40 protein-coding genes and 1 tRNA gene are annotated in these 46,686 nt (G+C 60.3%); 18 read left to right on the top strand and 23 right to left on the bottom strand.

Going from position 1 to position 46,686, the window contains the following annotated elements; genetic code table 11:
• Nucleotides 1–205 precede the first annotated feature (205 nt).
• A complete protein-coding gene (locus VJS46_RS10915; protein ID WP_324060079.1) occupies nt 206–2,455 on the top strand; it encodes a TonB-dependent receptor in 2,250 nt (749 codons plus the stop codon).
• A 218-nt stretch (nt 2,456–2,673) separates the two neighbouring features.
• Here the strand turns inward: VJS46_RS10915 and VJS46_RS10910 are convergent, their stop codons facing one another.
• The 11 genes from VJS46_RS10910 to VJS46_RS10860 form a co-directional block, all read right to left on the bottom strand.
• Nucleotides 2,674–4,791 carry a prolyl oligopeptidase family serine peptidase gene (locus tag VJS46_RS10910; protein WP_324060078.1) on the bottom strand — a complete coding sequence of 706 codons (2,118 nt, stop codon included), beginning with the start codon at nt 4,789–4,791 and terminating at the stop codon, nt 2,674–2,676.
• Nucleotides 4,792–4,835: 44 nt separating this feature from the next.
• Complete coding sequence (locus VJS46_RS10905) at nt 4,836–6,836, bottom strand: S9 family peptidase (protein ID WP_324060077.1); 2,001 nt, start codon at nt 6,834–6,836, stop codon at nt 4,836–4,838.
• Nucleotides 6,837–6,853: 17 nt separating this feature from the next.
• Nucleotides 6,854–8,896: a TonB-dependent receptor gene (locus VJS46_RS10900; RefSeq protein ID WP_324060076.1), complete on the bottom strand. Its 2,043-nt coding sequence runs from the start codon at nt 8,894–8,896 to the stop codon at nt 6,854–6,856.
• A 152-nt stretch (nt 8,897–9,048) separates the two neighbouring features.
• Nucleotides 9,049–11,361, bottom strand: coding sequence for a TonB-dependent receptor (locus VJS46_RS10895; RefSeq protein WP_324060075.1), 2,313 nt, complete (start codon nt 11,359–11,361; stop codon nt 9,049–9,051).
• Between the two features lie 47 nt (nt 11,362–11,408).
• Entirely contained in the window at nt 11,409–12,428 is a 1,020-nt protein-coding gene (locus VJS46_RS10890) for a FecR family protein (RefSeq protein ID WP_324060074.1), read from the bottom strand.
• Entirely contained in the window at nt 12,425–12,946 is a 522-nt protein-coding gene (locus tag VJS46_RS10885) for a sigma-70 family RNA polymerase sigma factor (protein ID WP_324060073.1), read from the bottom strand. Before VJS46_RS10885 ends, VJS46_RS10890 begins: the two co-directional genes overlap by 4 nt.
• A gap of 85 nt (nt 12,947–13,031) precedes the next feature.
• Complete coding sequence (locus VJS46_RS10880; RefSeq protein WP_324060072.1) at nt 13,032–14,348, bottom strand: APC family permease; 1,317 nt, start codon at nt 14,346–14,348, stop codon at nt 13,032–13,034.
• A 113-nt stretch (nt 14,349–14,461) separates the two neighbouring features.
• Nucleotides 14,462–14,722, bottom strand: a complete 261-nt coding sequence (locus VJS46_RS10875; RefSeq protein WP_324060070.1) for a hypothetical protein — start codon at nt 14,720–14,722, stop codon at nt 14,462–14,464.
• Nucleotides 14,723–14,785: 63 nt separating this feature from the next.
• Nucleotides 14,786–16,213, bottom strand: coding sequence for an efflux transporter outer membrane subunit (locus VJS46_RS10870; RefSeq protein ID WP_324060069.1), 1,428 nt, complete (start codon nt 16,211–16,213; stop codon nt 14,786–14,788).
• A gap of 1 nt (nt 16,214) precedes the next feature.
• Nucleotides 16,215–19,385 (bottom strand): efflux RND transporter permease subunit, encoded by a 3,171-nt coding sequence (locus tag VJS46_RS10865; RefSeq protein WP_324060068.1) that lies wholly within the window; start codon nt 19,383–19,385, stop codon nt 16,215–16,217.
• Nucleotides 19,386–19,390: 5 nt separating this feature from the next.
• Complete coding sequence (locus VJS46_RS10860; RefSeq protein WP_324060066.1) at nt 19,391–20,548, bottom strand: efflux RND transporter periplasmic adaptor subunit; 1,158 nt, start codon at nt 20,546–20,548, stop codon at nt 19,391–19,393.
• A gap of 104 nt (nt 20,549–20,652) precedes the next feature.
• On the opposite strand from VJS46_RS10860, the gene VJS46_RS10855 reads away from it, so the two are divergent.
• Nucleotides 20,653–21,273: a TetR/AcrR family transcriptional regulator gene (locus tag VJS46_RS10855; RefSeq protein WP_324060065.1), complete on the top strand. Its 621-nt coding sequence runs from the start codon at nt 20,653–20,655 to the stop codon at nt 21,271–21,273.
• 15 nt (nt 21,274–21,288) lie between these two features.
• On the top strand, nt 21,289–22,383 hold the full coding sequence (locus tag VJS46_RS10850; RefSeq protein ID WP_324060064.1) for a bile acid:sodium symporter family protein: 1,095 nt from the start codon (nt 21,289–21,291) through the stop codon (nt 22,381–22,383).
• An 87-nt stretch (nt 22,384–22,470) separates the two neighbouring features.
• Here the strand turns inward: VJS46_RS10850 and VJS46_RS10845 are convergent, their stop codons facing one another.
• Nucleotides 22,471–23,172 (bottom strand): outer membrane protein, encoded by a 702-nt coding sequence (locus tag VJS46_RS10845; protein WP_324060063.1) that lies wholly within the window; start codon nt 23,170–23,172, stop codon nt 22,471–22,473.
• A 199-nt stretch (nt 23,173–23,371) separates the two neighbouring features.
• Here VJS46_RS10845 and trmB point away from each other — a divergent pair, with 199 nt between their 5' ends.
• Complete coding sequence (gene trmB / locus VJS46_RS10840; RefSeq protein ID WP_324060062.1) at nt 23,372–24,076, top strand: tRNA (guanine(46)-N(7))-methyltransferase TrmB; 705 nt, start codon at nt 23,372–23,374, stop codon at nt 24,074–24,076.
• A 67-nt stretch (nt 24,077–24,143) separates the two neighbouring features.
• Here the strand turns inward: trmB and VJS46_RS10835 are convergent, their stop codons facing one another.
• Nucleotides 24,144–24,695 carry a hypothetical protein gene (locus tag VJS46_RS10835; protein ID WP_324060061.1) on the bottom strand — a complete coding sequence of 184 codons (552 nt, stop codon included), beginning with the start codon at nt 24,693–24,695 and terminating at the stop codon, nt 24,144–24,146.
• Between the two features lie 185 nt (nt 24,696–24,880).
• Nucleotides 24,881–25,048, bottom strand: a complete 168-nt coding sequence (locus VJS46_RS10830) for a hypothetical protein (protein WP_324060059.1) — start codon at nt 25,046–25,048, stop codon at nt 24,881–24,883.
• 208 nt (nt 25,049–25,256) lie between these two features.
• Between VJS46_RS10830 and VJS46_RS10825 the strand changes: the two genes are divergently transcribed.
• Together VJS46_RS10825 and VJS46_RS10820 are read left to right on the top strand one after the other, a co-directional pair.
• The gene (locus tag VJS46_RS10825; RefSeq protein WP_324060057.1) at nt 25,257–26,378 is read left to right on the top strand and encodes a sensor histidine kinase; all 1,122 of its coding nucleotides are present in this window, start codon (nt 25,257–25,259) and stop codon (nt 26,376–26,378) included.
• On the top strand, nt 26,368–27,135 hold the full coding sequence (locus tag VJS46_RS10820) for a LytTR family DNA-binding domain-containing protein (RefSeq protein WP_324060056.1): 768 nt from the start codon (nt 26,368–26,370) through the stop codon (nt 27,133–27,135). Before VJS46_RS10825 ends, VJS46_RS10820 begins: the two co-directional genes overlap by 11 nt.
• Nucleotides 27,136–27,265: 130 nt before the next feature.
• Here the strand turns inward: VJS46_RS10820 and VJS46_RS10815 are convergent, their stop codons facing one another.
• The 3 genes from VJS46_RS10815 to serB all read right to left on the bottom strand — a co-directional run bounded on the left by VJS46_RS10815 (nt 27,266) and on the right by serB (nt 29,310).
• Nucleotides 27,266–27,610 (bottom strand): UrcA family protein, encoded by a 345-nt coding sequence (locus tag VJS46_RS10815; protein WP_324060055.1) that lies wholly within the window; start codon nt 27,608–27,610, stop codon nt 27,266–27,268.
• A gap of 287 nt (nt 27,611–27,897) precedes the next feature.
• The gene (locus tag VJS46_RS10810) at nt 27,898–28,299 is read right to left on the bottom strand and encodes a PilZ domain-containing protein (RefSeq protein WP_324060054.1); all 402 of its coding nucleotides are present in this window, start codon (nt 28,297–28,299) and stop codon (nt 27,898–27,900) included.
• 129 nt (nt 28,300–28,428) lie between these two features.
• Entirely contained in the window at nt 28,429–29,310 is an 882-nt protein-coding gene (serB, locus tag VJS46_RS10805; protein WP_324060053.1) for a phosphoserine phosphatase SerB, read from the bottom strand.
• Between serB and miaA the strand changes: the two genes are divergently transcribed.
• The 8 genes from miaA (at nt 29,309) to VJS46_RS10765 (ending at nt 37,807) form a co-directional block, all read left to right on the top strand.
• On the top strand, nt 29,309–30,268 hold the full coding sequence (gene miaA, locus VJS46_RS10800; protein ID WP_324060052.1) for a tRNA (adenosine(37)-N6)-dimethylallyltransferase MiaA: 960 nt from the start codon (nt 29,309–29,311) through the stop codon (nt 30,266–30,268). The two genes, serB and miaA, sit on opposite strands and share 2 nt — an antisense overlap.
• A 94-nt stretch (nt 30,269–30,362) precedes the next feature.
• The gene (locus tag VJS46_RS10795; protein ID WP_324060051.1) at nt 30,363–32,108 is read left to right on the top strand and encodes an acetolactate synthase 3 large subunit; all 1,746 of its coding nucleotides are present in this window, start codon (nt 30,363–30,365) and stop codon (nt 32,106–32,108) included.
• Nucleotides 32,105–32,431: a hypothetical protein gene (locus tag VJS46_RS10790; RefSeq protein ID WP_324060050.1), complete on the top strand. Its 327-nt coding sequence runs from the start codon at nt 32,105–32,107 to the stop codon at nt 32,429–32,431. Before VJS46_RS10795 ends, VJS46_RS10790 begins: the two co-directional genes overlap by 4 nt.
• On the top strand, nt 32,431–32,946 hold the full coding sequence (gene ilvN, locus VJS46_RS10785; protein WP_324060049.1) for an acetolactate synthase small subunit: 516 nt from the start codon (nt 32,431–32,433) through the stop codon (nt 32,944–32,946). Before VJS46_RS10790 ends, ilvN begins: the two co-directional genes overlap by 1 nt.
• 43 nt (nt 32,947–32,989) lie before the next feature.
• The gene (ilvC, locus tag VJS46_RS10780; RefSeq protein ID WP_324060048.1) at nt 32,990–34,009 is read left to right on the top strand and encodes a ketol-acid reductoisomerase; all 1,020 of its coding nucleotides are present in this window, start codon (nt 32,990–32,992) and stop codon (nt 34,007–34,009) included.
• A 115-nt stretch (nt 34,010–34,124) separates the two neighbouring features.
• Nucleotides 34,125–34,742: a YceI family protein gene (locus VJS46_RS10775; RefSeq protein ID WP_324060047.1), complete on the top strand. Its 618-nt coding sequence runs from the start codon at nt 34,125–34,127 to the stop codon at nt 34,740–34,742.
• Nucleotides 34,743–35,084: 342 nt separating this feature from the next.
• Nucleotides 35,085–36,770: a 2-isopropylmalate synthase gene (leuA, locus tag VJS46_RS10770; RefSeq protein WP_324060046.1), complete on the top strand. Its 1,686-nt coding sequence runs from the start codon at nt 35,085–35,087 to the stop codon at nt 36,768–36,770.
• Nucleotides 36,771–36,835: 65 nt separating this feature from the next.
• On the top strand, nt 36,836–37,807 hold the full coding sequence (locus VJS46_RS10765; RefSeq protein WP_324060045.1) for a nitronate monooxygenase family protein: 972 nt from the start codon (nt 36,836–36,838) through the stop codon (nt 37,805–37,807).
• A gap of 35 nt (nt 37,808–37,842) precedes the next feature.
• Here VJS46_RS10765 and VJS46_RS10760 read toward each other — a convergent pair whose 3' ends face one another.
• From VJS46_RS10760 to VJS46_RS10745, 4 genes are all read right to left on the bottom strand, one after another.
• Nucleotides 37,843–40,716: a M16 family metallopeptidase gene (locus tag VJS46_RS10760; protein ID WP_324060044.1), complete on the bottom strand. Its 2,874-nt coding sequence runs from the start codon at nt 40,714–40,716 to the stop codon at nt 37,843–37,845.
• A gap of 93 nt (nt 40,717–40,809) precedes the next feature.
• A complete protein-coding gene (locus VJS46_RS10755; protein ID WP_324060043.1) occupies nt 40,810–41,028 on the bottom strand; it encodes a hypothetical protein in 219 nt (72 codons plus the stop codon).
• A 127-nt stretch (nt 41,029–41,155) separates the two neighbouring features.
• Nucleotides 41,156–41,866, bottom strand: coding sequence for a response regulator transcription factor CtrA (ctrA, locus tag VJS46_RS10750; RefSeq protein ID WP_324060042.1), 711 nt, complete (start codon nt 41,864–41,866; stop codon nt 41,156–41,158).
• Nucleotides 41,867–42,022: 156 nt separating this feature from the next.
• On the bottom strand, nt 42,023–42,928 hold the full coding sequence (locus VJS46_RS10745; protein WP_324060041.1) for a LysR family transcriptional regulator: 906 nt from the start codon (nt 42,926–42,928) through the stop codon (nt 42,023–42,025).
• A 91-nt stretch (nt 42,929–43,019) separates the two neighbouring features.
• On the opposite strand from VJS46_RS10745, the gene VJS46_RS10740 reads away from it, so the two are divergent.
• Nucleotides 43,020–43,718, top strand: a complete 699-nt coding sequence (locus tag VJS46_RS10740; RefSeq protein WP_324060040.1) for a pirin family protein — start codon at nt 43,020–43,022, stop codon at nt 43,716–43,718.
• A gap of 72 nt (nt 43,719–43,790) precedes the next feature.
• Complete coding sequence (wrbA, locus tag VJS46_RS10735) at nt 43,791–44,390, top strand: NAD(P)H:quinone oxidoreductase (protein WP_324060039.1); 600 nt, start codon at nt 43,791–43,793, stop codon at nt 44,388–44,390.
• Between the two features lie 17 nt (nt 44,391–44,407).
• On the opposite strand, the gene VJS46_RS10730 is transcribed toward wrbA, so the two are convergent.
• A tRNA-Ser gene (locus tag VJS46_RS10730) sits at nt 44,408–44,497 on the bottom strand.
• 146 nt (nt 44,498–44,643) lie between these two features.
• Between VJS46_RS10730 and hspQ the strand changes: the two genes are divergently transcribed.
• Entirely contained in the window at nt 44,644–45,024 is a 381-nt protein-coding gene (gene hspQ / locus VJS46_RS10725; RefSeq protein WP_324060038.1) for a heat shock protein HspQ, read from the top strand.
• A 25-nt stretch (nt 45,025–45,049) separates the two neighbouring features.
• Here the strand turns inward: hspQ and VJS46_RS10720 are convergent, their stop codons facing one another.
• Nucleotides 45,050–45,892 (bottom strand): ABC transporter permease, encoded by an 843-nt coding sequence (locus VJS46_RS10720; RefSeq protein ID WP_324060037.1) that lies wholly within the window; start codon nt 45,890–45,892, stop codon nt 45,050–45,052.
• Between the two features lie 112 nt (nt 45,893–46,004).
• On the opposite strand from VJS46_RS10720, the gene VJS46_RS10715 reads away from it, so the two are divergent.
• Nucleotides 46,005–46,673 (top strand): GcrA family cell cycle regulator, encoded by a 669-nt coding sequence (locus VJS46_RS10715; protein ID WP_324060036.1) that lies wholly within the window; start codon nt 46,005–46,007, stop codon nt 46,671–46,673.
• Nucleotides 46,674–46,686 lie beyond the last annotated feature (13 nt).

Below are 46,686 nucleotides of genomic sequence, written 5' to 3'. Positions count from 1 at the left end.
GCGAGCGACGGTACGCAATAATCTGACTCATAGCTACAGAGAATTAGATTCTTCTAAAAATATATTAGACATCTTTAATGGCCTGGATCAAGCCTCTTGGGTGACAAGACCAGCGGTAAACGCCCGACAAGTTGGCTAAAGATCAAGAGGCGCTCTCCGATGGTAGTGTTGGGATAAACGCCCGTGGACGCGGGAGGGGGGAAACATGCCAGCGAAGCTCTATTCCAGACTTTTGACAACTGTCGCCGCGTCGACTTTGGCCACGAGCACGTTGGCCCAGGAAGTGGCGCATACCGCACAGCCGCAAGCGGTCATTGAGAGCGGCGGGATGGAAGATATTGTCGTTACCGCGGAAAAGCGCGAATCCTCGGTTCAGAAGACTCCTCTGTCGATCACGGCTCTCGATAGCGCTGCATTGTCGAGCCGCGGCATTGTAGACATCAATCAGGTCAGCGGCCTGGTCCCGAGCATGGCGATCAACAACTACGCAGGTACGCCCCGCATCACCATTCGCGGCCTCGGTCTGACGGCATTTGCGCCAGGCTTCGACGGAGCCGTGGCGGTGCATGTTAACGGCGTTTACCTCGCGCACGTGGTCGAGGCGGGAGCGCAATTTCTCGACATGGAAAGAGTCGAGGTTTTGCGCGGTCCTCAGGGAACACTTTATGGCCGCAATGCGACTGGCGGCTCCGTCAACCTGATTACCAAGCGTCCGACCAGCACATTCGAAGCGGGACTCGAGGTGAATGTCGGAAACTATTCCTATCGCGCAGCCGAAGGTTTCGTGAGCGGACCAGTGAACGACAGAATTCGCGCCCGTTTCGCAATTAGGGGGGAGCGTCGCGACGGATTCTCGCTCAATTTGTTTGACGGCAAGCGTTACGACGATTTAGCCCAGTTCGGCTTTCGCGGAAGTCTCGAATTTGATGTCGCTGAGCGACTGCAACTCGCGCTGTCAGGCGATTATTTTTATGGAAACGACCACCAGTATGCCACCCATTTCCTCGGCAACGGCCGGCAGGGCCGGTTCGTTGGTCAGCCCAGTCTCTACAACCAGGAGTTGCCGGCTGTCTTGGCCGGGGGGCAGACAATTCCGCGGAATTCCATCAACGAATCGATTAACCCACGTCTGCTAAATACCGATCGCCCACCTGATTCCATGCGACGTTATTATGGATTCTCTGGAACACTGGACTGGGAACTCAATGACAACGTCAGCCTGAAATCAATCACGTCTTATCGCCATATTTATTACCTGGCTCAGACCGAGCGTGACGCGACAAATGTTTATTTCGCTAACTTCAACCAGTCCGAAAGAGCGCGGCAGTTCAGCGAGGAGTTGCAACTGCTCGGCGATACGGAATCGCTGAAGTGGATAGTCGGCGCTTACTATCTGAATGACCGGATCCTAAATGGATATCAGGAAATCGATTTCGGACCGGCTGCGGGCGCCACGAACGTGACGCCGCCGGACCGTCCCGAAATATTCATGGGGGGGAGTGCTTCGACGAAGGCATATGCAATATTTGCACAGGCGACCTATTCACTAACCCATGCTCTAAGCATCACGCCCGGAATTCGCTATAGCGAAGAAAAGCGAAGCATAGACGAACGGCTCCTAAGGCCTAATCCGGTGGTCGCGGCCACGAATATTGATAGCGCCAGCTTCCATGCCGTCACCCCGAAGCTAGTGTTGCAATATGAACCGACCAGCCGGTTGATGGCTTATGCGTCAGTGTCCAAGGGTTTCAAGAGCGGCGGGTACGCCGTCACGGGGTTGCAGGGCGAGGTCCAGCCCGAAAAACTCTGGGCCTATGAAATCGGCATCAAGTCGAAGCTCTTCAACAATCATTTTCAAACAAATATATCCGCCTTCCATTACGACTATACGAATCTTCAGGTTTCGAAGATTGTCAATAATCGAGCTGTTCTGGAAAATGCGGCTGATGCCACTGTCGACGGAATTGAGTTGGAATTGCGGCTGCTGCCAATCCAGAATCTCGTGATTAGCGGCAGCTTTGCGTATAATGACGCCAAATTCAAAAACTTCGCGACCGTTGATCCCGCCTTCCCGGAACTGCTCAGTCAGGACCTTTCGGGCAAGCGGTTACCAGACTCTTCAAAATACACATTTTCAGTCGCCCCGGCGTATACCATCCCTCTCGGTGATGAAGACAAAATCGTTGTCTCGGGCGAGTATAACTGGCGATCGACGCGTTACTTCACCCCATTTAACCTGAAGAACGCGTACCAGCCCGCTTTCGGAATGCTCAACGCCCGTATCCGTTATGCCGGTTCAGGGGGCAGTTGGTACGCGGAGCTCTGGGGAAAGAATCTTACCAACAAGCTGGCGGTCATAGGCAGCTTTGTGAGCGGTCCTGCCTTCGGCTTTCCGAGGAACGGGCAGTTGGAGGATCCGCGAACTTACGGCATCAGGGTGGGTTTCAAGCTATAGTCCAGCCGAATGCGCCCCTGCATCACTGTAATGCGGGGCTACCTAGTCGGTGACGATTCGATCCGGGGCGACCCATCGATCGTTAGGCGCGGAATCAAGCCAAGACTCTGCCACCCGTCGGTGCCTTCAGAAGTGTCGGATTACCGTGCCCATCGGCACCGGAGCCATAGCGTGGAAGTTCTGACACAATGCCGGGACCACCTCCAAGGAACAGGAAGTCAGTTCTGATCTTTCATGAGCGTGTTCACGAGGAAGGTCACGCGATTGGCCATGAGGTCCGGCCGGCTGAGCGGATCGCTCACGCCATGGCCGCCCTGCTCGTCCTCCAGATAATAGACCGTTGCGCCAACCTCCTCCAGCCGGGCGGACAGCTTGCGGGCATGGCCCGGCCCGACGCGGTTGTCTGAGGTGGCGACTGTGATCAGGAAGGGCGGATATTTCCTCCCGGCGGCGGCATTCTGATAGGGCGAGTAACGGTTGATGACCGCCAGCATAGCAGGATCCTTGGCGTCGCCATATTCGTTCACCCAGGCGGCTCCCATGCCCATATAGGACAGCCGGACCAGGTCGGTGAGCGGAACGTCGCTTACGATAGCGCCGTAAAGCTCGGGATGCCGCGTGCCCATCACGGCGGAAAGAAGCCCACCATTGGACATGCCGAACACACCGATGCGACTCGGGGTAGTGAAGCCCTCCGCAATCAGCGCCTGCGTCACTGCCGCGAAGTCGTCATAGCTGTTCTCGCGCTTTTCGCGGATGGCAGCCTGGTGCCAGGCCTCACCGCGTTCACCGCCACCGCGAATCAGCGGCACCGCAAGCGCGCCGCCGCGATTCAGCCATGAAAGGAGCGATTTTCCGCCGACGCCATGATCGAGATATTCGGGCGTCGTGCTAATGCCGAACGCGCCGTAGCCGGTCATGAGGAGGGGTATTCGCCCCTTGCTGCCGCTCTTCGGCCGAAGCAGATAATAGTCGATCTGCGTGCCGTCTCTGGACGTCGTCGACTTGAGATCGACAGCGAACTTGCTCGCGTCGAACGCGGCCTTTTCGCTGAACAGTGTCGACAGGCCGCTATCGGTCACCAGATCCAGTCGGCTGGGAACGAGATAGCCGGAGCGCTTCAGGATGACGGCGTCGCTGTCCGGATCGGCCGTGTTGAAGCCGATGTTAGTGCCAACCTGCTCCGGCTTGCTACGTTTAGCGGTCCATCCCTCCGCGCCGGCCTTCAGGTACACCAACTGCTGGACGCCGCGCTTGTTCACCACCGTCTTCAGGCCGCTCTTAGTCGCGACCATGCCGAGGAAGGCATCAGTCACGAACTCGTCCTTCACTGGCGCATAGGCGACGGAAAGCCGCTTTCCGGGAGCAATGCCGGGATTGAAGTCATAAGCGACGATGCTTTCCGCCGGTGCAGTCTTGCCTTGGATCGTCGTATCCCGAGCCAATTGGACGAACAGTCGGCCCCCGTTTGCGGCAGGATATCCCATCTTCAGCGCACGCGGGACCGGTAGAGGCTCGACGCTGCCATCCGGGCGGACTGCCAAGTATTCGAACGTCGAGTAATCGATGGCGCGCTGGATAATCCCCATTCGGTTCGGACCATTGCCAGTCGCGCTCAACATCAGCAGCGCATCCGTTGGTTGTGCCGTATAGACGATCTTGGCCGAGGAAAGCGGCGTTCCGCGCTTCCACAGCACGACGGTCCTGGCCCAGCCGGAAGGCAGGGTCGGCACACCGTCCGCCGTGTGCTCCAGCAGCAGCGTGTCGCCATCGATCCACGCCACAAAGGCACGGCTTGCAGGAACGCGGAAGCCGTCGGCCACGAACTTGCCCGTGGCAAGGTCGAACTCCCGTAGTTCGGCTTCGTCGCCGCCGCTAGGCGACAGTTGCAGCATACAGCGGCTATACCCGTCCGGCGAGCAGGCGAGCGTCATCGCGCCGAAGCGGAACTCGAAAGACTTGCCTTCGGTCTTGTTGAGGGCGTCGATGTCCAGAACATCGCGCCACTCGCCCGGCGTGCCGTCTGCCTGCCTGCGGCTGATGGCGAGCACGCCATGGGGATGAGCGGTGCTGCGTTGGAAACGCAGTGCATAGGGACCCATCAGCATGAAGTCGGGCGCGGGATCGCCGGCGGCCAGCGCCGTCTTCAGTTCGGCTAATATTTCCGCGTGCTGGGGCATGGCGGCGATTTTCGCCTGAGCCTGACGGGTCTGCTCGCGCGCCCAATCGAGCGCCCGCGCTTCTGTGGGAGCTTCCAGCCATTGATAGGCGTCCTGAGCCGCAACCGGCCCTGAGACAGCGCTGGCGGCCAGGAGCATTGCCTTGACGATCTTCATTTACATCTCCGGGGCTTGCAGCAGTTCGATTGCGTTCAGAAGGGTTAGCGCGCCTCGCCTTGCCCCTTCAGATATTTTTCGAACCAGGACACCGTCCGCTCGGCGGCATCGATCTGGTTCTCGCGCTTGAGAAAGCCGTGCCCTTCTTCGGCATAGACTTTGGACTCGACCGTTTTGCCTGCCTGCTTCAGCACGTCGACAATCTGTTCCGCCTCATGCGCGGGCACGCGAATGTCGTTCGCACCCTGGAGCACCAGGAGCGGCGCCTTGGTGTCGCGCAGATAGGTGAGCGGACTGACTCGGGCATAGACATCCTTGTCCTTGTCCGGGTCCCCGATAAGGCCGCGTTGATATTCGCGAAGCGCGGGCGATCCCCGCTCCCACATCGTGTTCCAGTTGACGATGCCATATTGCTCGACTCCAGCCGCCCAGAAATCGGGCATGCGCGCCACCGCCATGACCGTCATGAAGCCGCCATAGGAGCCACCGGTGATGCCGATTTTCTTGGGGTCGGCATAGCCCGACTCGACGAGGAACTTCGCCGCCCATGCCTCATCCTCAAGATCCCTGCCACCAAGGTCGCGCCGGTTTGCCTCCTCAAACGCGCGACCATATCCGGTCGAACCGCGCACGTTCGGCGCGATCACCATATAGCCCCGCGAAGCCAGGGCCGTCGCGGTCCGGTCGAATTCGTCCTGCGTCTGGCTGGTAGGTCCGCCGTGAGCGAGCACCACGACAGGCGCCGAACCGTCCCGCTTCAAATTCCACGGCATCCAGAGGACTGCGCTTACGACCGTGCCGTCCGCGCTCTTGTAGCGGATGATGCTGGTGCGCGGCAGCGTGTCGGGGTTGATGCTGGCGAGGCCCAGCTTCGTCAGGCGGCGGGTGCTGCCGCTCGCCAGGTCGAGCGTCCAATAGTCGAACGGCGAACCGCCCGAGGAGTGCGGGAACAGAAGCTGGCGGCCGTCGGGCGAAAATGCCGGAAGCTCGCCGAAATAGTCGCTGACATGTCCATCCGGCAGAGGGAGACGCCGCGATGTCCGGCCAACCATATCATAGGCGTACACTTCGTTCCGGCCATCCACATTGGCAATGGCGAGTGCCATTTTCCCATCAGGAGAGATCGCCCCCGCCTCCTGCGGCCATTCGCTCGGCTGCATGGGCGCGCGAGCGCCGCTTGCCAGGTCGAGCAGTACCGCCTGGCGGATGCCGGCCGCGTTTTCGCTCGTGAGGGCTAGCGTCTTTCCATCCGGCGAGAGGGCGCTTGCGGCCTCATAGGGCTGGCCTTTGCCCCCGGCGACCTGCATCGCTGCGCCGCTGGTCACGTCGATACGCCAGACGCTGCTTTCCGTCTGGCTGGCATTGGCCCTGTTTGCATAAACGAAACGACCGTCGGGGCTGAAGGCTTTTGCGAACCAGTAGGTGCCGGCGACCTTTTCCTGCGTCAAAAGGCGAACTTTCCGGTCGGTGAGCGACATCAGCGCCAGGTTTGTGCTGGGTTCGGTCGCCACGCGGCGGTTGAAGGCAACCTCTTTCGAATCTGGGCTGATCGCGAAGGGCCCGGTGTCGGTCGCATCCTGCGACGCGGTGAGATTGACCGCCGCGCCACCGCTCGCCGGAATAGAGAAGATGTCATAGATCTCGCGCCCGCCGATATCGCTGGCATAAAGGAGCGTGCGACCGTCCGGCGTCACCGCCGGATAGAAGCTCTTGTCCTCCGATTGCTGGAGTTGAAGAGGGAAGCCGCCATTAGGGAAGACGCGCCACAGGTTCATGCGGCCGGTAAGGTCAGTCGACACGACCACCTGCCCGTCGGGAGTCCAGGTAGCGAACCAGCTCGAACGCGTGAAGAACAGGTCCGGGATCGGCACCGGGCCGACATCGTCCCGCGACGGCGACACGAGGCTGCGCGGATCGGTCAAGGGCCGATCTGGAGCCCCCCGAAGAACCGCCGTCCCGGGGCGGCCAGGATCGAGCTTGATGTCTTGAGCAAAGCTCCCTCCGGCCGAAGCAAGAAGGAGCGTGGCGGTGATGACTTTGCGCATGATCCTGACCATTTCCCTTAGCGCGCCGGACCGCCGAAGGTGGCGCTGAGTTCGACACCGAAGGTCCGCGGCCGCAGGCGGGTCGAAGTGATGTCCAGATCGGTGGCCGAGATCGGCTGAACGGTGCGGAAGCTCGTCGCCCCGTTTTCGTTCGTCAGATTGTCGACGAACAGCGCGAGCGAGATGCGCTCCCACTCCGCGCCGACGCGCGCATTGACCCGGTGGATATGGTCGCCGGGGAGATAGCCTGGAAAGGAGGTGAACCGGCGCGGGCTGCTATATTCCCATCCCACATGCCCGAAACCAGTGACGCTGTCGGATATGGGCGCGCGGTAATCGGCCGTCGCGTTGGCAGTATATTTCGACACGTCGTCCACCATGCCGCCTTTGACGATACCCGTCCCCAGCACGGCGGCCGAATAGGTCGCGTCATTGTAGGACCCGTTTGCCATGAGCGTCAGACCCTCCACGGGGCGTAGGGCCGCGCTCAGCTCGATGCCCTTGGTTGTAGTGCCTTTCGAGTTGATGAGGCCGTTGAAGCCGGAGGTGCCGATCGGGATGCGGACGGTCACGTCCTTCCAGTCACTGTAATAGACTGCGGCTTCCAGGGTGAGCGTGCGGCCGAATAGTTCCGCCTTGCCGCCCAGTTCATAAGTCCAGATCGAATCCTGCGCCAGCGCGTCGGGAAGATCGATGCCAAGCGGGCCCGCCAGGGCGGAAGAGATAGTCGGCTGCAACTGACCGGCGCGAAAACCCTTGGCGGCGCTTGCATAGATGGTGGCGTTCGTCATGGGATGCCACGCGATGGAGAAGCGGGGGTTCCAGCTCTTGTACGTATCGCCTGGCTGGTCGGTTATCATGCCGGAATTGGCTTCGAAACCATGGAGCTTTTCGCGATAATAGCGCAGGCCTGCAGTCAGATCGACAGGCGCAAAAGGCAGCGTATAGGTCGCCTCGCCAAACAGGGCGCGGGCCTTGCTCGTCACTTCGCTGGCATTATCAATGGCGAACAAGGGGAACAGGAAGATGTCCGTGCGCTTGGCGTCGCGCAAGTAGCCGCCGACCGTCCATTGGAAAGGCCCGGTCCCAGATGATGCCAGGCGGGCTTCGTGGGCGTCGACCTTGATGCCAATGGCAGAGGTGAGGATCCCGCCCGCCGCCGGACCGGATTGGGGCAGATCGAACTTGCTGTGCGAATAGCCGTAAAATGCTTCGGCTCCGCCAAGATCGTAACGGGCGCTCACGCCATAAAGGCGGTACTTGACGCCGGTTGCCAGAACCGTGGCGCGCGACTGCTGCCCGTCGTCCGTCGCAGTGGAATCGCCGCCGGGAAATTCGCCCTTGTAGAACCAGTAGCTGCCGGCGATTGAAAGGCGTTCGAAGGGGTCGAAGCGAGCCTTCGCGCGGAAGGTCGTGAACGTCTGGTCGTTTAGGTTGCGCGTTCCTGCGGCGTCATTATCCACCCAGCCCGGCAGGCGCTCGGCCGTACCGGCGACGCGCACGGCCAGTACGCCAGGCATGATCGGCGCGTTGAACGCGCCCTTGATGCCCCTGTTCGTACCGCCGTCCTTGGTGCTCGACAGATAAGCCGAACCCTTGGCCTCCCAATTTTCGAGATCCGCGCCCTTGGTGAGGATGCGCACCGTACCGCCGAGCGATCCTTCGCCGAACAGCGTTCCTTGCGGCCCGCGCAGGATTTCGACGCGATCCAGATCCCAGGCGCGCACGTCGGGCGACAGTGGAACCGTCACGCCGGTGAACGGCAGATCATCGAGATAATAGCCATTTTCGTTGGCGCCCAGCGAACTGGAGATACCACGGATCGTGATCTTCGATATGCCATTGCCGCGATCGTAGATGCCTACGCCCGGCGCCTCCTGAAGGAAGTCGGCCAGATTCTGGACGCCGCGCTGTTCAAGGTTGCTTCCGCTGACCGCCGAAATGGCGATGGGCACATCGATGGCGCGCTCCTCGCGCTTGCGGGCGGTGACGACGATCTCACCCACCTCGGATGCAGCCGTCGGAGCGGGTCCTTCCTGCGCGAGAACGGAAAGTGGCATCAAACCTGCCAGAAGTGCAACAACAGAGCATGTGTTCCTGATACGCGTCATCGAAATGCCTCCCTCTATGCTATTGGAGGCATGACGCGCGTGAACCTCCGAGGGACAGCAAGTTGCAAAAAAATTTCAGGACGGCGACATTTTCGCGTCAATCAGCGGAATAAAAAGCTCATTTCGAGGCCGTAAGTTCGTGGGCGTGGGCGAGTGGCGACGATATCACTCGCGATCGGCTGAACCGTGCGGGCACTTTCCCCGCCCGTTTCGTTGGTCAGGTTGTCGACGAACAGGGCGATGGAATAGCGCCGCGCTTCGACCCCCAATCGAGCGCCGACCAAATCGATCCGGTCGCCTGGCAGATAGCGGCCGAAGGCCGAGAGCCGGCGTGGGCTGCTATGCTGCCAGTCCATGCGGCCAAAGCCGGTCAGCACGTCGGTAAGGCTTGTCCGATACTCCGCCGATGCGCTGGCCGTGAACCTCGCGACATCCTCCACCGCGGCGCCAGCCACGATGCCCGTCCCCGGTACGGAACCCGAATAGACAGCATCCACATAGGTCCCCGACGCTGTCAGCACCAGGCCGGCGGCAGGCCGGACCGCGGCGCTGGCTTCTAAGCCCAAGGTTCGGCTGCCCTTGGAGTTGAGCAGTCCGTTATAGCCCGTATCCCCGATAGGAACCCGAACCGCCACATTCTTCCAGTCGCTACGATACAAGGCGCCTTCCAACGTGAGCAGACGATCGAACAGCTCCGCCTTGCCGCCCAGCTCATAGGTCCAGACCGAATCCTGCTCCAACATGGGGGGCAGGCCGGGAGCCAAAGCCTGGGCAACGGTCGGCTGCAACTGGCCGGACCGGAATCCCTTCGCCGCGCTGACATAGACGATGGCGGTGGGCAAAGGATGCCAAGCGAGCGAGAAACGCGGGTTCCAGCTTTCATAGGCTCTGGCGCGCCGGGCGGGCGGAAGACCCGCATCGCTTTCCAGACCGGTGATCCGCTCGCGATAATAGCGAAGCCCAGCAGTCACATCGACGGGCACGAAGGGCAGCGTGTAGGTCGCCTCGCCGAACAGCGCGCGCGCCTGGCTCTTCACGTCGACCAGATAGTCGATGTTGAGCGATGGATATTTGAAGTCGTCATGGCGGATCGCGTCGCGAAGATAGGCGCCGACCGTCCACTGCAGCGGCCCCTTGCGGGTGGAGGAGAGCCTGGCTTCGTGCGCATCGAGCTTGATCTTGATAAAGGAATGGAGTTGGCCGCCGCTCGCCAGGCCGGACTGCGGCAGGGTGAAATTGCCGTGCGAGTAGCCGTAAAAGGCTTCGGCGCCGCCGAGATCGTAGCGGGCGCTCAGGCCATGGAGGCGATATTTGACGGTTGAGGACAGGACCGTCGATCGTGATTGCTGGCCATCGTCCGTTGCGGTGGCATCTCCTCCCGGAAAGCTGCCCTTGTAGAACCAGTAGCTGCCTGCGATCGACAGGCGGTCAGTCGGGTCCAGACGAGCTTTGCTCCGGAAGGTCGTGACTTTCTGGTCGTTGAGATCGTGCCTGCCCGTCGCCTCATCGTCTATCCAGCCCGGCAGGCGCTCCGCCGTACCGGCCAGCCGGATGGCCAGTATGCCGGGGATGATCGGGGCGTTGACCGCGACCTTCACCCCCCGGTTCATGCCGCCTCCGTCCGTCTGCGAGACATAGGCCGATGCCTTGCCTTCCCAGCGGTCGAGGTCCGCGCCCCGGGTGAGTGTGCGGATGGTTCCGCCGAGCGACCCTTCGCCGAACAGCGTGCCCTGGGGGCCGCGCAGCACTTCCACCCGCTCCAGGTCCCAGGCCCGCACGTCGGGCGAAATCGGGACGTTCACTCCCGTAAAAGGCAGATCGTCCAGATAATAGCCATTTTCGTTGCCGCCCAGTGAGGTGGATATGCCGCGAATGGTGACCTTCAGCACTCCATTGCCATAGTCGTAGATCCCGACGCCCGGAAACTGCTGGAGGAAATCGGCCACGCTGCGAACCCCGCGCCGCTCCAGCGAGAGCCCGGTCGCGACCGAAATCGCCACAGGAACATCGATCGCTCGTTCGTCACGCTTTCGTGCGGTGACGACGATCTCGGACGGCGACGGCTCCGGGGGAAGAGGCCGGACTTTTTCCGTGGCCGAAGCGCGAACAGTAACGACCTTGGCCGTGACGATGAACAGGCCAGAGGCGGTTTGCATGTAAGTGAGGCCGGAACCGGCCAGCAGCTTTGTCATCGCCGCTTCGGGCGTCATTGTCGCTACCAGCCGGCGCGATCTTTTCCCCCTGACGAGAGTGGCGTCGAACGCCACCTGTCTGCCAGAAGTCGCGGCGAATGCCCGCAGCGCGGTACCAAGGTCCTGCGCCGGTATCTCGAATCGTACCGGCTGGGATGCTGCCGTGATTGGAAAGGCTAGCGCAAGTACGGCGGTCGAAACCACCAAGGGCTTCAGCGGCACGCCTGCCTAGCTCCCCACAGCGTCCATGCCGTCGATCGGCCCTGCCCTCATGGTTTTGACAATTGCACCTTTCCGTCTCGGCGTTCAGCGCGAACACCGCTCAGATGGCGCAGAGCCTCGACGAAGCCGGTGGAGCTCGAGGTGTCGAATACACCCGTTACCTTCACCGCAGCCGCGCCGCGATCCGCAACCACCAATGGCTCCGACAGATAGCGGTTCATACGCTCCACCGCCAGCGCAAGAGGCTCGTCATCGAAGCTGACCCGTCCCTGCCCCCAGTCGGGAAGATTTGGAGCCTTGATGATCGCCGCCGCCCCCTTCCCGATCGCCGGCAGAGTCAACTCATGGCCAGGCTCGAGAAGTTCTTCCATCCCGCCCTTGTGTATAGCCGCGTCCCCCAGACCCCAGTCACGGCCAAGGACGACGGTGACCTGGCCCTGGTAGAGCACCACATGGACTTCGCTGCCAAGCTTCTCAACGCTGAACGAAGTGCCGGTAGCGACTACCACCTTATCCCCCACTGCGACCGTGAACGGCCGGACAGGGTTATGGGCGACGTCGAAACGGGCGCGGCCCCTGTTGAGCACCAGGGCGCGGCGCTGCGAATCGAAGGTCGTGTCCACGCTGCTGTCGGCGTCGAGCGAAAGCCTCGACCCGTCTTCCAGCATAGCCACCTGCGTTTCGCCGATGCCGGTGCGGTATGCCTCGGTGTTCGGAGTCGTCAGCCAGAACGCAACCGCTGCGGCCGCCGCGCTGGCAACGGCGATCATACCTGCGATGCGCCCTCCTATATTGGCCGGCTTACGCAATCGCGGCGCGGCAGCTTCCCGATAGGAAGCGAGCGCTTCCGCGCGCATGTGCACCACCTCGGGCGAACTGGCGATGGCTTCGGTCACGTCCCATATCTCGGCCGCGCGCCGGAATGCCTCATGGTTTTCGGGATCTTCCATCCACTCGTCCAACTCCGCGCGGCGAGCCAGCGGCAGTTCTCCCGCGGAAAGGTCCAAATACCAGGCCGCCGCTTCCTCGTCGCGGTCAGGCTTCATGTCATTTCCGACCATCCTCATCGTTCTTCCCTCAGGGCGCGGGCGAGCGCGGCCATGGCTTTGGCAACCTGTTGCTTGACCGCGCTTGCGGAAATCCCGAAGGCCGAAGCGATATCGTTCTGACTGATCTTCTCAAACCGATAGAGGATGAAGATCGAGCGGGTCCGCTCTGGTAAATCGGCCAATGCGGACATCGCGATGGTCAGTCGCTGCTGCCCCTCCAGAATTGCATGCGCGTCAAGCGGGTCATGATGCCGGTCCTGCTCGGCGCTGATGGCGTCTCTGTACCGGTCTCGCACCACGTTTCGGCGTTGTCGATCGATCAGGAGATTCTGCGCGATCTGGAATATATAGCTGTCGGCACGGCCCTCCCCCCGCTCCAGCACGCGGATGAACGCCTCCTGGGTCAGGTCCTCGGCTTCCGCGTGATTGCGAAGCCGGCGTAGAAAGAAGGCCCTGAGAGCGGGCTCCCATCTGCGTGCGAGAGCGTCCGGGGAAGGGTCTGAATCCTTCATCGCGAGATGGCCAACATATCTCATGGTAGCGTAAGACGTATCAGAGCTCAATTGGGACAGTGCGACAGCTGCAACCACGGACCAGCCCGTCATGTGCGCCTGCAACGTTTCAAGTCTCCTTGGACGTAGGAGGCGCTCGCCAGAAATGCGGTACGACCATGTGCCAGACGAGTCCCGCAAGGATCAGCGCCAATCCCACGAGCCAAATGGCGGGCGGAACCCAGAAGGCAAGGAACAGGCAAGCCGACAATCCGGCAACAGCGATCCAGCGCGGGTAAAGCCGATTCTCTCGTGGGAGGCGTAGCGCGGCGAGGTTGGTGATCGCATAGTAGATCAGCACGCTGAACGCGCTGAACGCCCAGGTCGTCTCGAGGCTCCCGCCCAGCGACAGTACCCCAACGGCAACCCCGACGAGCATCACGGCACTAGCCGGCGCCCGTCCATCACCGGCAATGCGTGCGAAGAGCGGTGGCGCATCGCCCTGCCTTCCCATAGCAAGTAAAACCCGCGAGAGACCAATAATGAGGTTGAGAAGGACGCCGAGCATCGCGGTGATCGCGCCTGCCGCGACCAGTTCCGGTACGAACGGCAGGTCGAAGCTGTGCGCGACGGCTTCGAGCGGCGTAGCTTGCTCAGCCGCTGATCCGGCAAATCGCTCGGCGCCGACCGACCCGATTGCGACCGCCGCTATCAAGATGTAGAGGGCGGCGGCTATACTAAGCGTGATGATGATCGCGCGCGGAATGCTCTTCCGAGGGTCTTTGACTTCCTCCCCAAGCGTCGCAATTCGCGCATAGCCGGTATAGGCGACGAACATCAGCGCCGTCGCATAGAAGAATCCGTGCAACGCCGATCCGTTCACATCCGGGAAAAAGGGAGCAAAGTTGTCCCTGCCCTGTATGGCTGAGGGAAATCCTGCCAAGATAAATACAAAGAGCGCGAGAAGTGTCACTGAAACGATCGCGATGTTCATTGCGCTTGAACGCCTGAGACCGGCCAGAACGAGGACCGTGAACAAAGCGATGGCGCCGAGTGCTATCCACTGCATCGCGCTTTGGCCATCCCCGAGAAGGCGCAGCAGATAGCCAGCAAAGCCGAGCGCCGCGGTCGCCGCCGAGGCCGTCTTGGCGCACAGGAACATCCATCCCGCGGTAAACCCGAAAGCTGGCGTTAAATAGCGATAGCCATATTCATATGTTCCGCCGCTGACGGCATGACTTGCCGCAAGTTGCGCGCTCGAGAGCGCATTGCCCATGGCGACAAACGCGGCAAGAATGATCGCGAGGACCGTAGCCGGTCCGGCTGCTCCCGCCGCGATACCGATACTGACGAAGACCCCGGTGCCCACCATCGAGCCCAGACCCATCATCGTTGCTCCGCCGAGCCCAAGCTCACGCCGCAGCCTTTGCGGCCGCTCTTCGGTCATAGCGGTGCGTCTCCACTAAGACGGGTTAGGTCATCGATTCGTCAGTCCTTGCTGAGAAGCGAGGTTCCCGCATTGCGGGTGAAGGAAAAAGGGATTGGCGACGCCCTTTGAGATCAGATACCTCTCGCGTGCTTGCCGCCGTAGCGCTGGCCAATGTAGCTTGTGAGCCGCTGCATGTCCTGAGAGGCCGCAAGCGCGCTTTCCGGGCAGCAAGGCAAGGGCTCGTCGGCCATGCCTGCCGCGCGGAGCGAGACTTTCCGGCAGAGTTCTTCAATATCGGCCCGGCTCAATATGTTCTTTTCCCGCAGCAAGCACAGCAAGCTCTGCAGGATGACCAGGCTTTCCTCGCCTGGATTGGGGGCCGAATAATTCATGACGTCGCTCTCCTTCTTCTCTGTTGAAGAGAGCGTACGTCATTTTTTTCTGCTCGCAATAAATTATTTGAGGCCGCCGCCCAGCGAACGGTAGAGTTCCACCAGATTGGTCGCACGCCCGAGCCGCGTGATCACGAATTGCTGCTGCGATGCATAGGCGGTTCGCTGGGCATCGAGCGTGACCAGGAAGGAGTCCACCCCTACCCTGTAGCGGGCTTCTGAAAGACGCGATGCGACCAGCGCCGATTCTGTTCGCGCGGTTTGAGCCGCTATCTGCTCGTCGATCGTTCCCCGCTGAGCGAGCGCATCGGCCACTTCGCGGAAGGCGGACTGAATGGCTCGCTCATAGGATGCAATTGCCCCTTTTTTGGCTGCCTCCGCGAGGCGCACATCGGCCCGGCGCCTTCCAGAATCGAAAAGCGGCAGCGAGAGCGCTGGGCTCGCCGAATAAGTGAAGCTACCCTTGTCGAAGAGGCCAGATAATGCAGTGCTGATGGTCCCAAAGGCTGCGGTCAACGAAATCGTCGGGAACATGGCCGCGCGAGCAGCGCCGATATTGGCATTTTCGGAACGAAGCTGGTGTTCGGCCTGAAGCACGTCAGGGCGCCTCAACAGCACTTCGGACGAAAGGTCCGCCGGCAAGTTCTGGAGCGTTGCCTCCCCTCTACCCAAGCCGTCCGGCAGCAGGTCGGCGCTGACAGGAGCGCCGACGAGAAGGTCCAGTGCGTTCTTGTCCTGGGCAATCCGTGTCTCCAGCACGGCAATGTCGTTGCGGGCTGCCTGGTAATTGGTATCAGCCTGCCGCGCCTCGAGCTCCGAGACCACGCCACTACGGAATTGCGCCTGGGTGAGCGCGCGCGTCTGCTCGAAAGCACGCAGCGTCTCCCGTGAAAGCTGCAATTGGTCCTGATCGGCCGCAAGAGTCAGCCAGGCGGTCGCGATTTCGGCGATGATGCTGATGCGGGCTGTGCGCTGTGCTTCCTCCGTCGCGAAATATTGTTCCAGCGCGGCAGTGCTGAGGCTGCGGACGCGACCAAAAAGGTCGAGTTCGAAAGCCGAAAAGCCGACATCCGCCGAGTAGATCTCCAGATCCTTGCTTCCTCCCCCTGCAATGGCTCCAGTGGCCGATCCGCTGGTGGGACTGTCGGTGAAAGTGGCCGATCCGCCTGCGTTTATAGTGGGCAGCCGGTCAGCGCGCTGAATTCGGTAACGTTCGCGGGCCTGCAGCGCGTTTGCCGCCGCGATCCTAAGGTCCCGGTTATTTTCGAGCCCCTGCGCGATCACGTGGCGCAGCCGCTCATCGGTAAAGAATTCGCGCCAGCCGATACTGCTCACATCCGGTGCATCGGTTGCCGCCGCGGGATAGACCCCGCCTTGCGGCAGAGCCGCCGGTACGGCTTCGGTGGGACGGACATAGGTAGGTGCCAGACTGCAGCCCGCAAGCACGGTTGTGGCAGCCGCCAGGGCAATAAGAGACTTGTGATTTATCATATCAGGCTCCCTGCACCGCCGGGGTGCCGTGCGGATCTTCGGCAGCGGTAATGTCCGCCTTTCCGCCCTTTCCGAACAAGCGCAGCACGACGATGAAGAACATCGGCACGAAGTAGATGGCAAGAACGGTGGCGGACAGCATGCCGCCAACCACCGCGCGGCCGATTGCATTTTGACCGCCTGCGCCTGCGCCCGTGGATATTGCAAGCGGCAGCACGCCAAACACGAAGGCCAGGCTGGTCATCAGGATCGGGCGAAGGCGCAGCCGTGCCGCAGCGACCGCCGCTTCGAAGGGACGAAGGCCGTCCCTGATCCGCTCCTCGGCAAACTCAACGATCAGGATCGCGTTCTTGGCCGACACGCCGATCGTGGTGATAAGGCCAACCTGCAGATAGATGTCGTTGTTGAGTCCGGTGAGCGTCGCCGCGATCAAGGCACCGACGACACCGAGAGGAACCACCAGTATGACGGAGATCGGCACCGACCAGCTCTCGTAGAGCGCAGCAAGGCACAGGAACACGATCAGAAGCGACAGCGCGTAAAGGGCCGGCGCCTGACCGCCGGACAGGCGTTCCTCATAGGACAGGCCGGTCCATTGGAGGGCCGTTCCGGGCGGAAGCTTGGCATGGATCTCTTCCATCGCCGCCATCGCCGCACCGGTGCTGACGCCCTGACCCGGCACACCTTGCAGCTGCATGGCAGGCTGGCCATTGTAGCGCGTGAGCTGCACCGGTGCCTGCGCCCAATCGAGCGTTGCGAAGGCGGTGAACGGCGCCATCGTTCCGTTTTGCCCGCGAACGTAGAAGTTGCCGATATCCTCCGGTACAAGCCGATAGGGCTCGTCCGCCTGAACAAAGACGCGCTTCACGCGGCCGCGATCGATGAAATCATTGACGTAGGAGCCGCCCCACGCGGTGGAGATCGTCGAATTGACCACGCCGATGTCAAGGCCGAGCGCGCGCGCCTTGTCCTGGTCGACCTTGACCTTGAGCTGAGGCGCATCCTCAAGGCTGAGCGGGCGGACTTGCGCGAGGCGCGGTTCCTGCGCAGCCATGCCGAGCATCATGTTGCGCGCCTGAAGCAGGCCCTGATGGCCGATGCCGCCAACATCCACGAGCTGAAGATCAAAGCCGGTGGCGTTGCCCAGTTCCTGTACGGCAGGCGGAACAAGGGCGAAGATCATCGCATCCTTGAACTGGCTGAACGATCCCATTGCGCGGTTCGCCATCGCTTGAGCGCTGTTTTCGGCGCCCTCGCGAAGCTCCCAGGGCTTTAGCTGGACGAACGCGATGCCCGTATTCTGACCTTGGCCGGCAAAGGAAAAGCCACTCACCGTGAACACGCCTTCGACATTCGCCTTCTCATTTTCAAGGAAATGATCGCGCACAAGGGCGAGCGCTTCTTCGGTGCGGGGCATGGTGGCGCCGGACGGACCCTGGACCAGCGCGATCATGGAACCTTGGTCCTCGTCGGGCAGGAAGCCCGTCGGCAGGCGCCAGAAAAGCAGCCCCATGCCGATGACGATCAGCGCATAGATCGCAAGTGAGCGCCTCCAATTGCGCGCCGTGCCGCGAACACCTTGTTCGTAGCGCTCCGTGCCCCGGTCGAAGAGGTCGTTGAACCAGCGAAAGAAGCGCGCAAACAACCCATTGCCTTCATGCTTCTTGGGATCGTGCGGCTTCAGGATCGCCGCGCACAAGGCCGGAGTGAGGGTCAACGCCACCAATACCGACAAAGCCATGGCGGAAACAATGGTGATCGAGAACTGGCGGTAGATGACGCCAGTCGATCCGCCGAAGAACGCCATTGGCAGGAACACCGCCGACAGCACCATGGCAATGCCGATGAGGGCGCCGGTAATCTCGTCCATGGATTTTCGCGCAGCGGCCTTGGGGCTAAGCCCTTCGGTCTGGATCAGCCGCTCCACATTCTCCACAACGACGATGGCGTCATCGACCAGCAGGCCGATGGCGAGCACCATGCCGAATAAAGTCAGCGTGTTGATCGAGTAACCGGCGGCCGCCATCACTGCGAAAGTGCCGAGCAGCACAACCGGGACCGCGATCGTCGGGATCAAGGTCGCCCGCCAATTCTGCAGGAACAGGAACATCACCAGGAAGACGAGCACGACCGCCTCTACGAGAGTGTGCACCACCTGCTCGACCGAAAGGCGCACGAACGGCGTGCTGTCGAACGGATAGACCACCTTCACATCGGCAGGGAACTGCTTGGCGATCTCCTCCACCTGCGTCTTGACGGCATCAACGGTCGTCAGGGCGTTGGCGCCAGGAGCGAGCCGTATGCCGAAGCCCGAAGCAGGTTTGCCATTATACCGCGAATCGAAACCATAGGTTTCAGCGCCAAGTTCGACCCGCGCGACATCGCGCAGGCGCACCACGGCGCCGCTGACATCGCTTTTTAGGCGGATACCGCCAAACTCCTCAGGCGTCTGGAGTCGCGACTGGACGGAAACGGTCGCGTTCAGTTCCTGCTCGCGTGGTGCAGGCAAGCTGCCGAGCTGACCTGCGGAGACCTGAGCGTTTTGCGCCTGCACTGCGGCGGTCACGTCGGCGATGGTTAGTTGATAGCTGTTGAGCTTTACCGGATCGACCCAGATGCGCATTGCATATTGGGTGCCGAACACCTGCAGTTCGCCAACACCATCGACGCGGCTGATCGGATCCTGCAGGCGCGAGACGATATAGTCGGCAAGGTCATTCGCCGAGTGAGAGCCGTCCTTGGAATAAAGACCGCCGATCAGCAGGAAATTGGCGCTCGATTTGGCGACCTGGACACCTTGCCGTTGCACCTCCTGAGGAAGCAGGGGAGTAGCGGCCTGCAGCTTGTTCTGCACCTGAACCTGAGCGATGTCGGGATCGGTTCCCTGTTCGAAGGTCAGTGTGATGCTCACCTGCCCGGCGGAGGAGGAAGAGGACGAAAAATAGCGCAGATTATCGATGCCTTTGAGCTGCTGCTCAATGATCTGCGTGGTCGTCCGCTCGAGCGTTTCGGCATCCGCGCCTGGATAGCTCGCCGTTATCGTCACCGCCGGAGGCGCGATGGTCGGGAATTGCGAGATCGGGAGCGACTGGATCGACAGGACTCCCGCCAGCATGATGATGATCGCCAGGACCCATGCAGAGATGGGACGGTCGATGAAGTAGCGTGCCATCGAAGTTACTTCCCTTGCGCGTTAGCAGTGCGGCCGTTGCCGGGGGACCAGGGCTGCGCGTTGACCGGCATTCCGGGCCGCAGCATCATCGCGCCTTCCATGATGACCTTGTCGCCGGCGCGGAGGCCGCCTGTCACGAGCCAGTCGGCGCCCACGGTACGGGCTGCCTTGATAGTGCGAAGCTCAGCCTTGTTGCCTGTGCCGACGACCATAACGGTCGCACGGCCCCTCTCGTCGCGGTTCACCGCGCGTTGAGACACAAGGATGGCGCTGCTCTTGACGCCTTCAACCAGTTCTGCACGCACGAACATGCCAGGCAGCAGCAATCCATCGGGATTGGAGAACTGCGCCCGGATCGTCTGCGAGCCGGTGGTGGGGTCAACGGTAACGTCGGCAAAGCGGAGCGTTCCCTCCATGGGATAAAGCGATCCGGTCTCCAGCCGGAGCCGCACGCGCGCATTGCCGTCGCTCGACAACTTGCCCGATATGATCTGCTCGCGCAGGCGGAGGAGGTCCGCACTTGATTGCTGAATGTCGACATAGATCGGATCAAGCCGCTGGATGGTCGCGAGCGGCTCAGGCTGGGCTGCGGTTACCAGAGCGCCAGTCGTGAACACGGACCGGCCGATGCGGCCGGAAATCGGCGCCCGGATGGTGGTGCGTACAAGATCGATCTCGACTGACCGAAGCGCCGCCTGCTGAGCGGCCACGTCTGCCTGCGTCTGCCGGGAGGCTGCAACGGCGTTTTCATATTCCTGCCGGGCAATGGCGTTGATCTTGACGAGCTCGCCGTACCGCCGTGCAAGCGACTCGCTTGCGCCAACCCCGGCGCGCGCCCGGGAAAGCGCGGCGCGCGCGCTTGCCGCCTGCGCTTCATAGGGCGCGGGATCGATTCGGTAGAGCGGCTGCCCCTGGCGGACATAATCTCCCTCAGCAAACAGCCGGGCCCGGATGAGGCCGTTCACCTGGGGGCGCACCTCCGACGTTTCGTACGGAGAGGTCCGCCCCGGCAGCTCGGTCGTAAGGGTGACGGGCTGCTCGCGAAGGGTAACGAAACTCACCGGAACCGCCTGCTGCGCATTCTGCTGCGCCTGTCCGTTGAGGTCCCCGCAGCCAGCCAGTGCCAAGAGAATAGCCGCCATTCCAAAGGGCTTTATCATCATGCTTGATTCCGATATGAGGATATGTAAGTGAACGATCACTCACAAATGCTGCTAATGCGAAGAAGGGGGTCGCGTCAAGCGATTTCGAAGGAGAGAAATGGAAAATGACTGAACCTCGGTTATGTTCGGCTGATCGATCATCACGTGCCGAACTGCGTCGGCGGAAACTCATCGACACGGCCCGTAACTTATTTATAGAACGAGGTTTTCATGCGACTGGCGTTGCGCAGATCGCGCGAGAGTCCGGCATCGCCGTGGGTCAGATGTATCGCGATTTCGCTTCGAAGGAGGACGTTGTCGCCGCGCTGGTGGAGGAAGATTGCGCCACCTTCCTTCGTGCCGATGCGCTGAAAAAGGCGATCAGCAATGGTGACTCCGATCATATGATGACCTGGCTCCTCAGTTTGCTGGAGCCTCACACTGATCGGGAGGGCAAGCGGCTGTTTGCTGAGATTTTGGCCGAGTCCGCTCGCAATGAGCGCATTGCCGCGATCTTCACCTCACTTCAGCTCGAACTGCGCGCAACGATTCTCGCCGCGCTTGCCCAACTCGCCCCTGATCCAAAGTTGGAGAAACAGCGATCACTGTTGGCCGACATGGTTCTGACCTTCTCTCTAGGTATCCTCCACTATGAACTCATGGTCCCGGACCTAGGAGTGCAGGCGGTAGTCGAAGAAATGCAAAATTTCATGGTGGAGCGGGTAAAGACCCTCTCCAAGGCTTGACGCGCAGAAAGCCGCATGCCGAGCAGAAAGCTTTACAACAATTCAGTCCGCCGCCAGAAGGGAAATATGCTCGGCAGGCTGCGCAAAAGGATTGATCCCTACATCGTCGCGATGTTTGCCGTCGTGCTCTTGGCAACAATCCTCCCTGCCCAGGGGCGGGGCGCGACGGTCGCCGGGATCGCTGCCGATGCCGGGATCATTTTCCTGTTTTTCCTCTACGGGACGCGCATTTCACCCACCGCGGCCTGGCAAGGCTTGCGCAACGGGCCGCTGCAGATCTCCGTGCTGCTGAGCACATATATGATGTTTCCCGCGCTCGGCTTTATTCTGGTCCACCTGCTGCCCGCCGGACTTCCACCCGCGCTGACCACCGGCGTGATCTTTCTGTGCCTGCTGCCGTCCACAGTGCAGTCGTCGATCGCCTTCACGTCCATCGCCCGTGGCAATGTTCCTGCTGCGCTCTGTGCCGCGTCGGTCTCCAGCATCGTTGGCGTTTTCCTGACGCCCATCCTTGCGGGCTGGCTGCTTGACACCGCGGGAGTGAAATTATCCTTCGGCGTTCTTCGGGACATCGTCGCGCAGCTATTGGTGCCCTTCCTGGCGGGTCAGTTGCTGCGCCCCTGGCTTCAGCATTGGGTGCAGAAGCACAGGACGGTGCTTGGACTCGCCGATCGTGGCTCGATCCTGCTGATCATCTATGTTGCCTTCTCAAAGGGGATGGTCGACAATATTTGGCAGGCGATCGGCATAAGCGACCTGTTGGTAGTGGGGCTCGTGCTGACAGTGCTGCTCGGGCTTGCGCTGGGCATCACGATAACGATGGCGCGCCGTATCCTGCGTCTTTCCCGCGAGGATGAAATTGTCCTGTTATTCTGCGGCTCGAAGAAGTCGCTGGCCAGCGGCTTGCCAATGGCGAGCGTCATTTTGCCTGGCCCCCAACTCGGCCTCATCCTCCTGCCGCTCATGCTTTTCCATCAGCTTCAATTGGTCGTCTGCGCATTGCTTGCGCAGCGCTACGCCGCACGGCCGGCCCCCTCCCCTCCGGTCATAAGCCCGATGCAGAGCGAACCGGGCCTCGAGGTTCAGTCAAGATTGAGTGACGCGTCATAGCCCAACAGGCGGGCGGCGCCCCAGCGGGATCGCGCGAACCTTTGGCATTAGCGTCGATCCCGCCGAGCTACTTCTTACAGCCCGGTTTCAGAAGCGAATACCCAGTCCTGCAACGACCTGATGCCGGTCCAAATCTATGTCCACCGAATTGGGCGATGTGAAAAAGTCATCGTCGAAAGACAGATCATCATAGTTGGAATAGCGATATTCCAGCTTTGCATAGGCACCTGATCCGACGCCCAGCGAATTTCCGAACACATGTTCAATGCCTGCGCCGATCCTGTACCCATCGACCGTCTGGTCTGCATCGGTCGTGAAATCGACATCATCGTCAGGATCAAGATCGTCGATGGCCGCGTCAACCTTGGTGCTGGTATAGCCGCCCTTGATATACAACAGCATATTGGGATTGACCCGCATACCCACGCGCGCACCTACATATAGATCGCGGCCGATACTCGCCCGGTAGGCAAAGGGCGCATTGATTACCTCGTCGGTATCCTGATTCCCGGTCGAGTCCGAAAACTCACCCTCGACCCCAGCCACAAATCCGCCAAGATCGAAATCAAAGCCCGCGCCCACGCCATAAAGGAACCCATCGATGGACTGGTCTATGTCCTCACTTCCATCCTCATCTATATCGGCGTCGCTTCCGTTGCGCAGCGTATCATAGCCGCCAAGTGCCTCTATTCGAAAGCCGGTAAAGGGCGATGGCTCCTGGGCTTCAGCCGGTGTGGCCAGTATCGCAGCGCCGCAGCCCAGAAGTGCAGTTGCAAGAACTTTCCTCATGTCGCTCCTCCAAGATGATCTTGTCTATCCCGCCTGAAATGCGGAACCTTCGATGAGGTTAAACGACGGTGGCCGGGGCGTCGGCAGCGAATAAGCTAATGTATGTAGTTATTTAGCTCGCATTTGATGGCGAGGTGTTACACTGAAAACACAAAATTGCCCCCTAGCCCTTCCCCTGCCCTTCCGCTAGCAGGCCGCCATGTCCGATCCGACCACTTTGAACCGCCTGTATGGCCGGCGCCAAGGTCACAAGCTGCGCGCCGGGCAAGCACAATTGCTTGAACAACTGCTGCCCCAGATAGAGGTGCCTGAAGAAGGGCCAGTGAGTTCCCGCCTTCTGTTCGGGGACGACCGGCCGCTTCATTTCGAGATCGGATTTGGTTCGGGAGAACATCTTGCCTATCGGGCCGATTTGCTGCCCGATCACGGCTTTATCGGCTGCGAACCTTTTCTGAACGGTGTTGTAGGCGCGCTCCAGCACATACGCGTCGGGTTCGTCCCGAACATCCGCCTGCATATGGGCAATGCGCTGGACATATTGAGCCGGGTGCCAGACGGTGCGCTGAGCTTTGTCTATCTGTTGCACCCCGATCCTTGGCCAAAGGCACGGCATGCAAAGCGGCGCATGATGAACCATGGGCCGTTGGACATGATCGCGGCCAAGCTCAAGCCGGGTGGCGAATTCCGACTCGGCACTGACCATCCGATTTATTGCCGCTGGTCGATGATGATCATGAACCAGCGGCGCGATTTCGACTGGTTGGCGCAGGCACCCAAGGACTTTCTGGTCCGTCCGGGAGGGTGGCCCGAAACGCGCTATGAGGCAAAAGCGCGAAGGCTGGGCCACGAGGTCTGGTATTTCCGCTACCGCCGGAATGAGCGTCTGGCTGGTGCGCGGGGATAGGCGTGGGGCGCAACTTCCTTCCTTGGCAAAAGCAGTGCACCGTCAAGCCCCTCAAGGGCGAGTTGGATCAGTTCGCCGGCTTGGTGGTGTCGACCTTTTCCACCCATTCAGGGTAAAAGGTCGGCTCCCGGTTGGACCAGCCAGGCGCCGTCGCGGCGGCTTCGCTGATCGATTGCAGGAGAACGCGCCGCTTGTCCGGGTGCAGGTGCGGAAGGCTCGCCGCCGCACAAAATGCGCCGGGCAACCAGGGCCGCGCCGCCGCCCCGATCAGCCGTTCATAAAGGAACCGGTAGCTGCTGAAGCTCTGCAACCGGTCCTGCCCCAGATCGAAAGCGGACAGCGTCACCAGCGGCGCCATGAACGGCTCCACCTGATCCAGGCCGCTGTCATCAGGAACCAGCGACTTGATGTAGTTCAGCCGGTCATACATACGCACCTGCGCACGGATGCTCGCCGCCTCTACAACGTCGCGCGACCATATCTTCAATGCGTCCTGCCGGTGAAGCCCCACGTCCAGGGACCTTCTGATATATCTCTGCGTACCGGCGGGGAAGCTTGCGAACTCCCGCATTTCAGCGAGGGTTATCTCCCCGTCCGCAGGTCTTGCACTAATGCCCATGCTCTTGCCTCCGACATATAAAATGCCCGATCAGCCGAACATGCGCCTTCTATGGTTACCGTAGGATTAAGGTACCGCCCGGCTGATATTCACATCCGACCAGATTTCGTTTTGCGCCGCAACATTAAAATCCGGCCGACGCGTTCAATATTGTGGATAACGGCAATGCACGAACCTGTTTTAGCTCATTTTTTGCTATTCTGCTCCCCTTCCTTATCCTCTTCCCAGTCTTCTGGCCGATAGCCGGAAGATGGCATGGGGCGGCCATCATCGCCCTTCCGGGCGACGCTTGGGGGATCGGAGGCGTCCATGGACTCGATGATGCCTTCGTCCAGTTCTTCCTCTTTGGTCATAAGTTCACCGGCCTTTTTCGGACGATCCCTTGAGTTTCGCTTCTGCATGTTTCCATCCTTTCAAGAAGGAAACGGATCAGCAATTTCCCGGTTCCCCCTTCCTGATTTGCGCAAAACCGCTGCTTTCGACAAACAACATCCACTCTTCGATGCATGACGATGGCAGGGGGCAGACAGCAGACCTGCATTTGGGGTACTGACCGAAAGGATGGGCAGCACCAGCGAAGTTGAGGAACAGCGGGGCGTTTCGCCTCTTGTCGCGCTCTATTCCATTTTGGGCTTCTGGCTTTTTTATATGGTGGTGGTGACCCTCCGTTCGCTGGTGGTGGGTTTTGAAGCGCAAGGCGAAATGGCCCTCCGGCGGGGCGTGGTGACTCTCATCGGGATCATTATCACCTGGTGCCTCTATCTGGTGCTGCGGCGATTTGACCGGAAATCTCAACCAACCAGGATCATAACAGCCTTCGTGGCGGCAGTACCGGGTGCGGTCCTGATCGCGCTCGCCAACTATTATGTGTTCAACATCTATGATCCCTCAGGACTGATGGAGGACTATCCGCCGGCCAAGGCAGCGATGGCGAAGGAGGAAGATCATGCAATCAAGGACATCGCCGAGGTCGCCCTTTCCCGCTATTTCTTCCTGTCAGCCTGGGCCGCTCTCTATCTGGCCCTATCCTATGCGGGAGAAGTAAGGCGATTCGAGCGCCGCGCCGCCCGCTATGAACAGGCGGCGCAAAAGGCCGAACTGCGATCGCTGCGTTATCAGGTGAATCCCCATTTCCTGTTCAATACGCTCAACTCTCTTTCCAGCCTGATCATGAAAGACCGGCGGGATGAGGCCGAGGCGATGATTCTCAGCCTGTCCCATTTTTACCGAAGCAGCCTGATGGGCGACCCGCTCGACGATGTGCCGCTATCCGATGAGGTGAGGCTGCAGCAGCTCTACCTGGATATCGAGGCGGTGCGGTTTCCGGACCGTCTGATCACCAGGATCGATATTCCAGCCGAGTTGATGAGCGTTTGTGTGCCGGGGCTCATTCTTCAGCCGCTGGTGGAGAATGCCATAAAATATGGCGTATCGCGTGCCGCACGGCCAGTGACTGTCACGATCAGCGCGCAGGAGAAGGAGGGACAGCTCCATCTATCCATCAGTGATGATGGCGACATCATCCCTGGGGACGAGGACAAGGGCAATGGTATAGGCCTGGCGAACGTTCGGGACCGCTTGGCGGCCCGCTTCGGCGAAAAGGCCAATATCCGATGGTATAGGCCTGACGGTTCCGGTTTTGTGGTTGAACTCAGCATGCCTATAATAGCGGATGACTGCTGATTCTGGACCAGAGCAATCGGCACGTCCCTTACGGACGATGATCGTCGATGACGAACCGCTCGCAGTCGAACGGTTACAGATGCTGTGTGCCAAGGAGCCGCGCATCGAATTGGTGGGCATGGCGACCGACGGAGAATCCGCCCTTCGGCTGGTGAAGGGGGTGAGTCCCGATCTGCTGCTGCTCGACATTGCCATGCCCCGCCTTGACGGCATAGGCGTAGCAAGGGCTCTGAGCCACGGTGACAGCAATCCCTCTATCATCTTTGTGACCGCCTTTGAGGGCTTCGCCGTAGAGGCGTTCGATCTGGCCGCGGTCGACTATCTATTAAAGCCAGTGTCGCTTGAACGTCTGGCACGAGCGGTCGACCGTGTGCTGGCCCTCACCAGAGGCGACCGGACACCGCGGCCGACTTCCAAGCCTTCCTTGTGGGCGGAGGAATTCTGGGTTCCCCACAAGGCCGAACTGGTCCGCGTAGCCGCCACCCATATCGATAGGATCGAGGCGGAGCGGGACTATATGCGTGTCTTCGTCGGACCGCGAAGCTATTTGCTGCACCAGACCATCAGTTCGCTGGAACAGAGGCTCGACCCGAAACAATTCATAAGGCTGCACCGCTCCCATATAGTCAGGCGCGGGCATATCGACAGGCTGCGTCACGACGGCAGCGGCGTCTGGTTCGCGCGGCTGCTTGATGGAACTGAGATACGTATCGGCCGCACCTATCTCTCCGGCGCGAAAGCCATTGCCGGACGGTGAGAAAACGCCCCCGGCCTAAGGGTAGCCGGGGGCGCCGGCCCGGGACGAAGGCAAATTCCTCATCCCGGGCCAAGTTCCGAATTGCCGTGCATGGTCATCGCGTGGCTCGGATCTTGCACACGCCTCCAGGTCATTTTTCGATTGTCAAACTGGCAAGGCGTTCGCCGCTGCGGGCGCTCTCCATTGCCAGGGCGATGTCGCGGCTGCTGCGGGCGCTGGCTTCACTGCGGCAGCGCTTCACATCCTGAACCTCGCTGATATTGCGGACATCGGCCGTCCCACAGACCTTCGTTACGGCACGCTTTACACGCTGTTGCAGCGTGGAGGCGCCCGCGTCAGTGGTAAGATCGAGATCGCCATAGGCGATTTCGACCGAACGCTCGGCGGCCAGTGCGGGAACGGTGGTGATGGCAAGAGCCCCGGCGACGAAGGTTGCCGAAAGGACGCTGGCGGCAAAACTCTTTTGGGCAGGCATTTCTGATCTCCTCTGTTATCTTGTTCTACCCTTCGCCCATGCGGACAGAGAGCGCGAAAATCCCTTCTGCGCCGGTTCAGAAGATGTTTTGGGTCCTCCTCCCTCGGTGTCACCCGGCTATATGCCGCTACGGCAAGGCATGCATTCGCGGTTCGACCAGTGCCCATTACGGTCGGCGAACGACATCTGAAGCGACAAACAACCTATCCTCGGCGACAAACGGCATGGTGCTGTTCGCGTTCGCTGGAATGGTTGGGAAGTCGGCGGCCCGACGGGGTCCGTGTTTCTTATTTCCGGTTGAAGCCAGGGCGGCGGGTACAAACTTCCGGCCGGAAATAGCTCGGGACCTCGTAGGGTTTGACCACGCGTTCCGTGGGCGCCGCGAGCGCTTGGGCCGGGTCGATGCGAACCTGGAATTTCAGGCCGAAGGACCGGTCATTAGCCCAGACCACCGTTGCGTCGATCGCGCCAATATTGTTAAGCAGAACGGCGACTTCTTCGCCCTTGATCAGAATCTGATCGCATTTGCCACCCAGGCCGCTGGCAGAAATATTCCGAACCACGATCTTTGCTGTACCAAGACGGGACGACATGATTTCCGCGGTCAGGAGCCTGCTCGTTCGCGGATCCCGCGCCCGTGCAAATGGCTCCGTCACCCGCAATGCGTCCAATTTTCGGGCATAGCCCATCGTTAACAATTCCTGCGCCCCGAAGGTAGATCTTTTTTCTGCAACGAAAGCTATAGGAGCATCCTTAATTTTTCTTTTATATCATGTTGTTGAACTGCAACGAAAGGCAGGCATGCAAAACGGCAGCGGCTACTTAGCCGCCCAGTGCCGCCGGACGATGCCCTGCGCGTAAAGTAGCACGCTCAGATCGCCATGGTTGATTTCAGCGTCGGCCGCCTCGCGCGCTTTCTGCTTGGCATGATAGGCCACGCCCAGCCCCGCCGCTTCCATCATGAGGATGTCATTCGCACCATCCCCTACGGCCATCGTCAGTTCGCGAGGGATGCCATATTCGGCGGAAGCCCGTTCCAGTTCCGTACGCTTGGTCAAGGCATCGACGATCGGGAACTGGACTGTTCCGGCGAGAAGTGCACCCTCGACCTCCAGGACATTGGCAACCACGCGCCCGAAGCCAATCTCCTTGCCGACGGGCTCTGCAAAGCGGGTAAAGCCACCCGACACCAGAACGGTCTTTGCGCCCCTGGCGTTCATCGTCTGCACCAGCGCCTTTGCGCCGGGCATGATCTTGACCCGTTCGGAACGGCAAATGTCGATGACTTGCTCCTCCAGTCCCTTCAGCAATGCGACACGGCTTTTCAATGCTTCGGCAAAGTCGAGTTCGCCGCGCATGGCGCGCTCCGTTACTTCCGCGATCTGTTCCTTAATCCCGGCATAGTCCGCCAATTCATCGATGCATTCGACGGTGATCATGGTGGAATCCATGTCAGCGACCAGCAGGCTTTTTTCGCGGGTTTCGGCAGGCTGCACGATAATATCCATGCCTTCGTTGATCGCCTGCAATGCCTGCCGGGCTTCGGCGGGATTTGCCGAGAAGAACAAGTCAGCGGCCTTTCCGGGCTCTAACTCTACCGCTTCTCCGGGCTGACAGCCTGCCGCGGCCAGGCGGTCGCGTGCTTCTGTAATATCCCCCTGACGCAATGCGCCGCTTGCCACTATGGTCCCAACGAACATGAGCAGTTCCGATAATCCTTCAGGCCAGAATCAGGGCCCCGATGGCCGTCCGGCTGTCGCGCTTATTGCCGGACCCACCGCCAGCGGCAAGAGCGCTCTGGCCTTGGAACTGGCACGGCGGGCAGATGCGGTCATCATCAATGCCGATGCGAGCCAGGTCTATTCGGACCTGGCCATTCTCTCGGCACGTCCTTCGGCTGAGGAGATGGCGGCTGCTCCGCACCGCCTGTTCGGTGCAATCGACGGAAGCGAGTCCTGTTCGGCGGCTCGCTGGGCAGCCGATGCCAAGCAGGAGATCGCTGCGGCCCACAACGCAGGAAGGTTGCCGGTACTGGTGGGAGGAACGGGACTTTATATCCGCACGCTGCTGGACGGCATCGCGCCTGTGCCCGACATTGATGCCGATATCCGCCAGATGGTCCGCGCGCTGCCCGTCGCCGATGCTTATGAGGCGTTGAAAACAGAGGATCCGGAAAGCGCCGCCCGTCTGGCTCCAGCCGACACAAGCCGGGTTGCTCGGGCCTTGGAGGTAGTGCGGTCGACGGGCAAGCCCCTTGGATGGTGGCACCAGCATATGACGGGCGGGATAGGCAAGGATATTGCGCTGCACCCCCTTGTCCTCCTTCCTCCAAGAGAGTGGCTGTTTGAACGGTGTGACCGGCGGTTCGAAGCGATGCTGGAACATGGCGCCATCGCGGAGGTTGAAAGGCTGCTGGACCGGAATTTGCCCACCGGCTTGCCAGTTATGCGAGCGATCGGAGTGCGGGAAATCGCTGCCTGGCTCTCCGGCGAGATCAGCCGGGAGGCCATGATTGCGCTAGGGCAGACGGCAACCCGCCAATATGCGAAACGGCAATATACCTGGTTCTCCAACCAGCCGCCGCGTGATTGGCCCTGCTTTCGCGAAGAAATTAATTCTAAAGCAGCGACGCAACTAGTAATAAAATTACAACTTTAGATGTTGACATGCCATTTTGTTATAAATAGACGCGAGCACCTTGCCTTTTGGGCTGCACTGCAGCACACCGCGCCTTTGTTGAAGGAGATTGAAAGTGGTTGAGCGTAGCGGCGCTGACATATTGGTTCAGGCGCTGGTTGATCTCGGCGTTGATACGGTATTCGGTTATCCGGGCGGCGCGGTGCTGCCTATTTATGACGCTCTCTACAATCACCCGATCATCAAACATATTCTCGTGCGCCATGAGCAGGCTGCTGCCCATGCCGCGGAGGGCTATGCCCGCTCCACCGGCAAGCCGGGTGTTGTTCTCGTCACCTCCGGCCCCGGCGCAACCAACGCGATCACCGGAATCACGGACGCTCTGCTGGATTCCATTCCGATCATTGTCCTCACCGGACAGGTGGCGACGCATCTTATCGGCACCGACGCGTTTCAGGAGGCGGACACGGTCGGCCTGACACGCCACTGCACCAAGCATAACTATCTGGTGAAGGATCCCGCCCGGCTCGGCCATATTCTTCACGAGGCTTTCCATATTGCAACTTCAGGCCGTCCGGGGCCCGTTGTCATCGACATTCCCAAGGACGTTCAGGTCGCGACCGCAGAATATGAGCATCCCGGCGAGATTGCGCATGTCAGCTATCGCCCGCAGGTGAAGGCGCCTGCCGCCGATATTGAAAAGGCGGTAGCCATGCTTGCCGCGGCCGAGCGGCCGATCCTCTATACCGGCGGCGGCATCATCAACAGCGGCCCGCAAGCGAGCGAGCTGCTGCGCGAACTTGCCGCCCTCACCGGCGCGCCGGTTACCAGCACACTCATGGGCCTTGGCGCTTTCCCGGCTTCTTCGCAGCAATGGCTGGGGATGCTGGGCATGCACGGCACTTATGAAGCCAATATGGCGATGAACCGGGCCGACCTGATCATCTCGCTCGGCGCGCGTTTCGACGATCGCGTGACCGGCCGTCTCGACGCCTTCTCGCCGGACAGCAAGAAAATCCACGTCGATATCGACCGCAGCTCGGTCAACAAGAATGTCGTCGTGGACCTGCCCGTCATCGGTGATGTCGGCAATGTCATGGCCGACATGATCGCTCTGTGGAAAGCAAAGGGCCACAAGGCCACGGACCAGACCGAATGGTGGAGCCGGATCGACGGCTGGCGTGCGCGCCGGTCGCTTGATTATCGCGAAACCGGCGAAGAAATCATGCCGCAGCGGGCCATCGCTGCGCTTTATGCCGCAACCCGGGACAAGAACCCGATCATCACCACGGAAGTCGGGCAGCATCAGATGTGGGCGGCCCAGCATTTCCACTTCGATGATCCGAACAAGTGGCTGACCAGCGGCGGCCTTGGCACTATGGGCTATGGCTTTCCTGCGGCCATTGGCGCGCAGGTCGGCAACCGGGATGCGCTGGTCATCGACATCGCGGGCGATGCGTCGATCCAGATGAACATTCAGGAGCTGGGCACCGCGATCCAATATCGCCTGCCGGTGAAGATCTTCATCCTCAACAATGAATATATGGGCATGGTCCGCCAATGGCAGGAACTGACCTATGAAAGCCGCTATTCGGAAAGCTATTCCGACAGCCTGCCCGACTTTGTGAAGCTGGCCGAAGCCTATGGCTGGACCGGCATCCGGATCGAAGGGCCGCAGGAACTGGAGGCCGGCATCAGGCAGATGATCGAGACCGCCGGACCGGTCCTGGTCGACTGCCGTGTGGCCAAGCTCTCCAACTGCTTCCCGATGATCCCCTCTGGTGCGTCGCACACTGAAATGTTGCTCGGCGACGCGGAGGTTTCGGGCACCATGGACGATGAGGCAAAGGCGCTCGTATGACCCAGCATCTCCGGCTCCGCCTGCATGTGACAGAGCCGTGGGATTTTGAGCGAACGAACGGCACGAACGAGCTTACCGGCTGGACGATCGACTATGCCGATGAGGAAAATGAGGAATGGGAAGTGACCCTGGACCACCCGATCGAGTTCCATGAAAAGCACATACGCACTCTGCTCCTGGGGCCGCGCTATGTGGGCGAGCATCTTCGCCGGATCTTCGATGCGGTGGTGGGCTTTCCGGTACGCGTGGCGCATCGCCAGAACGGCGACTGGCACTATGCCATGACCGCCATGCTGTCCCTGCCCCGCGAGGAAGAGAAATAATGCACATAAAAGAAGAACTGATCGAGCGTCACGTCCTGACGCTGACGGTCGCGAACGAAGCAGGCATCCTCGCGCGCATCGCAGGCATGTTCACCGCCCGCGGCTATAATATCGAGAGCCTGACCGTCGCCGACATTACCGAAGACCACAAGATCAGCCGTATCACTGTCGTCACCAACGGCCCGCCGCGCGTTATCGAGCAGATCATCGCGCAGCTCGATCGGCTGGTGCCCGTGCATAATGTGACCGACCTCACTGAAAATGGTCCCTATGTGGAGCGGGAGCTAGCCCTGGTAAAAGTGGCCGGCGTTGGCGACCAGCGGATCGAAGCGCTGCGGCTCGCGGACGTTTATCGCGCGCGCGTCGTCGATGCGACCATGGAGAGTTTCATCTTCGAGATTACCGGTGGATCGGATAAGGTCGACACCTTCGTCAACCTGATGCGCCATGTCGGCTTGGTAGAAGTCGCCCGGACCGGCATTGTTGGTATTACGCGCGGCAAGGAAGCCGCCTGAACTTCGCTGTCAATCTGAATGTTAGAATTGAGGAATTGCAAAAATGCGTGTTTATTATGATCGTGACGCGGACGTCGGTTTGATCAAGGGCAAGAAGATCGCCATTGTCGGCTATGGCAGCCAGGGCCATGCCCATGCGCAGAACCTGCGGGATTCGGGTGTTGCTGAAGTCGCCATTGCGCTTCGTGCGGGTTCGGCGACTGCCAAGAAGGCCGAAGGCGCGGGTTTCAAGGTGCTGAGCAATGCCGAAGCGGCAGCCTGGGCCGACATCGTCATGATCCTCGCGCCCGACGAACATCAGGCCGCGATCTACAACGACGACCTGCGCGATAATCTGAAGCCCGGCGCGGCGCTTGCCTTCGCTCATGGCCTCAATGTCCATTTTGGCCTCATCGAACCACGCGCCGACATCGACGTGTTCATGATCGCGCCCAAGGGACCCGGCCATACCGTCCGCAGCGAATATGTGCGCGGCGGCGGTGTCCCCTGCCTCATCGCCATTGCGCAGGACGCGACGGGCAATGCGCATGACGTGGCGCTGTCCTATGCTTCCGCGGTCGGTGGCGGTCGCTCGGGCATCATCGAGACGACCTTCAAGGAAGAGTGCGAAACCGACCTTTTCGGCGAACAGGCCGTGCTCTGCGGCGGCCTTTCGCACCTGATCATGGCTGGTTTCGAAACCTTGGTGGAAGCTGGCTATGCCCCCGAAATGGCCTATTTCGAGTGCCTCCACGAAGTGAAGCTGATCGTCGACCTCATGTATGAAGGCGGTATCGCCAACATGCGCTATTCGATTTCCAACACCGCGGAATATGGCGACTATCACACCGGCCCGCGCGTTATCACCAGCGAGACCAAGGCCGAAATGAAGCGCGTTCTGGACGACATCCAGAAGGGCAAGTTCGTGCAGCGCTTCGTGCTCGACAACCGCGCCGGGAACCCGGAACTCAAGGCGCACCGCAAGCTGCAGGCGGAGCACCCGATCGAAAAGACCGGCGCCCAGCTTCGGGCCATGATGCCCTGGATCGGCGCGAACAAGCTGGTGGACAAGGAAAAGAACTGATCCTTGCCTTTTCGTAACAAAAACCGAAACAAGCTGTTTCGGTTTTTGTTACTGGAAGATTTTCGGGGCGTCGCATAGAAATGCGGCGCCCCTTAATATTTGAGGAACCCTCTTCATGCGCAAAATTCTCGCCGCCTCGGCACTGGCTCTTACTGCTCTCGCGCTTGGCCCGGTCGTTGCTCAGGACGCCCCCGCCCTTCCCGGCGCTCCCGATCCCGCACGCGTACAGGCGGGTACCTATGTCATGGACCCTGCGCACACCCAGGTCGCTTTCACCGTCAACCATTTCGGGTTCAACAACTATGTAGGCCTGTTCGGCACGCCCACAGGTTCGCTGACCATCGATCCCAAGCAGCCGGAAAAGGCCAGCTTGACGGTTAAAATCCCGATGAACGAAGTTCGGACCAGCTCAACGAAGCTGGACGAGCATCTCAAGACCCCGGATTTCCTGGACACCGCCAAATATCCCACCGCCAAATTCGTGTCCACCTCCATCAAGGTCGATGGCAATGAAGCGGACATTACGGGCAACCTGACCCTGCACGGCGTGACAAGGCCGGTTACCATAGACGCCCAATTCACAGGCGCCGGGACACATCCCATGAACAAGAAGCTGAACATCGGCTTTTCCGGCACTACGACGATCAAGCGCAGTGACTTCGGCATCGATAAATTCGTGCCTTTGGTCTCGGATGAGGTGAAGCTGGCGATTACCGCAGCGTTCGAGAAGTAAGGCTTTGCTGCCGTAAATGAGAATATCCCCGTCGTCCCTGCGAAGGCGGGGACGACGGCAACCTCACCGCATAGGACCAAAGTCCACAAGAAGGTTGGCCCATTCTATTCCGATTCCTCTGGACTTCCCTTCCTCCTTTCGGTTAAAGCCGCGCATCATGTCGAGCGCGACCCTGTCTCTTCTCCTGCTACGACTTACACGCCCTTAGGCGTGTCATTGGTGCTGCGGCTCTTGCGCCGGGCAGCCCACACAGCCTAAGGGCCGACGAACCTCCGGTTGAAACAGCAGGCAGCGCCGCCCAGATCGCAGCGGGCGCGCCGATAAAGAGAAGCAGATAAAGACATGTTGCAGGACCCGTCCGTCAAATATCGTCCCTTCCCCCAGGTTGATCTGCCCGATCGCCAGTGGCCCGCTCGCACGATCACGAGGGTGCCCCGTTGGCTTTCCACCGACATGCGCGACGGCAATCAGGCACTGATCGACCCGATGGACACGGAGAAGAAGACGCGCTTCTTCAACCTGCTCGTGAAACTGGGTCTCAAGGAGATCGAGGTTGGCTTTCCTTCGGCGGGCGCGACCGAATTCGACTTTATCAACGGCCTCGTCCAGTCCGGCGATATCCCGGACGACGTCTTCATCCAGGTGCTCACGCAAGCCCGCCGCGATCTCATCGAGCGCACCTTCGAGAGCCTGAAGGGCGCGAGGCAAGCGATCGTCCATGTCTATAATGCTGTTTCACCGGCATGGCGGCGGATCGTGTTCAACATGGAACGGCCTCAGATCAAGCAAATCGCCATCGACGCGGCCAAAATCATTCGCGACGAGGCGGCCAAACAGCCGAATACGGATTGGCATTTCCAATATTCGCCCGAAACCTTCTCCACCGCCGAACTGGATTTCAGCCTGGAATGCTGCGAGGCGGTGATGGACATATTGCAGCCCACGCGCGAAAAGCCCATTATCCTTAACCTCCCCGCCACGGTGGAGGCGGCGACGCCCAATATCTATGCCGATCAGATCGAATGGTTCTGCCGCCATATCCGCGACCGCGACAAAGTCGTAATCTCGCTCCATCCGCACAACGACCGCGGCACCGGTGTCGCGGCGGCCGAGCTGGGCCTGATGGCCGGCGGCGACCGCGTGGAAGGCTGCCTCTTCGGCAATGGCGAACGCACCGGCAATTGCGACATCGTGACTGTGGGGCTCAACATGTACACGCAGGGCGTGCATCCCGGGCTCGACTTTTCGAACATGGAAGAGGTGGTTCAGACGGTCACCTACTGCAACCAGTTGCCAGTCCACCCACGCCATCCCTATGCCGGCGACCTGGTGTTCACGGCCTTTTCCGGCTCCCATCAAGATGCGATCAAAAAGGGCTTCGCGGCGCAGGAACAGCGCAACGATCAGCTTTGGGACGTGCCCTATCTCCCTATCGACCCGGCCGATATCGGCTGCTCCTACGAGGCGGTGATCCGCGTCAACAGCCAGTCCGGCAAGGGTGGCGTCGCCTGGGTGCTGCAGCAGGACAAAGGGCTGAAGCTCCCCAAGCGCATGCAGGCCGACTTCAGCCGCGTTGTGCAGGACCTTGCCGACAAGACCAGCCGCGAACTGGTGGCAAGCGATATCTGGACCGCGTTCGAGGGTCATTATTGCCTCGGCACCGACCAACCCTTCAAGCTGATCGATTATCAAGAAACGCAAAGCCCGCATGCCAGCGGTTCCAATCGCCTTTTCGTGGGCAAGATCCTCATGAATGGCGAGGAGCGCTCCGTCAGCGGGCGAGGCAACGGCCTTATCTCCTCCGTTCTGGATGCGCTGCGCGAAAATTGCGGCATCGATCTGGAGGTCGAGGATTATAGCGAGCATGCCATCGGGCATGGTTCCGATGTGCAGGCGGCAGCCTATGTCGAATGCAAGGCGGCGGACGGCAAGAAGATCTTTGGCGTAGGCATGGATGCCGACGTCGCTACGGCATCGGTGCAGGCGATCCTTTCCGCCGCGAACGGATTGGCCACTCGGGAAAATTAGTCTGGACGGGAGCCGCGCTCCCGTTCAGTGTCTCTCTACCAAGCCTTTGCTTTGCCGGAGAGCCCATGTCCCTACCCTCGCCGCTTTTCGACAATCTGGCGCTGCCCGTAATGGGCTCGCCAATGTTCATCATATCCGGTCCAGATCTGGTCATCGCCCAGTGCAAGGCGGGGATTGTCGGCTCCTTCCCGGCTCTCAATGCGCGTCCGCAGAGTCAACTGGACGAATGGTTGCACCAGATCACGGAGGAACTTGGCGCCTGGGACCGCGATCACCCCGGGCAACCTGCTGCCCCCTTTGCGGTCAATCAGATTGTCCACAAATCCAATGGACGCCTGGAAGAAGATTTGGCCATTTGTGAGAAATGGCGGGTGCCCATCGTCGTCACCTCGCTGGGCGCGCGGGAGGATGTCAACGACAGCGTTCAGAGGTGGGGCGGCATCACCTTTCATGACGTCATCAATGACCGGTTCGCGCGAAAGGCGGTGGAGAAAGGCGCCAATGGCCTTATCCCGGTGGCAGCCGGAGCCGGCGGACATGCCGGCACCATCTCACCATTCGCCCTGATGCAGGAAATCCGCGCCTGGTTCGACGGCCCCATAGCGCTCTCGGGAGCTATCGCCTGTGGCCGGTCCATTCTGGCCGCGCAAGCATTGGGCGCTGACCTTGCCTATATTGGCTCGGCCTTCATTGCCACCCAGGAAGCGAACGCCGCCACCGACTATAAGGCAACGATTGTCGAAGCGCATTCCGGGGATATTGTCTATTCAAATCTTTTTTCCGGCATTCACGGCAATTACTTGCGCCAATCGATTGAGCGCGCGGGGCTTGATCCAGCCGATCTGCCTCAGAGCGATGCTTCGAAAATGAGTTTCGGATCCAACGAAGGTCAGGCGGTCAAAGCCTGGAAGGACATCTGGGGTTCAGGACAGGGCGTTGGGGCCGTGCGTTCCATCGAACCCGTTGGCGCGCGGGTGGCGCAACTCAGGGCCGAGTATGAAGCAGCGAAAGCGGAACTGCTCGCCAAGTTGACCTGACGCCATAATCGCCCGATCCGAATCCTTCGCGGCGATTATTCTGCCTCAACGCCGGTTGGTAGCACCACCGCCGACCAGCTTTTGCCGGGTATCAGATATTTCCGCGCCAAAGCCTGTATCTCGGCAGGTGTTACCTCCAGCAGATCGCGCGGCATCGAGCGCATGATTGCAACGCGGCGGCCGTCAAAGCTCGCCCCTTCCATCTGCGACATCCAAAAGGCGTTGCCCGTGCTCGCGCGGGCCAACAGTTGACGCATGGGCGCAACGGTGCGCTGCAGTTCGTCGGAACTGACAGGGGTGCTCGCTAGGTCAGTGGCGATACGGTTGATGAGCGTGAAGAAATAGCCGATCCGGTCGGGCTTCAACTGGCTTGTAACGGAGATATAGCCGCCATTATCAAAGGAAAAGGGCCAGCTATTGTCGACGCTCGGGCTATAGGCGGCGCCATCCTGTGACCGCAGGCCTTCGAATAGACGGTCATTGAAAATCTGCCCCAATATCTCGAGCTGCCGTCCTTCTCGGGCGGAAGCAAAGCCGCCAGCGGTCGGCCAGGCCATGACCGCCGCCGCCTGGTCTTTGTCGCCTGTATGCCGCAGCACAACAGGCTTGGCCGTATGAGTCGGGAAAGCCGTCTTCAGATTGACAGGGTCCACAGGCACATCCTTGCGCGGAGGAAGGGCCCCGAAGGTCTTTCCGACGAGCGCAATCGCCCGTTCCGCATCGATATCACCATAGATCTGCACCTCGATCGGGCCACTGTTGAGAATGGGTTCCCATGTGGAGCGAAAGGCTTCGGGCGTGAGCGCGCTGATTTCCGCTCTGCTCGGCGTGCGCCAACGGACATCTCCATCCCGCAGCATCGCCGTCATGTCACGAGCCAGCACGCTACCAGGAGAACTCGACATGGCATCGTAAGCGGCGAGGATGCCCGCCTTCATCCGTTGAACCGGGGCTGCATCCCAGCGGGGATAAGCCAATTTCGCCGCCAGCAGGTGCAATTGGTCCTCGACGTCGGCGGCTCGGGTGATGGCGCTCATCTCAAACGCATCATCGTCGATCGCGAATTGCATGCCCATGCGCCGTCCGGTGGTGAGGCGGTCAAGCTCCTCCTGCCCCAGCTTGCCCGCGCCGCTCGCCATCAGTGCATAGCCGCCCGCCCAGCTCGCCACTGGCTTGGCCGGAGAAAATGCCTGATATCCATGGCCAAAGCGAACGTTGATCCTGATTTTCTCCTTCTCTGCCGCATTGGCAAAAAGCGACAATTTGACGCCATTTGAGAAGCTGATCATCTCGATGCCCAGATCGGACAGCTTTTCGCGGCCGGTGACTTTCCCCGGAGCGCCCATTTTCGGCAAGTCCGCTGCAGTGACAGGCGCGCCAGTCAGGCGCACATTCTTTGCGGGAGTGACGGGCGTCTTGAGCGCCAGGGCCAGCTTGCCCTCGGCTTCCGGCTGTTCGGCCGGAAGTGTCAATATGGCCCGCATGGTAGTGCCCTGGAACATCTCGCGGGTAGAGGCGAGCAGCTTTGCAGGAGTAAGACTTGGCTTCATCTCGCGAAAGATCGAAAGCGCCGTTTCCGGTGCAGCAACGGTTTCCCGGATATCGACGGCTCCAACAATATCATCCGCCTGCTTGGAACCTGCTTCCGTGTCCTTGTTCTCGACCGCCATGGCAAGCAGCGCTTCGAACTCCTGATATTCGCGGTCGATCTCTGCCTGGGTCGCTGGTGAGGCCTTGGCATCCTCGATTACGGCCCGAACATCGGCGAGCGCAGCGGCCCAGTCTTCGCCCTGCGGAAGGATGCTGACGAAAGTGCCATCGGCCGACCGGCTGACATCCTCCTGCGCAACGCTCGCCTGTATATAGCTTCCGCCGCTCCGGGCGCTTGCCTCCAGACGGCGGTTGATCATCTGCAGCGCCAGCATGTCGGTCAACCGCTCGCGGTTATAAACGATGGTGTCGTCCTTGAGCGCCCAAGGACGCAGCCAGCCCAGGCTAAGCGTCGCTGGAAGGCCCGGTTCGACCACCACTTCGCTTACCGGCAGGCTGGGGTTCGGCTTGCCGAAATCAGCGATAGCCTGCCCTTTGCCGTCGCCTTTCCAGGGACCGAAATATTTGCGGACAAGCTGTTCAAACAGCTTGGGATCGCCGTCCCCGGCAATGGAGATCACCACATTTTCCGGACGATACCAGCGGTCGTGGAAAGCCCGAAGGCCATTGGCGCTGGCCTGTTCCAGAGTCTGGGCCGTCCCAATCGGACTGCGCATTGCCAGCCGCTGCCCCGCGAAGAACAGCGCGCGGGTCGCGTCCGCCACACGAACCTGCGGACCATAGCCTTCGCGGCGCTCGGCCAGGATCACCGCTCTTTCGGCATTCACACTGGCGTCGGTAATGGTCGGGTCAGTAATCATCCCGGCCAGGATTTTCATGCTTTCATCTAGGCCGGCACTTGTCGCGTCGGGAAGGTCCAGGCGATAGACAGTCTGGGTCGGCGTCGTCTGGGCATTGCTGTCGCTGCCAAAGGTTGCGCCGAGCCTCTGCCAGACCCTCTTCGCCTCTCCGTCCGGCACATATTTGGAACCCCGGAACGTCAGATGCTCGAGGAAATGGGCATAACCGAGCTCATTGTCCTCTTCCATGAGCGAGCCCGCATCCACCCGCACCCGGATCGAGACTTGGCCGGGCGGCACCCCATTCTGGCGCACAGCATAGCGCAGGCCATTCTCCAGCTCGCCAAACAGCCACGCCTTGTCCACGGGAACGTCGCTGCCCTTGTAGAGCCAAGGGACCTTGTCGGCCGACGGCGACGAAACCTGCTGTGCCAGCAATGGAACCGGGGGAACTGTCCCGGCAAGAACAATTGACAGGACGGGAAGGAAGATGGCGGAACGCCTCTTTTTCAAAGTCATTCGGCTTTATATCCAGCCCAAAGCTTTCTGGCCAGTGAATAGACCTCGGGCCGACAGGCAGGAAACGCAGTTCAGCTAAGCTTTCGGCGCACTTCAGGCAAACAAGTCGCGCTCGTCATCTGCTTCCAGGGGATCGGGAACCTCAAGCTGTGCATGTCCCTCATGAGGATGGCGGGTGCATTGAAAAAATTGCCGCCACCAGCTCCGGGACATCTCCCGGGAATAGCAGAGCGCCGCATCGCCCAGCATCATGGGCAAGACAAAGAAAGCGTCCAGAGGATGCATTTCATGATTGGATGTTCCTGGATCCATATCCGGCCCCTTCCACCCCGTCAGCCAATGGCGAATCGCAGCTGCTCCTGCATAGCGCTACAGCTTCCCCAAATGCAAAGGGCCGGCGGATAGTCCGCCGGCCCCTGGCCCCCGGTAGTTTAGTTGATCAGGCGACCCGCACCGAGGGAGCATCCATATCTTCATCGGGGTCGCGCAGCACATAGCCCCGGCCCCAGACCGTCTCGATGTAATTTTCGCCACCGCAGGCCAGCGCCAGCTTCTTGCGCAGCTTGCAGATAAACACGTCGATGATCTTCAGCTCCGGCTCGTCCATCCCGCCATAAAGATGATTGAGGAACATTTCCTTGGTAAGCGTCGTACCCTTGCGGAGCGAAAGCAGCTCCAGCATCGCATATTCCTTGCCGGTCAGGTGTACGCGGTTGCCGTCCACCTCAACGGTCTTGGCGTCAAGGTTGACCGCCAGCTTGCCGGTGCGGATGACAGACTGGCTGTGGCCTTTCGAACGGCGCACAACCGCATGAATGCGCGCAATGAGCTCATCACGGTGAAACGGCTTGGTGACATAGTCATCGGCACCAAAACCGAACGACCGGACCTTGCTGTCCATTTCGCTGATGCCCGAAAGGATGAGCACCGGCGTCTGCACCTTGGCGGTACGCAATTTTTTCAGCACGTCATAGCCGTGCATATCGGGAAGGTTGAGGTCGAGGCAGATGATGTCATAATCGTAGAGTTTGCCGAGATCCAAGCCTTCCTCACCAAGATCGGTGGTATAGACGTTGAAGCCTTCGGTCGTCAGCATCAGCTCGATCGCCTTTGCCGTCGTCGGTTCGTCTTCGATAAGCAGCACGCGCATCTGGCAGCCCCTTGTTCCGTTGGCGGATGCTTCACGACCCGTGACACATCCATGCACATATATTAACCATAGAACTTATGAATGCCAAAGGTTAATTTTGGTTTAACCGGCCTGCATCCACGAGTCGCGGTCGTTTCGGTTGGTCAAGAATGCTCCTCAACTGCGGCATAGCGAGCGGAATCGTTCCGACAAAAACTCCACCAAAAGGCTTACACGAGCAGGCCTGGCCACACCCGGAGGCGTAAGCAGATGGAGGGAGACCGGAGGAGGCGACCAACCGGGCAATATCGCCTCCAAACGACCAGCGGCAATATCCGTTCCCACGATGAAGTCCGGCAATATGGCAATGCCGAGGCCCGCCCGGAGTGCCGGAAGCATGGCGTCGCCACTATTTGCGCGAAGGGGACCTTCGGGCCGGACCACGACTTCCTCCCTGCCCGGCCCATGGAAACGTAGAAGATCCGGGGTCGGAAGATAACAATAGCTGAAGCAGCGATGGCTCGCGAGATCGGCCGGATGGACGGGACGGCCATGCCTTTCGAGATAGAAGGGAGCCGCCACGATTTTGGATTCCACTCCACCCAGCCGGCGCACTCGAAGGGAACTGTCGGGCAACGCCGCAATCCGGAGCGCGGCATCGAAACCCATTTCAATGATGTCGATCTTCTCGTCGCTCAGGTGCAAATCGATGGCTATGCCAGGATATTCCGCCAGGAAATCGGCCACGGCGGGCGCGACATGCAACAGGCCGAAGCTCATGGGAGCCGCAAGGCGTACCATGCCTTGCGGGGCGTCTGCTTCGTCCCGAGCGGCCTCTTCGGCTGCCATCCCCTCCGCCAATATTCGCGCCGCCCTTTCAGCCAAGCCGCGTCCGCTTTCAGTAAGCGACAAATGCCGGGACGTTCGGTGGAACAGGCTCGTACCCACTTGGTTCTCAAGGCGGGACACTGCTTTCGAGATGGTTGCCTTGGACAGACCCAGGGCCTTGGCAGCTCCGGTAAAGGAACGATGCTGAACGACGGCAGCAAAGATCGCCCAGGCTTCGAAATCAGGTAAGCGCATATTGAGAAACAATCCGTTTCAATGTTGCTTATTTTGGAAACGATGATGACGGCTTATCTGCCTTTCATCAAGATATGAAAGGATCAGAGAGATGATTGAGAGACGGGAATTTTCTTCATTGGGGCACGCCAACCACGGTTGGCTGGACGCCCATCACCACTTTTCCTTCGCGGGCTATCACGATCCCTCGCGCATGGGCTGGGGCGCCATAAGGGTGTGGAACGACGATGAGATCGCTCCCAATACGGGCTTCCCGCCGCATCCGCATAATGACATGGAAATCATCACCTATGTCCGCACCGGGGCAATCACGCATCAGGACAGCATGGGCAATACCGGCCGCACCGAAGCGGGCGATGTGCAGGTGATGAGCGCTGGAACCGGGGTGCGGCACAGCGAATACAATCTTGAGGACGAAGCGACGACGCTCTTCCAGATCTGGGTGATCCCCCGGGAACGCGGAGGCTCGCCGAGCTGGGGCGCCAAGCCCTTCCCCAAGAGAGACCGTTCAGGACGCTTTGTGGTGCTGGCCAGCGGCTATGCCGAGGACGAAGGCGCACTGCGCATCAGGGCGGATGCCCGGCTGCTCGGTGCAACGCTGAAGGCCGGTGAAGAACTGAGCTATGAGGCGGCGCCGGGCCGTCATGCCTATCTTGTTCCTGCGACCGGCCGGATCGAGATCAATGGCGCGATGTTCAACGCCCGGGACGGAGCGGCCATTACCGGCGGAGAGCCGCTGTCCATCAGGGCCCTGGAAGACTCTGAAATCATACTAGTCGACGCAGAATAATCCCCTGCCGCCCGCGCTCCCCCGTACCCCACCCCCGCGCGGGCGGCCCCTGCCTTTTTTAGGAGACAAGACATGGCAAAAGTTCTGGTGCTCTATTATTCCTCCTATGGTCATATAGAGGCCATGGCGCATGCCATGGCAGAAGGCGCCAGGGAGGCCGGCGCGACGGTGGACGTCAAGCGCGTCCCCGAAACAGTTCCGCAGGAAATAGCGGAGAAATCACACTTCAGGCTGGATCAGCGGGCACCGGTCGCCACCGTGGCGGAACTCGAAAATTATGACGCCATCATCATCGGCACCGGAACGCGCTATGGCCGTATGTCTTCCCAAATGGCCGCTTTCCTGGATCAAACCGGCGGCTTGTGGGCCCGGAACGCCTTCGTCGGAAAGGTAGGCGCCGCCTTCACCTCGACTGGCAGCCAGCATGGCGGCCAGGAAACCACTCTCTTTTCGATCATCACCAATCTTCTGCACTTTGGCATGACCATCGTCGGGCTGGATTATGGCTATGCCGGTCAGACAGGCGTGGATGACGTAAAGGGCGGTGCCCCCTATGGCGCGACCACCATTGCTGGCGGCGATGGCAGCAGGCAGCCGAGCGAGACCGAACTGGCCGGCGCCCGCCATCAGGGCAAGCGCGTCGCCGAGGTTGCGGGGAAGTTGTTTGGGTGAACTTGTCGTGGAAGGATTGGCGGAGAGGGAGGGATTCGAACCCTCGATACGGTTGCCCGTATGCCGCATTTCGAGTGCGGTGCATTCGACCACTCTGCCACCTCTCCGCGAGGAATATGTCGGTGCCTTCATGTGCGGAGCGGTGCCGCAGGCCCCCGGACGAGGGTCGGTTTGAGCGGCGGGCATTAGCGGATGAATGCGCGCTTGCCAAGCACCTCCTTGTATCAACGCACAATCTTTCTAAATTGGGAGCATGGATTCGAATGTCACTCGCCCTAATGGCGGCAATATCCGTCTGCACGCTCCCATCATCGCGCATGCGCGCTTCTGCATTGGTGAGGTTCTGAAGCACCGCCTGTTCGGTTTCCGTGGGGTTGTTTTCGACGTCGATCCCATTTTTGCCAACAGCGAGGAATGGTATCAGTCCATCCCGGAAGACTTGCGGCCTGATCGCAACCAGCCCTTTTATCACCTGCTCGCTGAAAATGGTGAGACCAGCTACATTGCCTATGTCAGTCAGCAGAATCTGCAATATGACGATAGCGAGGAGCCGGTGGACCACCCGGCTATCGATGATCTGTTCAGTTCCTATGCCGATGGTCGGTACGAGCTACGCACACGCCATCGCCATTGATTCCTGTTTGGCGGCGTAAGCCGTCTCAGGCCTTTAGCTTCCAGCCTTTCCTGAGCAAGGCGTAGCATAGCAGGCCCGTTCCGATATTGAGCAGAAGCAGCACCAGCGCGCCCGCAACCACTTGGGAATCCGCCGCCGAAAGGAAGCCATAGCGGAAGCCTGAAATGATGTAGAAAAAGGGATTGGCGTGGCTTATCGCCTGAAATACCGGTGCCAGCCGGTCAATGGAATAGAAGGTTCCTGAAAGCAGTGACAGCGGCGCGATCACAAAATTGGTAACGGCTGCTGCATGATCGAACTTTTCCGCCCAGATCGAGGTCAGGACCCCCAGAAAGGCGAGAAAAGCCGAGCCCAACACACCAAACCAGACGATCGCCCAGCCATGGACGGGCGCGACATCGACACCAGGCCACAGCAGCATCGCCAGCCACACCGCGGATCCCACCAGGATTGCCCGCGTCACCGAAGCGGCAACGAGTGCGCCCAGCAGCTCTCCGACCGAAATGGGCGGCATCAGATAATCGACCAGCGTTCCCTGCACCTTGGCCACCAGAAGGGAAAAGCTGCTGTTCGCGAAACTGTTCTGCATCATGCCCATGACGATCAGGCCTGGGGCAAGGAAATCGGCAAAGGGTACGCCAAGCACCTCATGATTCCGCCTGCCCAGCGCCACGGTGAAAATGATCAGAAACAGCAGCGTCGTTATCGCGGGCGCCCATATGGTTTGGAGCTGCACCTTGAAGAAACGGCGAACCTCCTTAATATAAAGGGCTCGCGCACCCGCCCAATTCACATTGCGGATCAGAGCGATTCCCGGTTCCGCGCGAACGGCCTTGAAGTCGCTATCGATTTTCTGCTGTTCGTTCATGGTGAGATCGCCTATCGGGTGGCGGCGCGGCCCGCAAGGGCGTTTTTTTGTAGCTGTGGCCCAAACCATATCATGGGAGCAGTTCCGGACTGACGAAGCCGAAGGAGTATGAATGGCCTGGACTGATGAACGCATCGACCAGCTGAAATCGATGTGGGAAAAGGGGATGACCGCAAGCCAGATAGCCGACGAGCTGGGCGGTGTGAGCCGTAATGCCGTCATCGGCAAGGCGCATCGCCTGGGGCTGCAGTCCCGGCCCTCGCCCGTCAAGGCGGGAGACGCCCCGCGCAAGGCGGCTCCGCCCAAGCGGCCCGGACCCAAAAAGCCCGAGCCTCAGCCTGAGCAGACGCCCGTGGCGGCCGCAAAGCCGGTGACCGCGGCGCCCGCTCCTCGTCCCGCTCCCAGCGCTCCGGCTCCCGTTCCAGCCGAAGCGGCGGCGCCCCAGCCACGCATCGTGTCGGTTGGGCCTGGCGGTTTCCTGCGGCAAGGCCCCGGCGACCAGCAGGCGCCCATTCCGCCTGCCCCGCCGCGGCGGTTGGTCCCGGCGAAGCCCAGCCCGGAAATCGCTGGCAAGACCAGTCTACTCGATCTCACCGAGAAGATCTGCAAATGGCCCCTCGGCCATCCCGGAGAGCCGGATTTCCATTTTTGTGGAGAGAAGGTGAATCCAGGCTTTCCCTATTGTGTCGAGCATTGCGGCCGCGCCTATCAGGCGCAGTTGCCGCGTGGAACCCGGCGCCCGCCGCCGCCGCTGCCCTTTGGCGGGCCGCGAGTACGCTGAACAAAGGAAAGGC

It is taken from the genome of Rhizorhapis sp. (genome assembly GCF_035276005.1).
In the GTDB taxonomy this organism is placed as follows: Bacteria; Pseudomonadota; Alphaproteobacteria; order Sphingomonadales; family Sphingomonadaceae; genus Rhizorhapis.
Note: the sequence above shows the minus strand (reverse complement) of the source record. Positions and strands in the feature narration are given on the sequence as shown.

Coding starts and splice junctions, on each gene's coding strand:
- VJS46_RS10915 (WP_324060079.1), top strand. CDS start 206: ATGCCAGCGAAGCTCTATTCCAGACTTTTGACAACTGTCGCCGCGTCG.
- VJS46_RS10910 (WP_324060078.1), bottom strand. CDS start 4,791: ATGAAGATCGTCAAGGCAATGCTCCTGGCCGCCAGCGCTGTCTCAGGG.
- VJS46_RS10905 (WP_324060077.1), bottom strand. CDS start 6,836: ATGCGCAAAGTCATCACCGCCACGCTCCTTCTTGCTTCGGCCGGAGGG.
- VJS46_RS10900 (WP_324060076.1), bottom strand. CDS start 8,896: ATGCCACTTTCCGTTCTCGCGCAGGAAGGACCCGCTCCGACGGCTGCA.
- VJS46_RS10890 (WP_324060074.1), bottom strand. CDS start 12,428: ATGAGGATGGTCGGAAATGACATGAAGCCTGACCGCGACGAGGAAGCG.
- VJS46_RS10885 (WP_324060073.1), bottom strand. CDS start 12,946: ATGAGATATGTTGGCCATCTCGCGATGAAGGATTCAGACCCTTCCCCG.
- VJS46_RS10880 (WP_324060072.1), bottom strand. CDS start 14,348: ATGACCGAAGAGCGGCCGCAAAGGCTGCGGCGTGAGCTTGGGCTCGGC.
- VJS46_RS10875 (WP_324060070.1), bottom strand. CDS start 14,722: ATGAATTATTCGGCCCCCAATCCAGGCGAGGAAAGCCTGGTCATCCTG.
- VJS46_RS10870 (WP_324060069.1), bottom strand. CDS start 16,213: ATGATAAATCACAAGTCTCTTATTGCCCTGGCGGCTGCCACAACCGTG.
- VJS46_RS10865 (WP_324060068.1), bottom strand. CDS start 19,385: ATGGCACGCTACTTCATCGACCGTCCCATCTCTGCATGGGTCCTGGCG.
- VJS46_RS10860 (WP_324060066.1), bottom strand. CDS start 20,548: ATGATGATAAAGCCCTTTGGAATGGCGGCTATTCTCTTGGCACTGGCT.
- VJS46_RS10855 (WP_324060065.1), top strand. CDS start 20,653: ATGACTGAACCTCGGTTATGTTCGGCTGATCGATCATCACGTGCCGAA.
- VJS46_RS10850 (WP_324060064.1), top strand. CDS start 21,289: ATGCCGAGCAGAAAGCTTTACAACAATTCAGTCCGCCGCCAGAAGGGA.
- VJS46_RS10845 (WP_324060063.1), bottom strand. CDS start 23,172: ATGAGGAAAGTTCTTGCAACTGCACTTCTGGGCTGCGGCGCTGCGATA.
- trmB (WP_324060062.1), top strand. CDS start 23,372: ATGTCCGATCCGACCACTTTGAACCGCCTGTATGGCCGGCGCCAAGGT.
- VJS46_RS10835 (WP_324060061.1), bottom strand. CDS start 24,695: ATGGGCATTAGTGCAAGACCTGCGGACGGGGAGATAACCCTCGCTGAA.
- VJS46_RS10830 (WP_324060059.1), bottom strand. CDS start 25,048: ATGACCAAAGAGGAAGAACTGGACGAAGGCATCATCGAGTCCATGGAC.
- VJS46_RS10825 (WP_324060057.1), top strand. CDS start 25,257: ATGGGCAGCACCAGCGAAGTTGAGGAACAGCGGGGCGTTTCGCCTCTT.
- VJS46_RS10820 (WP_324060056.1), top strand. CDS start 26,368: ATGACTGCTGATTCTGGACCAGAGCAATCGGCACGTCCCTTACGGACG.
- VJS46_RS10815 (WP_324060055.1), bottom strand. CDS start 27,610: ATGCCTGCCCAAAAGAGTTTTGCCGCCAGCGTCCTTTCGGCAACCTTC.
- VJS46_RS10810 (WP_324060054.1), bottom strand. CDS start 28,299: ATGGGCTATGCCCGAAAATTGGACGCATTGCGGGTGACGGAGCCATTT.
- miaA (WP_324060052.1), top strand. CDS start 29,309: ATGAGCAGTTCCGATAATCCTTCAGGCCAGAATCAGGGCCCCGATGGC.
- serB (WP_324060053.1), bottom strand. CDS start 29,310: ATGTTCGTTGGGACCATAGTGGCAAGCGGCGCATTGCGTCAGGGGGAT.
- VJS46_RS10790 (WP_324060050.1), top strand. CDS start 32,105: ATGACCCAGCATCTCCGGCTCCGCCTGCATGTGACAGAGCCGTGGGAT.
- ilvN (WP_324060049.1), top strand. CDS start 32,431: ATGCACATAAAAGAAGAACTGATCGAGCGTCACGTCCTGACGCTGACG.
- ilvC (WP_324060048.1), top strand. CDS start 32,990: ATGCGTGTTTATTATGATCGTGACGCGGACGTCGGTTTGATCAAGGGC.
- VJS46_RS10775 (WP_324060047.1), top strand. CDS start 34,125: ATGCGCAAAATTCTCGCCGCCTCGGCACTGGCTCTTACTGCTCTCGCG.
- leuA (WP_324060046.1), top strand. CDS start 35,085: ATGTTGCAGGACCCGTCCGTCAAATATCGTCCCTTCCCCCAGGTTGAT.
- VJS46_RS10765 (WP_324060045.1), top strand. CDS start 36,836: ATGTCCCTACCCTCGCCGCTTTTCGACAATCTGGCGCTGCCCGTAATG.
- VJS46_RS10760 (WP_324060044.1), bottom strand. CDS start 40,716: ATGACTTTGAAAAAGAGGCGTTCCGCCATCTTCCTTCCCGTCCTGTCA.
- VJS46_RS10755 (WP_324060043.1), bottom strand. CDS start 41,028: ATGGATCCAGGAACATCCAATCATGAAATGCATCCTCTGGACGCTTTC.
- ctrA (WP_324060042.1), bottom strand. CDS start 41,866: ATGCGCGTGCTGCTTATCGAAGACGAACCGACGACGGCAAAGGCGATC.
- VJS46_RS10745 (WP_324060041.1), bottom strand. CDS start 42,928: ATGCGCTTACCTGATTTCGAAGCCTGGGCGATCTTTGCTGCCGTCGTT.
- VJS46_RS10740 (WP_324060040.1), top strand. CDS start 43,020: ATGATTGAGAGACGGGAATTTTCTTCATTGGGGCACGCCAACCACGGT.
- wrbA (WP_324060039.1), top strand. CDS start 43,791: ATGGCAAAAGTTCTGGTGCTCTATTATTCCTCCTATGGTCATATAGAG.
- hspQ (WP_324060038.1), top strand. CDS start 44,644: ATGGATTCGAATGTCACTCGCCCTAATGGCGGCAATATCCGTCTGCAC.
- VJS46_RS10720 (WP_324060037.1), bottom strand. CDS start 45,892: ATGAACGAACAGCAGAAAATCGATAGCGACTTCAAGGCCGTTCGCGCG.
- VJS46_RS10715 (WP_324060036.1), top strand. CDS start 46,005: ATGGCCTGGACTGATGAACGCATCGACCAGCTGAAATCGATGTGGGAA.